The organism is Mesorhizobium sp. M4A.F.Ca.ET.090.04.2.1, assembly GCF_003999085.1.
Taxonomy (GTDB): Bacteria; Pseudomonadota; Alphaproteobacteria; order Rhizobiales; family Rhizobiaceae; genus Mesorhizobium.
This window is the reverse complement of the sequence record NZ_RZOT01000002.1, coordinates 1-42,416: the sequence shown is the minus strand read 5'-3', so window position 1 is coordinate 42,416 and position 42,416 is coordinate 1. Positions and strand designations below refer to the sequence as shown.

Here is a 42,416-nt window from a genome sequence, read left to right as displayed (position 1 = left end):
ATCTACAACCGGTTCATTCGCTGGAGCCGGCTGGGTGTGTTCAACCGCATTCTGGCCGAACTCTCGGCCCGGGGCGGCGGCACAGACAAGCTGATGATCGATGCCACCCATCTCAAGGCGCATCGCACGGCAGCCAGCCTGCTCAAAAAGGGGCTCTACCCCGATGTATCGGACGGACCAGAGGCGGTCTGACCACCAAGCTGCAGGTGGTTTGCGACGACCAGGGACGTCCGTTGCTGCTGCACCTGAGCGAAGGCCAGGCCAACGATCACAGAACCGCCGCTGCCGTGCTCGACGAACTGCCACCTGCCCGCCATCTGCTGGCCGATCGGGCCTACAGTTCCACTGGCTTCCGCGAGGCGCTCATCGGCAAGGGCATCACACCCTGCATCCCGCCTCATGCCAAGCACCGTGTCCAGCACAGCTATGATCCGCTGCTCTACAGGCAGCGCCACAGGATCGAGAACATGTTCGCCCGCCTCAAGGACTGGCGACGCATCCACACTCGATACGACCGATGCGCGCACACATTCTTGTCAGCAATCGCCTTCGCTGCAGCGTTCATCTTCTGGATCAATGAGATGCTGTAACGGGGCCTGCGTCGTGCGCTGCCCGTTACCGATTGCATGCTGACCGGTTGCCGCCGACGCTCCCGTATCTGATTCTGACAGGAGGATTACGGGATGAAACTGTTCATTGGGTTGGATGTCTCACTCGCCAAGACTGCGGTCTGCATTGTCAGCGAGCACGGCAAGATCGTGAAGGAGGCTGAGGTCGGCAGCGATCCCGCGGCGCTGACGCAATTCGCGCTGGAGCAACAGGGCGAAATTGCGATGATCGGGATGGAAGCCGGGCCGTTGTCGCAATGGCTGCACCGGGGGCTGACCGAAGCCGGCCTGGAAGTGGTTCTGATGGATACCCGGCAAGTGAAGGGTGCTCTGAAAGCCATGCCGATCAAGACAGACCGGCGCGATGCTGAAGGTATTGCCCGGCTGCTACATTTGGGCTGGTTCCGGCCAGTCCATTGCAAGTCGGTGTCTGCCCAGGAGATCCGCGCACTCCTCGGGGCGCGCAAATCCATCCAGCAGGGCGTGATCGCTCTGGAAATGTCCTTGCGCGGGTTATTGCGGAACTTCGGCTTGAAAGTCGGCGCAATCTCCAAAGGACGGTTTGATGCTCGCATTCAGGAACTGGTTGCCAGCAACACTACGCTGGTGGCGGCAACCGAGCCGATGCTTCGCGCCCGTGCCACCCTCCGCCATGAACTGGCGCGACTGGAGCGGCATGTGCGCAGCCTAGCACAGGACGACCCGACCTGCCGCTTGCTGATGACCATGCCGGCCGTTGGCGCGGTGGTCGCATTGACCTTCAAGTCGGCCGTGGATGATCCGGCTCGGTTCTCGTCGTCGAAGAAAGTCGGCCCGTGGGTCGGCCTCCCCCCTTCACGGCAGCAGTCCGGCGAGCGCGACGTGACAGGCGGTATCACCAAAGCCGGTGACGCCCATTTACGCCGCGCCTTATGCCAGGCCGCAACCGTCATGATGAACCGGGGCCGTGGGTCGTGGTTGCGGACATGGGCCTCGCGGGTCGCGAAACGGCGCGGCACCAAGCGGGCCATGGTGGCCTTGGCGCGTCGGATCGGTGTGATCCTGCATCGGATGTGGCTGGACGGAAGAAACTTCCGCTGGGAAGGAGCGCCAGAGCCGATCCATGCATGAGCTAATCTCCGTGTTGATGTCTGCCTGAGCGCAGACCTGCGAGGTCCCCGACCCGGGACGTGGTCCCGATGACGCCGCGGTCTGGACTGATGCCGCCCCGCCGGGCGAGCACGCCAATGAGATGGGCGCATCGGAACCATATTGGACAAGCATCATGTTGGCGGCCGCCGCGCCGACCACGGACCGAAGCATGAACCCGGGCAGAACCTCATACGGCAGGAAAGCAGGCGATATAGCACAACCAAAATGCAATCACGCTCTCCGCACACCCGGATGGGCGATCCCTTCTTGCATCAAATTTGCCTTGACGAGGACGGCCCCGTTACCGAAGTCCTGACCCTAGCCGACACGGCCTTTGGTCGGCGTCTCGGATGAAGTCTAGAAATGCTTGCGTCGGCTCCAACCAACGTCTCTTCTGGAGCGGAAACACGCTCAGAGATTTTTCCACTCGGCGGTGTCGCGTCGAAGAAGCGTTCTGCAAAGAATAGTCCCCGAAACCACCGTCATGAACCACAGGGACATAGCTGTGACGATTGATATTTCGCGTAGTTAGATCGGAAACCGACTCGCAAGTCATAAGATGAGCTCTAGGTGTCATTATCATTCCAACCGTAAGGCCTGCCTGTACGTGCCAATTTCCGCACTTACGTCGGCGAGTTCTTGATAATCGTTTTTCCGCACGAAACTTAAGCTCCCATGGGAGAAGGCGAGGAAATCAATGCACGGGTAGCAACAACGAGCCTGTCTCTCGAGTAATTGTAGAAGCGAGAATCAATTCTGAGTTTCACGTTTGAAGGACGATTCCCAGTGCAGCGTCTGGACCCGGAGGCGTCTAGGAATCCAACAGCAGCATTCAACCAGAACCGAAATTCACCCACGTCGAAATGCGCAATGTTCGAGCGTATGGTCTCAGCGGCATGCTTTTCATGGACCCGCGCCAGCTTGCAGATTGTCATTGCCAGCATGATTGGCTGGTCGTTAGCCCGCTCCCACAGGAAGTCGTCGTCTAGAAATGATGCTTCGTCAGCATCCGAAAACTCGAATCCACGAATGTCCCGTACCTCGGCAAGATTTTCATAGGTATGACTGTGGAAATCACCGATGAGCGTCAAGTGTGGTGCCCATCGATCCATCAGTTCGCTCTTCAGGCGGACAGCCTGATCGTTGGGCTTCACGCTGTTCCGTGATCGCTTGGCTGAAATGCTGAGACTCATAAGATCGACATGGAAATGGGTCGTTCCTTTCGAGTCCTCGCGACTGAAGCCCCAAAGATACCCCAGCGTTTCCAGCTTTGTTCGGCGCGGACGACCATCTCCGAGAACATAGGCTTCCAGTGTGGCAAGCGTAATAGTGTGACGAGCTGCATCAGAAAGGGAAATGGTGAACTTCATCGTGCGTTACCTGAAGGTGCCTCCGATTCGTTTCCGATCAACGGCCAGCCACGATCCTCACTGGGGCTTCGCTGGTCCAAATCGCGATATATCCGACCTAGTCGGCCCGAATCCTGACCTTGATCAGGATCTCGCACGCGAAGTCCTGACCAAGAAGCCACGCTGGTACGTCGGGGGCTTTATCGTTCCCGCCTACGACGGTGTTGCGCCTGTGATACCTGACGGCGAGGAAACCATCGAAGAAACCGCCGACGACCTTCTCGCCAGTGAGACGCTGGACTCCGCTGTCGAGGAGGAGGTCGATGAGAAGGATTCGACTGACCAACCACCGCGGGACAGGTTTCTTCCGTCGTCGATAGGGTTGACGGTGGTTCTTCCGGAAACGGTGAGTCAAGTCACGCTGCGCGCAACATGGGGGAACTATAAGACGGAGCCCCCATTGCCCGATGCGCTCCTCATTCCCGAAGTGTCGGGAAAGGGCAAGCCAAAGCCAGAAAAGCCCGAGAACCTCCGTTGGGTTCGGGTTTCCGGCGAAGCCGCGATTGTCCTCGACGTCACTCGGAACCAGTCCGGGATCCCGCTGCCGGAAAGCGCTGCGCCTCACAGGCCGGGCGGCGGCATCGAAGTAGCCGTTCACACCGTGTGCTCCGTCAAAAGACTCCGGAAGGGGCTGAAGAGCGTCTGCGCGTCATCACCGTCTTCTTGGTAAACCGTCGACGGAGCACAAAGGCTCCGTACAAGGACGTGGCCTACGCGTTCCAGACCCGGATCGAGCTCGAATGTGCGGATGGATTTTATCCGCGCAGCGACCTGTCCACCTACCAGTCCGATGATTTCGAACTTAGGCTGGGCGATCTCCATTATCGCGATGTCCGCGAATATGCCGTTGGTCGCAACACATCTGCAGGCTGGCAAGAACGGCGTGACGCGACGAACGATCCGCTCCCCGTGACGCGTGTTTGGACCGATTTCCTTCCGCAGCAGGAGGTGGAGCGTGTCGTCCCGGCAAGGAGCGATGGCGTCGAGTTCGGCATGGAGGCTCTCGCTCGGGCTGCCGTTTCCGGAGCCGAAGCGGTCAGTGCAGCCTTGGATTCACTGCCTGAACTTTACGCCGAGTGGCGGCGGGGTCAGGAAGGAATGATGACAGGGCTTGCGCCGAGACGGCTAAAGACGGGCCAGGCGCTTCTGGAAAAAGTTGACACCGCCGGCAGCAGGATTCGCGATGGGATAGATCTCCTTAAGCGTGATACGGTGGCGCGTGAAGCATTCGGCCTGATGAATACGGCGATGGCGATGGCCAACCGCCGGCGCGAGGCAGTGATCCAGAAGAAGCTGCCGGGCGATGTAGACCCGCCAACATGGCGGCCGTTCCAGCTAGCCTTCGTCCTCCTCAATCTCGTTGGCGTGACCGACCGAAACAGTGGTGAGCGTGAGATCGTCGACCTGCTTTTTTTCCGACCGGCGGCGGCAAGAGCGTATCTTGGACTTGCCGCCTATGCGATTGTGCTGAGGCGGCTCCGCGGATCTGGCGTGCTGGGTGCGGGCATCAGCGTCATCATGCGCTACACGTTACGCCTGCTCACGCCGCTGGTCTCGTCTGCGCGCTCGAATTCCTGCGGACCCATGATGACAATGGCCGGAAGACGCTTGGCGAATGGCCGATCGAGATTGGACTCTGGGTAGCGGCGCAGCCTCACCGAACAATCCAGCCGCGAAATTCTTCCGACAAGGACGCCGCGACGACCTGGCTGAAGCGGTACCAGAGCAGACCTAAGACGAAATCCCCGGTGCCACTGAAGGGATGTCCGTGGTGTGGTGAGCCCTTCAAGCCAGAGAGCTTCCACTTCACGCCCAACAGGACGGCTCCGCAGAATCTAGTGCTCAAATGCGAGAACGCCGAATGCGACTTCACGCGGGATCGACACCTGCCGGTGCTCGTGGTGGACGAGCCAATTTACCGCCGTCTTCCCGCATTTCTCATCGCCACGGTGGACAAATTTGCCTCCCTTCCATGGATTGGCAAGAGCGGCGCATTCTTTGGACACGTAGACCGGTATGATCCGGTCAAGGGGTTCTTCGGCGCGTATGAGCCAGGCGAAGGTCGCCCCTTCGGAAACGGGCATCGGCTCGATCCGCCGGATCTTGTCATCCAGGACGAACTGCACCTGATCTCTGGCCCGCTTGGAACGGTGGCCGCACTCTACGAAACAGCGATCGACCTGCTGTCGTCGCGGCCGGGTCTTCATGGACTCATTCGTCCAAAATCGTCGCTTCGACCGCGACCGTCCGAAGGGCGGAGAAACAGATCGCAGCCTTGTTCGATCGTTCGGAGACGGCCGTATTTCCGCCACCCGGCATCCACCGTACCGACAGCTTCTTCGCCAGGACTGTGCCATCGACACGAGAGCCAGCCCGCCTCTACGTCGGTGTGGCGAGTCAGGATCGCGGGCCTAAACTCCTCTTTCTTCGGAGCATGCAGACCCTGCTGGCAGGCGCGCAGGCACCGACTTCCAGCCCGACGCAAGAAGGGGAAGATCCCGCCGATCCGTATCTGACAGTGCTCACGTATTTCAATGCGCTTCGCGAGCTTTGGGGGCGCTCGTCGCATCTCCTCAGAACTCCGCTGCTTCCAGCTGGCGGCTGAAACGCACAGGCGCAGCCCAGCTTGGTCGCTAACCGCATCGATCGCCTCATGGTGTCTGCCATGAATCCGTGTGCGTGAAGCGCTCCAGAGCGAAGATGTTGGGCGTCAACCAAGTTCACCAATGAGCTTCACTGCTCGAGTTCTGCACGGTGTCACCGACTGGCGCCGGAGGTTGATCCGGTGATTAGGAGGAGCACTCGTTGTCGGATTCTCGACGATGTCGGACATGTGACACAACGCTTCCAGAGCGATCGCATTGTTCCGAAACGATTTTCCCAGTTGGCACGACGGTTGCGATCCTATGCGCAAAAGCCCTGCGATGCCGCACCGACTGGAAGAACTCATCAATGATCACGCTTTTCGAACATGTGGGCGCCGCTACCAACACTGAGCGTTCCCGAGCCGACGGAAGCCTCTATCCCTTCTTTCTGAAGGCTGTCCGGACATGAACGCATTTGATGTCCGTCCAACGCTGGATGCTCCCGACGACGATCCCTATCTCTGGCTTGAAGATGTAGAGGGCGAGCGGGCACTTGCCTGGGCCGCCGGCCAGTCGGCAAAGACCCTGAAGCACTTCGGTGGAACGCAGTTCGAGCGCGACCGGGCGGCTCTGACAGCCATTTTCGACAATTGCGACAACCTTCCCCTGATCGCGCGCCGTGGTCAGTACCTCTACAATTATTGGCGAGATGCCGGAAATCCACGCGGACTGTGGCGCCGGACCACCCTTGCCGCCTACATGAAGGCGGATCCCCAATGGGAGCTACTGCTCGATCTAGATGCTCTCGCGGCTAGCGACGGAGAGGATTGGATCTGGGACGGCGCGTCCGTCGAGCCGGAGAGACGGGAAAGAGCCGTTCTGCGCCTGTCGCGCGGCGGCAGCGACGCGGTCGTGCATCGCGAATTCGACCTGATCTCTCTGAGCTTTGTCGCCGACGGTTTCAATCTCCCCGAGGCCAAAGGCTACGTTAGTTGGCTGGACCCTGACGCGCTTCTGCTTTCCAGTGCGCTTGGTAATGGCATGGCCACCCGCTCCGGCTATGCGCGCACCGTGCGACTGTGGAAGCGTGACGCGGATCCCCTCACCACGCCGGTAATCTTCGAGGCCGGGTTCGAGAGCCTCAAGGTGTCTGGTCATTCGGACCGCACCGGCCGCAGCGAGCGCCTTTGGTTCATTGAGAAACGGGCCTTCTACGAGAAGATCAGCTGGATCGGCGACAGGAGCGGGCCGAGGAGGCAGATCGATCTTCCTCGTGACGCGTCGTGGCGGGTCTTCGGCGACTGGCTGGCGGTAAGGCCGCGCAAGCCGTGGACGGTGGGAGGCACCACCCATCCCGCCGACGCGCTGATCGTCATCTCGCTTTGCTCTTTCCTCGCCGGCGGACGCCGTTTTGAGACCCTGTTTCAACCAGGGGAAAGGCGCTCTCTGCAGTCATTCTTCTGGAATGACGGGAAGCTCATTATCTCTTACCTCGTCAATCTCGTACCGCGTTTCGAGATGTTCACTCCCGGCCACCAGGAATGGACGCGCCGAGTCCTGGACACCCTGCCGGCCGAAGGGACTGTCCACGTCTGGTCATTCGATGCGGCAGTTCACGAGACCAATGGAGAGGTCCTGGTCTGTGCTCAGGATCCGATCACGCCGCCGCAGCTCTTGCTATTCGATCTCAATGCCGCGCCGTCTCTCAGCGCTTCAGCAATCCTGAAGCGCAGCCCGGAGAATTTCGATGCATCCGGACTGGTGGTCACGCGCCACGAGGCAGTCTCTATCGATCATGAGCTGATCCCCTATACGCAGGTTGGTCCGGCGAACGGGAACGGAGATGCTCCGATTCACCTTTCCGCTTATGGCGGGTTCGGCACATCACTCCTGCCCTACTACAACTCCCCGCTGGGCAAGCTGTGGCTCGAGCGCGGCGGCACGTGTGTGGAGGCGAACATCCGCGGCGGCGGCGAGTTCGGCACCCGCTGGCACGATGCCGGGCGCAGGGAGGGCAAGCGTCTCGCCCATGACGATTTCGCCGCCGTTGCCGCCGACCTCGTGCGAAGGGGCATCACCGTGCCGAGGCGGATTGCCGCCGAGGGCGGCTCAAATGGCGGCCTGCTGATCGCCAACATGCTGACCCGCTATCCTGAGCATTTCGGGGCTCTGTTCTGCACAATTCCGCTTATCGACATGCGTCGCTACACCAAGCTCTTGGCGGGCGCGAGCTGGATCGACGAATATGGCGATCCGGACAAGGCTCACGATTGGGCTTTCCTGAAGGAAATCTCCGCCTATCACGCCGCGGCGCCGGGACAGCCCTATCCGCCTATCCTGATCGCCACCACGAAACGCGACGACCGCGTCCATCCGGGCCATGCGCGCAAGATGGCCGCAAAACTGCAGGCTCTTGGCTATCCCGCTTACTTCTACGAGGCCAGCGCAGGCGGGCACGGCTACGGCAAGGACAATCGGGAGCAAGCCGCATTCATCAGTCTAGGCACCAATTTTCTCCGCAGCGCAATCGGCTTCAACGATCACCTTCCGGAGATGGCGGTACGCGTTGCAACGCAAGAGGAGCATTTGAGCTCATCAACAATTCATTCGAGCAGGAGACCAAACAGTGCAGTGCATCCTTTCTGAACATCAAGGAGTGAATATCATGGGGAGAACGCGAATGGGCGTAGCGCGGGCAATAGCAGCGGCGGTGGCCCTGATCATGGTGGGACAGCAGGCCGTCGCCGCGGAGCCTGCGCAAGCAGAGACCGTCCTGGCGGAGACGGGAGCTTCGGTCACCGAAGCGCCAAGCCCTTGGCAGGTCCGCCTGCGGGCGTTGGGCGTCGTTACGAAAGATCTGGGCTACGTTGACAAGCTTCCCGGCTCCGGTCTTTCCTATTCGGACACGGTGACGCCGGAACTCGATATCTCGTATTTCTTCACCGACAATATCGCCGCCGAACTCATACTCGGCACCACCCATGCTAACATCGACGGTCAGGGAACGATCCGCTCGGCGGGTAATATCGGCAAGGTTTGGCTGCTCCCGCCCACGCTGACATTGCAGTACCATTTTACCGATTTCGGCGCGTTCAAGCCCTATATCGGCGCCGGCGTGAACTACACGGTCTTCTATAACCAGGACACTGGCAGCGCCGACGCTCTCAAGGTGAAGAATACGTTCGGCACGGCGCTGCAGGTCGGTTTCGACTACATGGTGGACGAGCACTGGGGCGTCAACTTCGACGTGAAGAAGCTTTTCCTGAAGCCGGACTTCGACGTCACGGTGGCCGGCGCGAAGCTGACGGGGAAGGCGGAGCTCGATCCCTGGCTGATAGGCGCAGGTGTCACCTACCGCTTTTGAATATCAGAGTGAAGTCTGCTTCCCGACTGCCGGTTTAAAATGAAGGGCGCCTCGCGCGCCCTTTTTTACGGTCGACACTGCAGGGCAAGACCTCATGAAGCTATTCTCGGGCGGGGTTCTCTTCTGGCGGACCAAGAAGGTGCACTGGCCAACCGGCCTTGCGCCTGAGATGGAGTGCTTAGAAGCGCTTTGGATCGGGACGGGCTTTGGTATTATGGGTGGAATGCTTCAGCCAGACCATTTGCCAGCATCGTCTCCCGGACGTCATGTCTGAGCTTCGTGTCAGCGCAAGGCGAACACGCGGCTCCTAGATGCCGGCACGATGGCTGGTTCAGCCATGCTGCGACAGTTGCCTGTTTTTTCAGTTCCTTTGCTGTTCGCGCGCTAACCGCAACGCTCCATACCAGTCTCGCGTGCCTGTCCCCGTGGGTGGGCGGCAGAAAGCGATTAGGCCCGCTGAAAGCGGCGGACCGCATCCGAAGGACCGTAACGAAGAGAAGGACCTGAAGCGAGAGCGAAGGTTGCGGGAGGCCGCGGCGGGCCTAAAAGGGGATGCCAACCAACCCCCACGCCCCAGGAAAGGCTGACAAAAACCGCAGCGGCCGACTGTCCAATAGGGTGCGCCCGTGCCAGGCGAGCCAAATGGCAGGGGCTGCCGGGGCCCTAAGAAAAGCGGATTGGGTTCACGAGCACCCGGCGCGCGCCGTCAGGCCGCCAGGTACTTGGAGGGCAGGTGCATCAGGCCTGTTTGTCGGGCCGAACCAGATCCATGTGGCTGACGCCGAGGGCCAATGCCAGTTCATAGATCGTGATAATTGTCGGATTTCTTCGGCCTTTCTCCAAGCCGCTGATGTACTGCTGACTGAACCCGGAAATCTCCGCAAGCTGCTCCTGCGTCAGACGCTTCCTTTGCCTGATCCTCTGCACATTCCGTCCGACCAACTTGCGCATATCCATGCACGCAAGCCAGCGGATCAGGCGGCTTGAGTTTATCAACTATAATATGTAATCCACATTTAGCAGGCAGAGGGCTTCGCGGGTCCATTGGCCGGAGATAGAATTAGCGATGTTACAGCCCAAATCGAACACGCCGTTTGCCGACGAGGTCCCCTGGTCGGACCGCATTACAGCCTACGACAAGGACCACTTTACAACCTATATGAGGCTCCTGGACGCCTCAGCCGACAACGCCACTGAAGAGGAAATGGCCCATGTGATCCTCGGCATTGATCCGGCACGCGAACCGGAGCGCGCACGGAACGTTCTTCGCAGTCATCTCGACCGTGCAAACTGGGTGGTGACGAGCGGCTACAAGGATTTGTTCGCCAGTTGACGAAATGGGCGGTGCGGTCGCTTCGCTTCAAGCAACGAAGTCGCGTAACCACCCTGCATCGACGCATCACCACAGCGCGAATGCGCTCGAAGATGATCGCGAGGACTTCCAGTCGGCGCGGATAGCCCAGTGCTTCGGCACCCGCAAGCCAAGCGTCGAAGCGCCTGCAGGACCAAGCGGAGGCGACGGCAGCGCGCTTTGAGCGAAACAGGGTTTTTTGCAGTCGCCCTTGCGTCGCAACTGTTGACACTTCAAGAGAGTCCGGAGGCGGCTTTCAACCGCCGATCGGGCCAGGGCATATGCTCGCGGCGCCCCCCAGAAATGCCGTTGCGCAGCATGCCAGCCTCGCCACGTCGAACAGCGATCTCGCCGGACGGGTGTGACGATAACCGCCGCAATCCTTGTGGTCCCGGGCAACTTGCCTTCTCCGCGCGTGGATTCGCAGGCAGACAAGCGTGATGACGCAGGCGGTCGGCATAATTATGGATGCGCAGCATGCCGAAGCGTGGCTCAACGGGCAGCTTGCGGCAGCAAGGGAGACCTTGCGGGACACTGGTTAAGTGTAGCCCGGCCGTGGGGTCCCCGGACTGGTCGTGACCACGACCGATAGCATTGCGCCACCTATGGGCGCACCCGCTTGGGCAGCGGTTTGGGACCGTTCCCGCGCAACTGGCCTCAACAAGACGGAGACAGGAACGATTCCGACGTTTCGAAGCAGAGCGGGAATTGAGGACATGGTGCCCGCCTCGCCTGCTCTTCGCTGGCGGTACGCTTCTGTCTCATCGTTTTGTCCTCCGCTCGCCAATCGCTGCTCCCAGGAAGCGGTGCGGCTAGTCACGACAGGAACGGGCCCGCGGTCTGAGGCGCACTGCATCCGAAGGACCGGAACGAGTAGAAGGACCCGAAGCGAGAGCTAAGGGTTGCGGGACGCCGCGGCGGGCCTAGAAGGATGCGGCGCCACCTGCTGGGAAAGGCACAACAGAGAGAATTGCGAGAGTCTAACGACGCGCTAGGAGGCGCAGCGGAATGGTCGAGACGCCCTGAGCCAAGAAAAGCGGGGATCTACCCACCGGCACCCGGGCACGCGCGGTGATGGGCGCGGGCGCCCACTACGTCCGCAGGCTCAACAGAATCTCACACGGATCAGCGTCGAGGGCCGCAGTTATGTCGAGAAACTCAATGATATCGAGACGCCGCTCTCCACCCTCATATTTCGCCACGAAGGATTGCGGACGACCAAGCTTCTCAGCCACCTGCGCCTGCGTCAGTCCTTTGTCCTTGCGCAGTGAGATCAACTGGCTCAGAAACCGCTGGTGGCGGGAAGATCGAAGAGATTTGGGCATTAAGGTGAACCGGTCAGGTGAAGACCGGCTCAGCGACTAATCCCCGTTTCGGATTATCCCATTTTGGGATATTCTGCCTTGGATCCAGCGATCAAGAAGCGAGGTTCGCGGCAGACATGAATCGAACAACGGGAACAGATAGGACTCAAAGCTCAACACTGCTCGACGAGGTCCCTTGGTCAGACAGCCTCACGAGCTATGACAGGCAGCATTTCAAAATCTATCTGAGGATCCTCGACGCCTGCGCCGACAATGCTACCGTAGAGGAGATGGCCGATCTCATTCTCGGTATTGACCCGGCACTTGAACCGGGGCGCGCCCGCAAAGCTATTCACAGCCATATCGACCGGGCGAACTGGATGATTACGACCGGCTACAAGGAACTGTTCCGGGCTGACGAAAAGGGCAAGGCGTTCGCTTCTTGAGCAACGAACTGGCTACCGCCAATCACCCGCAGGCGAACCGTTGAGCGCCCGCAGGACGAAGCCGAGGCGGCGAGAGCGCTCTTCCAGCGAAACAGGGTTTGGCAGTTGCCTGTGCGTCCTTGGCGATCTCGCTGGATGATGCGACGACAACCGCCGCAGTTCCTCGTAGCCTCGCTCCCCGCAGTAGCATGGTCGGGTATGGACAGAGTGCCGAACAGATTCGGGCCGCTGAATATCCGAATTGCAATCGACGGCGAGGCGCTATTCGACTTGGGCTGGGCACGCAACGTGCAGACCCCGAGTTTCGCCGCTCGATCGCCGCAGCAGTCTGATTTGACCAAATGAACTCATAGATTGGCAAGGCAACTGGCAGCTAACGCGGCAGCAAGGGCACCATGCGCGCCTTTTAATCATCGTGAACCCCCGGTTACAACGAATTTAAAGACTCTTCACGACCGAAATCACTGACAAGTGGTACGTTCCCCAGCAAGTCTTCGGCGGCCCCGCAAAGTGTTAGGTCATACAAAGAAGTTGAAAGCTGATCATCCTGCAAGGCCGCACAGCCGGCTGTTTGGATACCAAGAGATTGAAAAAATGTCTTCCCTGCCATGGCAGCAACACCCAATCCAAAAAACTACAAGCGCGGGCCAATTGCTTTCGGCTCGCCGGATCATCGTGAAGATTGGCTCTGCACTGCTTGTCGATCCACAAACGAGAAAGCTGCGCGGCGCTTGGCTTGAGTCGCTAATAGCCGATGTCGCCCGATTTTTCTCACGCGGGCAGCAGGTGATTCTCGTCACATCAGGTGCTGTCGCGCTTGGATCTTGTCAATTCGATGGGTTAGACAGACCTCTCCGAATTGAGGAGAAGCAAACGGCGGCGGCAATTGGTCAGGTTCGACTTATGCTTGCTTACGAACAGAGATTAAAGCGCCATGGTTTTGCGTCGGGGCAAATGTTATTGACCAGCCAAGACATAGAGAACCAGAATCGCCGGCACAATGCATGGTCGACCCTTCAACAACTTCTCAAAATCGGGGCCGTACCCATCATCAACGAGAACGACACGACCGCAACGGCCGAGATCTGCTTTGGCGACAATGACCGGCTGGCGGCACGGGTCGCGCAGATGGTAAATGCCGACCTTTTAATTTTGCTTTCTAACGTAGATGGCCTATTCACGGAAGACCCGCACGACAATCCGTTGGCTCGTCTCGTGACAGAAGTGCGGTGCATTACCCCCGAGATAGAGGCCATGGCGGGTCATTCTCTCACCCGCTATAGTTCGGGTGGCATGGTAACAAAGTTAATGGCAGCAAAGATAGCCATGGGCGCGGGATGCGGCATGGTCATTGCGAGAGGAACCGAACCTTACCCGCTCGCCGCCATCGAGAACGGTTCGCCATCGACGTCGTTTGTTCCGATCGCCAAAGATAAAGCTATTCGCGGGGACCGTTGATGAACTCTGGCCGCCTGAATAACTCCAGCGGCCGTCAATTCGCGGGCGGGCTTGCAATGCCATCTGGCGCAATGTTGCGCAAGGAAACAGCAGGAATGAGCCTGCCATCGGAGGCTAGTGCACCTACTGAAGCGGCCTGTGCAAAGCATAGAGGAACCAAGGCCGAAGCAGTTTACTAATCTAGAGAATTGAAGATCGTGAGGAGGCTAACAGCGCTACGGCCTGGTTTTTGGTGCGCACGCCGAGCTTATTCCTGGCATTATCCAGATGAAAAGCGACCGTGCGCGCCGTGATGCCCAAGATGCAGGCCGTATCCAAGGCGGACGTGCCGCGCGCCGCCCACCGCAGGCAATCATATTCACGTGGTGTCAGCAAAATGCCGTCCACCGTTCGATTGACAGAGAGTTTGCGGCGAATATGAATGTGAAAGCACATTGCCATGAGTTGGAGCGCCTGCTCATACCGCTCGGCGACGCGCAGTAAAGCGGACGGCTCACGCGCTGCAAAGGTCATCGCAGCAACACGGCCTCTGCGATCGACAATCGGGATCGTCAATCCAGAGCAGATGCCGAACTCTGCCGCTTCAGCGAACAGCCTTTGCTGAACCTTCGATGTCTCAACGCCACGAAGGTCGCATTCCCATTGGAATGGACGTTCGGCAAGTCGCGCACGCATGATGACGGGATCGACTCTCTGATACTGGTTTCGCAGATAGTGCGCTGTCCAGGGATGCGGATAATTTGAGATCAACTTGGGCTCGCCGGAAGGTTGTGAGGGCAGGGATAGATAGGCAAACGTGAGTAGATCAAATCTTGAGGCCGCGCTGGCCAAGGCATCCCGAAGATCTGTTTCGTCGACGCTCTCCGAGAGCCTTTCCAGAAATGTCTCGAATACAAGCGGCATATCCTTTGTCATTGTCCTGACTCAATTTCTCCATCTGTCTGCTGCGCGCCACGCCGACTGGAGGCCCGGTAAAGCGGCCCGCTTAACCGCTGCCCGCATCTCTGCATGGGCCGCCTGACAGTCCTTGCAGAATGGCGCAACGTCTGGATCTTCGCTCCGATGATCCCAATGGCAACTACGCTGGGCCTTGGGACGGCTATCTCCGCGACGCTTGAGCATCTCTCCAAACGCAATTGTGCAATGAGAGAGCCCTCTCGGAGTGAAACGACACAGCGCCCCTGCATCACTCAGTGGTGAGAAGTCATCCTGCGCCATCATGGTCAGCGGCATCTAAAGGAATCATCAGTCCAGAGGTTGCTGCGTCAACGTCGCTCCGCACGAAAAAGAGAATGACAGGCGCTCATCTTCGCCGCTCTGGGCACTGTGATCTGGAACGTAGTTGCGCCGCTTCTGTGTGTTGCTGGGCAGATCGACTTCAAAGATCATACGGATGCCGCCGTTCCGTAAAGTTCAAATTGCCAGTCTATCATCTTAAGCCGGGACCAACCCAGGCCGGTACTCTCGCTCGACACTGCTGCGGCGACATTCCATTGAAGATTCTGAAGCACTTTGCGAAGTGCGAAGCAGACATGAACCCGCAGGCCATGGCAACGTCAATGATGGGCATCCGTGTGCCTTCAATCAGGCGCTTTGCATGCTCTGTTCGAATCCGGAGATAGTGACGCACCGGCGGAAGTCCAATATGGGAAGCGAACAAGCGTTCCAGCTGGCGCCGTGACACTCCGGCTTTTTGCGCGACCTCGTCCATTGCGAGCGGGAACTCCACGTTTTCTTCCATGATCCGCATTGCCATCAGGAGCTTGTCGCTCACGCCGACAAAGGCCAGGCCCGCTGGGCCGGTCTGGCGGTTTGAACCTGAGCGCTGACCTTCAACTGTCGCGTGGCGGCAGACCTCCTGGGCAATATACCCGCCGGCATGGCTGCCAATCAGATCCACGGCCAGGTCGAAGGCTGCCAGTTCTCCTGCGCAGGTTGAATACTGGCCGTCCTTGACAAACAGTCGCTTACACGAGCCTGGTTGAACACTTCGGCGAACGCAGCGAGGCGCGACCAGTGTATCGTACAGCGTGTGCCTGCCAGAAGGCCCGTTCGAGCAAGCAGCCATGTCGCTGTCCCAACGGCAGATATCGGCACCCCGCGACGCGCCATCGTTCGCAGGAATCCGTTGAGCTCAGGTGTCAGTTGCCGTTCGACCGGCACGCCCGTCATAATAGCGAGCTGGTTCGGTCTGCGATCTTCCGCGCCTAATACCAGCTCGTCTATTGCGAAATCGACAGCAACCGAAAGGCCGTTGGCGCCCTCAATAGGCCGGGCGTCAAGGCCGGCGATTCCCCACCGGAACAGGGGCAGCGGCGACACCGTATTGGCGATTCGGAACGGTTCGAGGTAAGCGTGAAGCGCCAAGTGCGAGAACCCGGGCAGCACCAGAACCACTAGATCAAACGGTCGGCCGGCCGCCGAAATCGCCGGCGCGGCCCACGACTTTATTACGCTGATATTGGCAGGCGCGTTCATCAGGATCCGTATGTGACCAATGCTTTGCCGAACATGCCGGCTTCCGGTTTGACGCCGAGGCCTGGCAGTTGCGGCACGGCGATGTGACCCTTTTCGATAACAACCGGGTTCTTCGCGTCGAAATGTCCGTCGATATATTCCTGCGCGATCCAGGCACCCTCCATGCGGCACGGCTCTACGGTCGCGGCGAGATGGACGCAGGCCGCCGCAATGATGTCGCCACCCCAGGCGTCGTCGCAGCTATGCGGCAAGGAGCGGATGGCACAAAGGTCGCGAACGGCCGTCATCTTTGTGAGGCCTCCAAGGCGAGTGACCTTGAAGCCAAAGCCGTCAGCGATGCCCTGGGAGATCGCCTTGAGTACGGCATTCTGATCCTCTGTGTTCTCGTCCAGATATATAGGGTGCGTTACCCTGCCCTTCAGAGTGGCGACCTCATCCATAGTGTTGCAAGGTTGTTCGAAAACAAACGGGATTGCCTCACATAGCCGATCAAGATGGATTGCAGAAGCGACAGTGAGGCCTCTGTTGCCATCCACAGCGATGCGCGCTTTGTAACCGACTGCCTCCCAAACTTTGCGAATTGTGGCCACGTCCTCTTCGAGAGAGCGCCCCGAGATCTTGACCTGAAGGCGCAAGTAGCCCGCCTTCAGCTTATCGGCGGCAATTCGAGCGGTTTCATCCGGTGCGCCGACGATCAGCGAATAGTAGGCTGGAACGCGGTCAGTCAGCGCTCCGCCCAAGAGAGTCGAGACCGGGACGCCTAGCTGCTGGCCGAGGAGGTCCAGGAACGCCATGTCGAACGCTGCCTTGGCATAGCCATGCCCGTTGAGGCGTTCGTCCATGCGTTTTGTTAGAAGCCTGATCGAGGCTATCTCAGAACCGACGAGCCCCGGGGCGATTTCGGCTATCGCTGCGCGGGCGCCCAATGCATGATGCGGTTGATATAGCGGCCCAACTGGACAGGTTTCGCCCCAGCCCGTGAGTCCGTGATCGGTCACTATCTCGAGAAGCGTGCTGTCCAGCGACTCCACCTCGTCGCTCGCCATACGGTAGACGCCGCCCTTAACCGGTAGCCGAGTGGTATAAACGTTGATTTGATCGATGCGCATGACGTGGGTCAGAAGTCTTCATTCAGGGCATCGACGGCGGGGATTTCCCGTGAGCGACGATCGATATACGCGCGCAATTCCTCGTCCTTAGCGACATCGAGCTTAGGTTCTTCATATTCGTCCAGAAGACGGCGTGCATGATCGAGCGCGCGTTGCTTGATGTCCTTGGAGCCATCGGCGTACCACTGCTCGATCGAGTTATTGTCAAACAGTTTCGGGATAAAGAAGGCCTTCTCGAAGTTCGCCTGTGTATGGGGATGTCCAAAGTAATGGCCGCCGGGCCCGACATCGCGGACCGCAGCCAAGGCTTCGTCAAAGTCGTCCCACTGGATGCCTTGGGTCATGCGATAGCCCATAGAGCAGACTTCGGCGTCGACGACGAACTTCGCGATCGAGCAGTGCATACCGGCTTCATTCCAGCCAGCCGAATGCCAAATGTAGTTTGCGCCTGACATCAGCACGGCCATCATCGTCATCGCACTCTCATAGCCGGCTTGCGCATCGAAGACCTTGGCGCCGCCGAGCAGGTTTGAGGTACGCCAAGGGACATTATAGCGGCGAGCCATCTGACCGATCATGAAGTTCATGAGCGATATCTCCGGCGTCCCCGCCATCGGCGCTCCCGATTGCATCGACACGGTCGACAGATAGTGCCCATAAATCGCGGGGCAGCCCTTCCGGACCACCTGCGTATACGCGAGTGCAGAAAGCGCCTCCGCATTGAGCTGAGCCACCGCCGCCGCGGTGGAGGCCGGCGTATTAGCGCCGCCGAGAACGAATGGCGAGCACAGAACGGGCTGATTGCGCCGGCAGAAAGCACGCATGCCGCCCAGCATAACCTGGTCCCACACGAGCGGCGAATTGCCATTGCAGTTTCCGGTGGTCACTGCATGCTTGTCGAGGAAGCCTTCGCCGAACAGGATCTCGCACATATCAAGCACATCCTCCGCATTTTTGGGCGAAGTAGTCATGCCCATAAATATCTTGTCGGAATGCCTCATTGACGAATAGGTGATGTGCAGGTGCCGATGCGCGACAACAATGTCCATTGGCTCCACGATGTGGTGCGCCGATGAATGCAACGCCGGCATCATGTGCGCTAGCTTGTGAAAGGTCCCAAGGTCCGCGATCGTCGGGCCACGCCGGACGTCATCTAGATCGCGCATGTAAGGCGCGCCGGTCATAGGTACAAAGATAGATTTGTTGCCGCCGAGCGCGACATTCTTCGCCGGATCCCTAGCGAAATATTCGACTTTGGGGGGGATGGTCTTGACAAGTTCCATGACCAGGCCGCGGTCGAGGTGAACGCGGTCATCCGCCCGCACGTCCGCTCCGGCTCTCTTCCAGTCCTCGATTGCGATCGGATCGCGAAACACTACGCCTACTTCTTCAAGGATCGCGAGAGAAGCCTCGTGAACGCGCTCAACCTGCTCGGCATTCATCGGCTCTACGACCGGCAGGCCGCGCTTCAGCGTCGGCAACATGTCGACCTTCGGCGCCATGCGGATCGTCCGCCGCGCTTCCCGCCCTCCTCTACGAGAAAGTTGTAGCTGAGCAGTCATGCCGGCCTCCAGAATAACGGTACGGCCCGTGTGAGCCGGCCTCAACTATTGCTGTAGCCCGAAGCTTTGACCTACTGCAAAAGTCTCACGCGTCTGTTGACTAACGCGCGGCCGTGGTCGGGCCGTCCGATCAGATAGCTCGCATCGACAAGAAAGACCGGTTCCCGCCGAAGGCAGGTCACGGGTGCACACTCGACGAGTGCATCGAGGAAAAAAATTCAATCGTGAGACTACTTTTTTGCGCCAACGACCTTGTGCGGTTCCGTGCTAGCAAGTGTTGGTTGGTGTTGGTGGGACTCAAAATTGTGACTCTAGACGACAACGTTGCGTACGTTTGGGGCTGGATTCGCAGCATGGTGAAATATGCGGGATCTGGGACAGCCCTGTTGCTCCTCAGCCGGCCCAAGTATCCGTTTGACGCAATTCTTGCAGTAAAACTGGCCTCGATGAGACGAGTGTACGCCTCGACATGTTTCCCCCGTCCAAGAGGTGACTGAGGCTTTTGTAAAGAACCGCTTTTCCCAGATGCAAAGGCGTTTGGAAAATCTCTGTCAGAACAAACAGCGAATTGAACGCAAGGAGGGCATCTCTTCCGGCGCACAATCTCGACGCTTCTATGCGAACTAGACGGACAGGAATTTGATCGAAGCTTGTGAGGCGCCCCGGGCGCCTAAAGATGAATGGAGTCGAAAATTGTCGAATAGTTGGAAATATGACCGCGCTAAGAATGCCATTGATGCCCGCATCAAGGACGTTGAAACGGTGACGGTCGCCGACTACAAGCGAGATACGTCATTGACGTCCATACCGACGAACAAAGCCTACCGAATAGATGCTGTTCACCTCTACGCCGACATTTTGAACCTTCGAGACATGCTTAAAAGCACCGCGACGGAAGGAGAGACCTGCCATAAGAGGACACTCCGCTTTCTCAATCTTCACTACCGGGCCGTACACAGAATCTTATCAGCGTCGGATGCCCTGCGTGTCGATTTTCATAACCAGCGCCTCCACGCGGTCGTCGCCAAGCCCTACGGCGAGGATTCGGAAGGCGACCGCGTGAACCGAGCGGTGGCGATTGCACGGTTGATCAGCGACGTCCTGCAGGAAACGGGCGACGATGATGAGAACATCCCCGCAGCGCAGGTTCGTATTGGCATAGACAGCGGCCGTGCGTTGGTCGTCAACAACGGCCGCAACGGCAACCGAGAACCGCTATTCCTTGGCCGCCCTGCCAACATGGCCGCAAAGATCGCGTCGAACGGAAATGACGTTGGAATCTATCTCAGCAACGAGGCACGATCTGCAATAGGCCTCGAAGAGCTCGATGCTGAGGACATACCGCTTACGCCATTGACCGACGCAGAGATCTCCGAGTGCCAGGATGCAGCGCAGCTCGGCTTGAGCAAGGACACCCTGGTGTCGGAATGGCACGCCGACAACAAGAACAATCCAATCGGCTCCTTTGTCTTCACGCGAGTCACGCCACCCCTGCGAGATCTCGACATCCCTTTGCTGACCCCGGGCAACTCAAGACGGATGGAGACGATTTCGGTCTACGCTGACGTCGACAATTTCACAGCCTATGTGGACACCCATATCGACGATGATCCGGAAGACGTTGTTCGCTGTCTCCATGTCATCCGCTCAGAACTTGATCGGGTTCTTTCTTCCGACTTCTCGGGACGTCGTATCAGGTTCATCGGTGACTGCATCCATGGCCATTTGATGGAGGGTACCGCCTTTCAGACCTACACTGAGGACACGGTATCGACTGGAACACTTTGCGCCGGTGCCTTCAGGAGCAGCTTCGACCTAGCGCTTGAGCGGCTGCGCGCGAATAACGTAGATACGGACGGTCTGGGATTGGCGATTGGTTTTGAGTATGGACCAACTACCATCACTCGACTTGGCATGCAGGGCAATCGTGTTCGCTGCTCCACAGGACGAGCAGTCTTAGGATCAGAGGACGAACAGAAGCGCTGCACTGGCGAGCAGACGGCAATCGGCCAAACCGCATATGACGGAGGCACGGCATCGGTGCGCACGCTCTTCGGAACGTCGAGGCGAAAGTCAGGTCTCACGTATGATGTGGTGCTAGAAGCACTCGTTGCCGATGAAAACAAGGTGGCCAAAGCCATACACGCTGCCGCTTACGTGGTGGTGAGTCCTTCAATAGCCAGAGCTGCCGAAGAGCCGTTCCGACCTTACTGGGAGAAGTGCTAACACCGATGTCGGCCGTTTGGCTATTGGCTGAGACTGCAAACTTGAACCATGCCGTCTTCATTCGCGAGAATGGCGACAGCGCAATCTTTGCTGTCCAGCCCCCGCTTGCTTCCGGTGCCCCAGGGACTAAATTTCTTATCGATGTCAAGAGGGTCGGCGAGACGGTTAAAGCTCGCGAATTGAAACCGGACCATCTTCCATCGTTCTGCCCGGAACGCCACATAAACTTCGACGGAAGCTTCTGTCTTTTTTGGGCGGAGCTCGAGCCTCATACCATCGACAGTCATGAGGCGGCGGCTGGATGGTGGCGGAAGTTGCTACTCTTTCTCCTTAGGCAAGGCGCCGCCGCGGTAATACGCTCATGGCCTGGAAAGGCCGATGCTAGGGCCCACGGGTCAGAGGCTGCGAAACTTCAAGCGGTCGCGGAATTCAATGCGTCCAACCTCGGCCAAGCGTACATAGCTTTTCTTCGGGAAGACCGTTTTTCGACCGTGGAGAAGCGGGTAAACAATGAGCGCCGAGTGCGACTGCACTTGGACGGTAAGAGGCTGCTTTCAGTCGTGCGAAAGGAGCGTCGCGTCATGACGCTTCGGCAAAGATGCAAATGCGGCCATGAGAACCGCCCAATTTCCGCCTGCTCAGATCACGGTAAAGTCCTCGCCGATTTCGTCCTAGCGTTAGATGGCTGGCGTGAGGCTGAGCGGGCGTTCTTCAACAGTTTCAAAAACTCGACGCTGAAATGCTGCGGGACAATGGATAACTGTCCTCTCGCCAACATTCTAGGCGTGCAACTCAATGAAGCTGCGTAGGATTGCGATGGCCAGAAATGATCAGCAAGACAGTTATGAGAAACTGCTCTCCGCCAGCCATGCGCGGATGCTGGACCTCGTGAAATTTGCAGAAACGAAGAATGCAGCCCTGCTCACCTTTTGCTCGGTTTGGATGGGATCGATTATCACTATACTCCGATCCTCGGACGAACCGCCCATGGGCTACCGAGCAGCATTCCTTGTTGTTCTTCCTCTATTGGCCGTAGCGGCTGTCATATCATTGACTTCATTCCTACCAAAATTCCTACATCACTTTCATCGGACCGTGGATGGATCGGCGAACCTCCTATATTTCGGCGACATCGCAAAACTGCGATCAGAGGAATTCGGTGAAGCCGCCAGGAGGCGGTATTTTCCGGAGGATGGTCAATCCGCGACCGACGACTATTTGAACGACCTAGCGCTCCAGGTCGCCGTGCAGGCTCTCATCGCAAATCGTAAATTCAAGACTTTCAACGCCGCCGGCCGACTCGTCCTAGCTTCATTCATTTGCATGGCCGCCCCCCCGGTGGTCTGGGCTCTTCAAACTATTTGGACGACCGCTAAAAGATTGCTTCAGGTAGCCAGTTAACTCTTCAGGCGGTCAAAAGATGCCGAGTTATTTTAGATTGTGAAGGAAAGGTTTTCACGTGATCGCGGGGCAGCGCCTCTATCAAGAAGAGCCTGAGGGCCAACGTCTGCTCGGTGGGATTCCTGAGTCGCCTATGGCCAGTAGGGTCTCGGACAAATTGTGGAATTTTCCAAGGAGGCAAAGTTGATTGAGCAGGATTGGCGGTACAATGAAGTCTATTTCATTATCTCGGAATCTTCGGCGTCTTTGTGAACTCCAAAAAAGTGGCAACGCGCCAACCGGGAGAGGCCATCGAGCTGCTACTTCCACTGGACTTGCGTGAAGTCTATCAAAGCGAGTTGGCTGCGGCTGATCGATACCGATGGTCATGTCATCCAGAGGTCACGACCTCCAGTAAAGGGGACAGGCATTAGAACCATGCCCCCACGCGGTTGTATTCTCGAACTGCTGCAGGCGAGATGAGGGAGGCCGCTACAGACACGTGGAGCGCGGTCCGGTCCGCCGAGCGAACGAAGGCGCTCTCTGCCGAGGCAAGCCAAACGGCTAGATTTCCGATATCGGTTGGCTCGCCAAGACGGCCAACCGGATGCATGGCGAGCAGTTCTCTGTAGAAGCGGGAGCTGTCGGCCATGCTATGTATGTAGATTTCACTGAGATCAGAATTGATCCAGCCCGGTGCAATGGCATTGCACCGGATGCCCTCATGCCCATGATCGACCGCGAATGCTGCGGTAAAGCCGTGAATGCCGGCCTTCGAGGCGGAATATGCAGGATGGCCAGGATTGGAGGCCAGGCCTTCAATCGACCCGATATTCACCACGCTTGCACCGGTCCGCTTGCGGAGGTGCGGCAACGCCGCCTTCGTCAGCAGGAATGGAGCCTTGGGATTGATATCCATCATGTCATCCCAGTCGGCCTCTGTCATCTCGTCGACCGTCTTCTCGAACATGACACCAGCGTTATTGACCAGGATATCCAGACCGCCAAGGCATTGACAACAGTTTCGACAGCCGATCGAATGTCGTCGGAATTCGCGAGATCTGCCTTCACATAGATGGTTCGATCGTCAAGCAACCCGTCAGGCGGCGAATTTCTCTGCACAATGGCAACGCACAATGGCAACTCTCGCCCCCTCCTCTACGAACCGCTGTGTAATACCGGCGCCGATACCACGTACGCCGCCTGTCACGATTGCGATCTTGCCTGCTAGCCTGTCAGCCATGGGTGCCTCAATAGTGAGCTTTTGCGTCGTTCAATTCGACCGCCGTGCCCGCGACGGAGCGGGCGGCGTCGGAACATAGGAAGAATACCACGTGCGTCGGCTCAGCGATCCGGCCTAAAGGCACTGTGCTGTTGATCTCCGCGGCGGCTGTGTACGGGTCGTAGCTTGGCCGGACAGAGCCGGTACGCAGCGTCGGCGTGTTGACTTCACTGGGGCACAGCGCGTTGACCCGCGTCCCGTTACTTGCCTGGTCGCGGCCGAGACATTTTGAAAACGCCGCCACGGCTTCTTCGCTGATCCAGTACGCGGCGTGCCCAGGCCCGGGATGGGGTCCCCGTAACATGCGACGTTCACAAAGGCGCCGCCGCCATGTCTCTTCATGTGGCCCATGGCTTTCCGGGAGGTATCGACAATGGAACACACGCTAATCTCGAACGTCCGCTCCCAATCTTCGCCGGTCGTCGTGAGAATATTTCCTCGCGTGATGATTCCGGCGTTGTTGACGAGCATGTCGAGCCGCCCTGTCGCCTGAACGGAGTACTCGATCAAATCCTCGCAATAGTCCTTGCTCCTGAGGTCACCGGCTTTGGTCCAGACATTCTGTCCGGTTAGATTGAGTTCTGCCTCAAGCGTGCCGAGACCAGCCTGATCGAGGTTGCCCGCAACCACACGAAAGCCCTTTCAACGAACTGCCTGGAGATAGCTTGCTCTATGCATCCCGCGGCGCTTGTTATCACCGCAGTTTCTTATCATTGCCAGTCACAGCTAAAGTCAACCTTTGAGAAAAGTTCCGCTCATAATCTCTGAAAGGACACCGAAGACTAGTGGGGCAGTCCTGCAAAAGTTCCACCTCATTGTTGAGTTGTCAGTCAGCGGCATCGCCACGGATTGTGCTACGCTACAGCGGTGTCGGACTTTGATCGGGCAGCGTCGCAGATCGCGAAGCATGGTTCGAGCAGTTTTACTAAGCTGCGGCGCAGCTGGGTTGGAATCGCGGCCATAATCGGCCGTAACGCAGACTATCAGCCGCAACCTGATTTCCAAAAGTACCGAGTGGCTTGATATATTTGTCGCGCGGCGCGATTGTCGAAGTATTTGGAGCTTAAGATGGTTCGCCGCTATTACGACCTGCCGTCCCTGACTGCTTTGGCTGTTTTTGAAGCGTCTGCCCGGCACCTGTCATTCAAATTGGCTGCTGCCGAACTGAACGTCACTCCTGGGGCTGTCAGCCGGCAGATCAAAGCGATCGAGGATGAGCTCGGTGTTCCGCTCTTCGCTCGGCTGGCAACCGGCGTGGCGCTGACAGGCGCCGGCGAAGACCTTTATGGCGCGTTGGCCAGCGGTTTTTCGCGGGCCGCAGATATCGTCCGAAATGTAAAGCGCGGCGACCGGGCGAAGAACGTCACTCTCGCCTGCTCTGATGCGTTCGCGTCGATGTGGTTGATCCCACGGATGCCGGACTTCTGGACGCGAAATCAGGTCATTGCCGTTGACCACCTGATTTCGGACAATCCTCGAGAATACCGGCGCGCCGAAGTCGAACTGCGTATCCGCTACGGGTTTGGATCGTGGTCGAATGAAGATGCTGAACTCCTTTTCGATGAAACAATCTACCCGGTATGCGGGCCTGGATTTGCAAGCAAGCATCGCGACGCAACAGCGGAGTCATTGGCCGACATTCCTTTGCTGCACGTTGACTGGGTGGATCCCGACTGGGCTGGCTGGGACGAGGTCTTGCGGCGCGCGGGAGTCTCGCATGGGCCGACCCGCGGTCGGCGCTTCGGCAAGTTCTTCGTGGCTCTCCAGGCCGCTCAAGCCGATCAAGGGGTGGCTGTTGGCTGGCACCGCCTTGTCAAGGCGCAGATCGAAGAAGGGAAACTCGTCAGACTGACGGATCTCGAGTTGCCCGCCCCTGGTAGCTATTATCTCACCTGGTATGAAAATCGCACACTGTCCCCTGCCGCGCAGAGCCTCCGTAGCTGGATCCGGGAAACGGCGGCGCAAGAACGAGAAAGCTAGAGCTCTCTGCCGGCCCGCTTCTGCATCGCCCACAGCTTCAACGGCACTCCGATCGACATCAGCGGTTCTGGATACAGCCGAACCGGGGTTGGCTCGCTCAGGGCGTCTGCAACCATCGGCTCGTCGCTGCCGGCGGCAAGATCGGCAGCCAGCATCCCATAGAGGGTAGCTTGCACCGTTCCAAGGCCATTGCAGCATCCGGCTACGAAGACCCTATCCTCAATTTCGCCGAATGCGGGCGCTGAATTGAGGGAGAGACACAAGTGGCCTCCCCAGCGAAATTCCATCGGTATTTCACCCAGCATAGGGAAGCGCGCCTGGAACGATCGGTCGTGCGCAGCGCCGATCCGACGGATCTGCTTCTCACTGGTGGACATATCCGGATTATAGGTGAAGGTGTTGCGGACGAGGATCCGGTTGCCGATCCTCCGGATAGTCGATCCCATCGGATCAGCCGGGATCAGGCCCCAGTTCGGTTCACCGCCCAGAAGCGCCTGTTCGGTCCTGGAGAGCGGCCTTGTCATGCTGGCGTACGTGAACACATGCAGCAGGCGTTTCCTGAAGAAGCCAAAGCTTTCAAGATGACCGTTGACCGTCAGTATCAGCCGCGGCGCGGTGATCTCGCCCCCGGCCGTCCTCACGGTATGCATTTTGCCGGTCTGCAGAGATGTGACCGGCGAATTTTCGAATATATGAATACCGCGGGCTAACCCTTGGGCGAGGCCGCGGATGAAGCCGGCCGGCTGTGCCATTACTGTTCCCGGCGTAAAGGTACCTCCGGCGAAGAAGTCGGTTCCGGTGATTTCCTTCAGCTGCAGCGCGTCGAGCCGCTCGAATGGCTCGCCTAATCCCGTCAGGTGCTCCTCGAACCCGCTCAGGGCAGAGAGACCGTGGCCGGTTGCCGCCCCATGAAATTTGCCGGCCCGAACAAAGAACTTCTGCAGACCGTACTCGTCTGCGGATGAAGCAGAGAATTCGATCGCGGCCCGGTTCAGGCGGATGCGCCGGCGGTCGCGGTCCTGGCTTCCGCCGTAGTGCTCACTGCCGAGTTCGTGCGGAAGATCGATCATGAAGCCGGAGTTGCGCCCGGCAGCACCCCAACCGATGCGCTGGGCGTCGACGACCGCAATGCGCTCGTCCGGCACCAGTTGGGACAGACGCCGCGCGGCCGCCAGACCAGCAAAGCCGGCTCCGACAATGAGCCAGTCTGCCTTGTGACGGCCGCGCAGCACCTCCGGTGCCTTGGGAGGCGGCAGAATACCGTACCAGCCGGACAGGGACGTGTCCGCAGGCGTGCGGACAGCCGCGTGGTCGGTCATCTTAGCGATCGGCTAGTCTACCGAACGCGAGACCTCAGGATCGGAGATGTCGGCCCAGATCGTCTTGAGTTCGGTATATTGGTCGTGGGCATGCAATGACTTGTCTCGTCCACCGAAGCCCGAAAGTTTGAAGCCACCGAAGGGTGTCGAGACGTCCCCTTCGCCGTAGCAATTGATTGTCACAGTTCCAGCGCGGATGTCCCGCGCGATACGATGTGCCTTGCCAAGATTGGCGGTAAAGATTGAGGCTGCTAGCCCATATTGCGTGTCGTTTGCGACCCGTACCGCTTCATCAGCGTTGGTGACCTTGATGACCGAAAGCACCGGCCCGAAAATCTCCTCTCGAGCGATAGCCATTTCGGGCGTGACATCATCGAATACAGTTGGCTCGATGAAATAGCCTTTGCCGTGCTTGTGGGCGTTCCCGCCCGTCACGATCCTGGCGCCTTCCGCCCGCCCCTTCTTGATGTAGCCCATAATGCGGTCGAACTGCTCCTTCGACACAATGGCGCCGAGCCGATTGCCTGGGTCCAATGGCTCGCCCAGAGGCCATTCCTTGAGCTTGTGGAGGACTGTTTCCACCAAACGGTCCTTGATCTTCTCGTGCACGATAAGGCGCGAATTGGACGAGCAGTTCTCGCCCATATTCCAGAAGACCGCCTGAGTGACATGCTGCGCTACGACATCGAGGTTCTCGGCGTCATCCAGAACGATGCAAGGGTTCTTCCCGCCGCATTCGAGCACGATGCGCTTGAGATTGGACCTGCCGGAATATTCCAGAAACTTCCGGCCGACGTCGGTTGATCCCGTGAATGCGACCATATCGATATCGGGATGCATGCCGAGTGCCTTGCCGGTGATCTCGCCCGGACCGGTGACGATCTGAAGGACGCCGGCGGGGATCCCCGCCTCATGCGCCAATTCGGCAATTCGCAATGTTGACATGTTGGTTTGCTCGGCCGGCTTGACGATGACAGAGTTGCCGGTCGCAAGAGCCGGTCCGATCTTCCAGGCCAGCATCAGGATCGGGAAGTTCCAAGGCAGAACGCAAGCGACCACGCCCAAAGGCTGGCGTACGATCATCGACACGACATCATCGCCAGAAGGCGACGTCTGGCCGTAGAGCTTGTCTGTGGCTTCCGCGTGCCACTCGAGGCAATGCAGGGCCTCAGGAATGTCTATGATTTCGACGTCATAGATCGGCTTGCCGCTTTCGAGCGTCTCAAGCACAGCAAGCTCATGAGCGTTTCGCTTCATCAATTTCACGAGCCGCCGCAGAACGCGCTTGCGCTCGCTCGGATGCGCACGCGACCAGACGCCTGATTCAAACGCCAGTCGCGCTTTTTCGACAGCGAAATCGACGTCGGCCTGGCCGCAGGAAGCGATCCTCGCGATGACCTGGCCTGTGGCGGGATTGATGGTCTCGAAAGTATCCCCAGATTGTGCTGCCCGCGCCTTACCATCAATCACTGCACTGGTCGGCAGTGGCAAGCTGTCCGCCAGGTTCTGGTACTCATTACGCGTTAATAGCGATGACATTCTCGGAAGCCCTCTTTTGGGATTTTGCAGTGATCGACGCGATGGCTGCTTTAAGGGTGCGGATCGTCGACTCAAGTTCCCGCTTCTGTTGGTCGTCGAGTGCCCGCATAGGCCGGCGCACGGGTCCAGCCGGTAATCCAGCCAACTCGCACGCGAACTTGATGCTCTGGACGAACTTGCCGCCCTGTTCGAGCAGCCTCATCAGAGGCAGAAGGGCCGACATGATCTGCCGTCCCTTAGTGAAGTCCCTCTCAATAACACACGCTTCGTATAGCGCGAGGTGCTCAGCCGGCAGGCAATTGCCAGCTCCGCAGACCCAACCCTTGGCGCCCCAGGCGAAGAATTCAAGCGCCTGATCGTCCATGCCGCAAAACAGGTCGATATGCGGATAGTCACGAGCCAAGGCGTGCAGCTGGTTCATACTGCCGCTGGATTCCTTGATGGCACAGAAGTTAGAACTGCGACCGACGCGGTCCAGGAACTCGAAATCCATCATCGTGCCGGTGCGCCCCGGATAGTTGTAAAGCATCACCGGCAGATTGGCGGCTTTGTCGATCGCAAGCGCATGGTTGGCCAGTTCGAGCTGCGTGGGCACAGCGTAGTACGGCGACCCGATCAGGATCCCGTCGCACTTCAGGTCCTTTGCAACCAGCGCATATTCGATGCAGTCTTCAGTGCGAATAGCGCCGACGCCTGCGATCAGGGGCATCTTCCCCTTCACCATGCTCCTGGCAAGCTTTAGCAGGCCGACACGCTCATCTCGTGACTGGGCGTAGTACTCGCCCGTGGTGCCACCGACAATGATACCATGGACGCCAGTCGCGACGAGGTGCTCGAGCGTTACGCAGAAGCCGTCACGGTCAATCGATCCATCGGCATGAAAGGGCGTTGTGACGGGCGGAATAACGCCTTTAAACGACATCTGCCTCGCTCCAATGTGGGCTACATGTCTACGGTTATATGCAAAGTGGTGACCAGCAACAGCAGAAATAAAGTCACCTGTCACAATACTTTTTTGCGACTCAGTTCTATGCGTGTAAGATTCGCTGCCATGAATTTGTAGCTCTCCGGGGGTCCGACAGGCAGTGTTAGGTGAGCAAGTAGCTGTCCGCCCTCATCACGCTTTGGCCAAGTGAGCGTAACTTGCTGCGAAACGCCGGAATTTATGTTCGCCGCAAATCACCGGCCCATAGCGAAGTGGGTTGCCGTCTGTGACACATGAGGCCAATGGTTCGATGATCGCATCGAAATCAGCGTCGATGAAGAAGGGGATCGAGTAACGCTCGCGCCCAGAGATATTCACTACGCGGTGGATGTTCGCCAAGTATACGCCGTTGGTGAGGCGCTGAATGAGGTCGCCAATGTTGATTATGAATGTGCCTCGGATCGGCGTGCCCTCTACCCATTCGCCGTCTCGGTTCATGACCTGAAGACCACCCACGTCGTCCTGCGACAGGATGGTCAGATTGCCGTAGTCGGTGTGGGCACCAATTCCGATGATGTCTTCGCTGACGTAGCCACTCTGCGGTGGGTAGTGGAGCAGGCGCTGAATGCTAATCGGGCTACGCATGAGGTCCTCGAAATAGCTTTCCGACAGGTCCAGACTGAGTGCGATGCCCTTTAATAGTTTTTTCCCGAGATCGACCATTGTCTGATGGTATCCGTAGGTCAATTCAGAGAATTCAGGCAGACTTGAGGGCCACTGGTTGGGCCCAAAAAACGGACCTTCCAGGGTCGGCCGTTCAGGGCCGAGATCAAAGCACTCTTTTAGGTCCTTCGTCTTGCACGGATCGGTGTTTTCCCCGAAGGGCTCGATGTATCCGCGAAGGGCCACATCGGAGTTGCTAATATGCAATATCATCTTACGCGATAAGGGCAGATCAAAGAAGCGACGGGTCACATCGAAAACCGACTCCACAGAATACTGCGGAATACCGTGGTTCTTCACATACATAAACCCAGCGTTTGACAGAGCCCAACGTATCTCTTTGGCTACCCTCTGCTTATTGCTACCATCGAGAAGCGGCGCAATGTCAACCACCGGGAGTTTGTCAAAATTTTCGCGCTTCGCGTGCAGCTTGTTGTCAAGTCTGACCATGAGATCTTTAGACATGAGTACGACACCTCTGTTTGCAGTCGCCCAAGAAATCCTGGCAGCGTGACGAAGCGTCATAGGCTACCGAGAGTTCTTCTGAGGAGACTCGCTAAACCCCAACCTCCTGCTAGGGAAATCCTAGCCTTCACTCTTTGTTGTCGCCTAGGGCTGCCAGTCTCGCCAGCGACGTTGCGGCAGCGCGGTCATGGCGCCTCCCTTGGGGCGCTGGCTTTTTCGAGCACCTGGAAAACCCAGTAGTGCGCGCCTTCTTCCGCGACGTACCGGGCGTTGTCTAGGCGCTGTGTCGGAACAAGGATGCCCACATCCTGTAGGCGTCGCACCTCATCTTCAAAGGATGCGGCCTCCACATAACTCTTTCGGGTACTTGCGACGACAAATCCGTTCGGGCGCGTGACACGAGCCAGTTCGCGCAATCCCTCCGGTCGAACATGCCCATGCGTGAAAGCGCCGCAGCACACCGAGACATCATAGCTCGCGCTGGGGTAGTCCGAGAGCGGCCTGTTAAGATCGACACCGCCTCGGACTTGGCGGTAGACTCGGGTTTGCCGGGCCCGCTCGGCCATCTCCTCGGAGAGGTCGATCCCGTCGATCAATCTGAACCCGAGGCGTTCCAATTCCGCGCCGAGGAGGCCCGTTCCGCAGCCGGCGTCGAGGATTGCGATGTCAGCGCGCTCAGTGGCCAAATAGGCCGTCTGCACGGCACCAGCCAGCTCAGCTACGATCTTTGGCCCGCAGTACCCGTCACGGCCGACATCAAGATCGTACGAAATGGCCCATTCGCGATAGAAGTGGCCCAAGCGAATGACGTCGCCGTCTAGGGTGTGGGAATCCTTAATGCGCCTTCGTGCGGCTTGATCCAGTGCCGTCTGCTGCTCGAGCGTGTTCATGAAAGTTCTCCGTGTAGAGGCAGGTTGTCATCGGCGCGCCGGTCGGTACCTGCTGCCGTCTTATAATGAGGCTTCAAAACTCGTGCCGATTGGCCGAACGACGCGAAGAAAAAATTCCCGACAGTTTTTCAACTGGTTGGCCGGTGCAACACAAGCACTTGCCTACACAAGCCTGTGTCGCGAGCACGACAAAACCGAAGAATTGTCCGCAGTCCTCCGCTGACCGCCATCATCGATGAGGTTGTGTGCCACACGGCTGGTGCCAAGTGGTTGAAACATACCGTTCAACTAAGTTTACAGGATCTTTGCGATCGCCGAGTCCTGACGATGGTACTTTCACCGCAACGTTCTAGGTCAGGCACGATACAAAGCTGATGCCTAATTACGGTGATCCTGCACAGCACACAACGTCGGAGTCACAAGCCCATGGCAAGAAAAGCGCTTATTCTGGTTGGGGGACATAGGGGTAATGGTCCGCTGCACGTCCAAGCGGCTCAGCGTCTTGGTCTTGACCCAATTTCCCTGGTCGCTAATCCGGCTCAGTACAACTATCTTGCGGGGCTTAAGGCAATCTGTGCGGATACAGACAATCTCGATGTATTGATCCGGGAATGTTCCCAGCTGCGTGCTACGCACGACATTGCCGGCATTACCGGCTTTGCGGGCGACGACGAGGCAATCCCAGCGACCATTGGCAAGCTCTGCAGGCACTTCGATCTGCCGGGCCCGAACCCCGAGTCGATCGAACGATGTTCCGATAAATTTGCTCAACGTGAGGTTCTCGCGGAGGCTGGAGTTTCAGTGCCAGCTTATCGGGTAGCAGCGAATGGAAATGAGGTCGAGAGCTTTGCCGCTGAGATCGGCCTGCCTCTAGTTCTTAAGCCAGCCTTGGGCAGCGGCAGCGTCGGTGTGCGATTGTGCCGCAATCTCGATGAGTTAGCCGAACATACGACCCATCTTTTGGGCGGGAAGCACAAATGGCGATCTTCCCCACGCGTACTCGTTGAAGAATTCGCACAAGGCCCACACTATACCATTGACATAATGGGCAACGAGATCATCGGGATCGCCCTTCTTGATTTCGGCGGTCCACCGCATTTCGTCTATCGTGAGTGCACCTATCCCGCCGTGCTGACTGATGACGAGCATGAAAGTATCGCTGATGTTTCCCAGAGTTGTTTGCGAGCTCTCGGACTTGGCTGGGGACCAACTAACATTGAACTTCGGTGGACGAAGCGTGGCCCAGTCATTATTGAAGTCAACCCGCGTCTTCCTGGATCGCCTAGTCCTGAACTGGTTCAGCTCGCTTATGGTGTCGATCTCGTGGCAGAGCACATTAAACTTGTAATCGGCGGCGAATGGAATTTGCGCCGAAGGCATTTGCAGACTGCGACTGCGCGGTTTCTTGTTCCTGATTGCGATGGCACCTTTGAGGGAACCGACGGCAACAGTCGCGCCGCTGCTCTACCTGGAGTCGCTGAGGTCAAGTTCTATATTGGACCCAAGACGCCGATCGTCAGGAAAGGTGATTACCGAGACTGTATCGGACATGTCATCGCCGCTTCATCCTGCCCTGCTGAGACGGAGGAGATACTTCAGCGTGCCGTCGAGCAAATCGATTTGTCGATCACACCATTTCCGAACCTCAGCAACTAGCCAGTCTGCAGCCAATCGCCGGCCATGGATATTTTGAACTGCAGATCTGACGGCGAGCGGGTCCGTCCATCAACCGTGGTAAGCTGCTCAAGAAGCTTTGCCAACGTCCACTTGATGGACCAGAGCCCGCGTCGCGGCCCAACAAGCAAAGGTTGCCGTCTGTCGGCGAGAGCAGTGCCTGTGCGGAAAGTTTCTGGTCCCCTCATCCTACAGGACATCCGGTAGGAGGTGGATCCTTCGGACCAGGCGGAGTGCCGGCGGACGACCCGGAACGCCATCCGGGTCGTGTGCTGATTTCTGCAAATTCGCTGAGAGGGCGGTCATGGCATTCAACGTCACCGATTCCTTTGAAGGAACGCCACCATGACCAAGACTGAAGATAAATCCGCCATAGCCGCCGTCAAAGACATCCTGCTTTCGAACCCGGATCGATTGCACGAGGTGATCCGCGCGGTGATGCAGGAGGTGCTCGAGGCCGAGATGGACGAGGTGCTGGGTGCTTCGAAGAGCGAGCGCACGCCGGAGCGTCTCGGCTATCACTTGGGCTACTATGGCCGTACCCTTGTCACGCGGGTCGGCAAGCTTGAGCTGCGGGTTCCGCAGGACCGGGCGGGCCGCTTCTCGACCGAACTTACGAGCGTTACCAGCGTTCCGAGCGGGCCTTGGTGGCCACGCTTGCGGAGATGTATGTGCAGGGCGTGTCGACCCGGAAGGTCAAGGCGATTACCGAAGAGCTGTGCGGCCATGCGTTCTCGGCCTCGTCGATCTCGGCCATCAACAAGCGGCTGGACGAGAGCCTGAAGGCCTTTGCCGAGCGCCCGCTTCAGGAGCCCTTTGCCTATCTCATCCTCGATGCCCGCTACGAGAAGGTGCGCGAGGCCGGCATCGTCACGAGCCAGGCGGTGCTGATCGCGGTCGGCATCGACTGGGACGGGCGGCGCCAGATCCTGGCAGTGGAAATGGCCAATCGCGAAAGCCGCTCGGCCTGGAGGGATTTCCTCGTCGCGCTGAAGGCGCGCGGCCTCAAGGGCGTCGAGCTGGTTGTCTCTGACGACCATGCCGGCCTGGTCGCGGCGATCGGCGAGGTGATCCCCGAAGCCGCCTGGCAGCGCTGCTACGTGCACTTCCTCAGGAACGCGCTCGATCACCTGCCGAGAAAGCACGGCGACGATTGCCTGCAGGAGTTGCGCTGGCTCTACGACCGGCGCGATCTCGCCGAGGCCAAGGCCGATCTCGCCGCATGGCTTGCCAAATGGTCGGGCCGCTGTCCGCGACTGACGAGCTGGGTAGAGGAGACCATCGAATGCACGCTGACCTTCTTTTGCCTGCCGCGCCAGCACCACAAGCACCTGAAGTCCACCAACATGCTGGAACGCCTCAACGAGGAAATCCGCCGGCGCGCCTATGTCGTGCGCATCTTCCCGAACGCCGAAAGCTGCCTGCGCCGGGTCAGGGCGCTGGTCGTCGAGACCAACGAAAACTAGATGGAGGCCAACCGCTACATCAACATGGACGATCTACGCGAACACAAGAAAGTTGCACTGCGTCAAGCCGCATGACCACCACTATGGCCGCCCCTTTTTGCAGAACTTGCCATCTAGCGGCCCTGGATCCAGTCGGGCGGCCCAGGCGAGGCGTGGCCCGGATTGCCGAGCTTGGGGCGTGCCATGTTCATCGCCATTTTGCTATGGGGGAAGAGACAGTTTTCACAGGCGGCGCTTTTAACTGAGCTAAAAACGATTGCTTCGTCCGTTGCTCAATCATGAGTCCAGCTGGCGGCCCTGCGGACCCCCCCGCACCAAGCCAAGCAGGTCACGATGCTCTTCAAGCCATTGCGACATCGCCTTCAACTCGTGGCTGATCTCGTCTCTGGGGAAATATCGTATGCTGGCTGGACGTGCGTTCTTGGCGCATTGTCGGCCCCGGCGATGGCGTGCTTTGGAACCCGCCGCGCCTCGTTCGCGCAAAGCCGAGACCCGTAAACAACAGCAACGGTTTCCTTATGGACGCAAACCAGCCTAGGTAGACTAACATGAAGACGGTCTCAGCGTCCATGGTTTGGTAGCGCCGTGCGCCAATGTTACGCAGCCAGCGCGGTCTCCACCACCTTAACCCAAAATCCGACGCCGTAGGGTATGGCTTCGTCGTTGAAATCAAATGCCGGATGATGCCAGGTAGCGCTTGATCCATTGCCCAAGAATACGTAAGAGCCCGGCCGTGCTTCCAGCATATAAGAAAAATCCTCGGATCCCATGTTGGCTGGCAACTTGTCGTCCACGGCTTCAGGGCCAACCAGAATGCCTGCTGCCTTGAGCGCTAGATTGGTCTCGTCAGTGGAGTTGATGGTGACGGGCTCGAATCGCCGGTATTTGAAATCAACATCCCCGCCAAATCCTCGTGCGATGCCTTGGGCGGCTGCGCGTATATGTTGTTCCGCGAAGTCCCGCAGGTGAGGCGCAAAAGCCCGGACGGTGCCGGCCAATTCAACGCGATCAGGAATAATGTTGTAAGCCGTTCCCGCATTTAGTTTGGTGATGGAGATGACGAGTGACTCTAGCGCGTCTGTGCTGCGAGAGACCAAAGTCTGCAGGCCAAGGACGATCTGCGCTGCAATGACAATAGGATCGACGCATTTATGAGGCTCGCTTGGATGACCACCTCTACCTTTAACGACTACGTCAAACTCATCGAGCGCAGCCAACAGTGGGCCATAGCGAGTGCTGAACTTGCCCACGGCCAAATCTGGCGCACAGTGCAGACCGAAAACCTGGGAGATGCCGAAACGGTCCATGATCCCTTCCTGGACCATCCTTTGGCCACCCATTCCATCTTCTTCCGCGGGCTGAAAGATAAGAGCGACGGTACCCTTGAAGTTGCGTGTACTTGCAAGGTGCTTGGCTGCTCCTAGCAGCATGGCCGTGTGGCCATCATGGCCGCATGCATGCATCTTCCCCGGTATTGTCGACGACCAGGGTTTGTTTGATGCTTCGAGAATCGGAAGGGCATCCATATCGGCTCTGAGTGCAATCGTCGGCCCATCCCCGCCTTCGCCTTGGATCAACGCAACGATCCCGGTTTCAGCTATTCCTGTTTCTATGTGATTTATGCCGAACGAAGCTAGTTTCTCGGTTACGAATCTCGCTGTGTTGTGTAGCTGGTAACCGAGTTCGGGATGTTGGTGGAGGTAGCGCCGCCACTCAGTTACCTCGACCTGCAATTCTCGGAAAGTTTCTACGCTGCTCATCTGGAATCCCAAATTATCACGTCTTCATCGAACTCAAGGATGAACCAGCGAGCGGCTTTGGGTCAAATCCAGTTCATGTATTGAAGCCATCTGAGAATGAGATGGATCCACACTCGTGTGTGACAGATCATCCGGATTGCACCGCCGAGAGCGAGCGCCTTGGGTCCTTGAGAAGCCGGCTTTCTTCGAGAAGATCGGGTGGATCGGCGACAGGAGCGGGCCGAGAACGCAGATCGATCTTCCTTGGGACGCACGTGGCGGATTTTTGGCGACTGGCTGGTGGTCAGGCCTGCAAAACATGGACGGCGGGAGGCAGGACCTGTGTGTTGTTCCGGAAGGAGGCCGAGAGGATCCTGGTCGTCCCTTTCGGGACAGGCCGCGGCATGGCTCGGCCCCTTCCCACCGGTGAACCATCAACCTGAACAGTTGCACCGACTGTCATAAGCAGACCCGCACCACAGGAAGAGGCGTGGACATGAACGGCAGAGCTATGTCGGCTGCGACATCTGCAAGCAGTGGCTCGATTTTTTTTGATGAGGCAAGCGGTCGTTGCCAGCGCATCGAAAATCAGGTCGATGCGATCGCTGCCTATCCGGCAGGCCTTCACCCTGGCTGACTTCGTTGTCATGGAAGCGACAGGGGTCCATGACCGACTGCTGCATCATCGCCAAGGCAGCCGTTGCGTCGGCGCGGTCGCCAAGCCTGACCCTCTCGACGCCAAGGTGTTGAGCGGCTATGGCTATCACCCTAAAGCCGAGCCGGCGCCGCGCGAAGAAGGCGAAACAGCTTCAATCACTTGCCCGTCACAGTGGCCAACTGATCGATATCCAGGGCAAGATTGAAGAATTATCGCGGCGAAGCCTTCGACGAGATTGTCATCGCCGAACTCGAAGAGCTGATCGCCGCCTTCAACGCACGCATTAGGCGCTCGAGAGCCGGATCGCCGAAGCCATTCGTCGAGCCGAGGCAATTCCCGGGACCACGCGCTGATGGTCTCCGTGCCCGGTGTCTCCATGGTCACCGCGTTCTCTCTGCTGGCGCACATGCCCGAGCTCGGCTAGCGTTCACCCAACTCGATCGCAGCACTCGCCGGCCTTGCTCCCTCCGACAACAAGAGCGGCAACCTCAATCATAGATGCCAGATTGCGGCCGATCGCGCGGTCCGCCGTGCTCTCTACATGGCAGCACTTGGCGCCAGCCGCGCCTGTGATCGCTCAGAGCTTTCTACAGCGCCATTACGAGTTGCTGATCCGCCAAAGACCGCTGCGGTGAAAGTTTGGCGGGTATCCGTCTGAGTTTGGCTTCATTCGCCCCAGGGAATTGCCAAGGATCCGGAAACGGATAGACTTGGCGCCCTGGATGATAGCGTCCCGGCGGTTACCCGCGGCGACGCTCCTCGTCAGATTCTGGCTATGGCGAAAGAAACCAGAGCCCTTGCTAGGAGGTGCCACAACCTGGTCGAGTCCCCGCGGGGACATGCACCTTCGCTCATGAACAGAAGCGGCACCACGGCAGGCGAATGCCCGTCAGACGCGTTCAAGCGAACGCTTGGGATTTGACTGGTTGCCCGCAGCAAATCCAAGGGCCGTCATGATCATACCGCGCCCTCGGCCTTAAGCGCGCGATATGTTGTGTCGACTGACTTCGCGGTCGCATCGACAATGATGTCGATCTCTTTTCGAGTAATGATCAGTGGTGGGGCAAATCCGAGAATATCGCCATGCGGCATAGCCCGGCCGATGACACCATTCTCAAACAGAGCAGCGGCGGCGCGCACGCCGACCTGAAGCCTGGATTCGAACGGTACCCGTCCTTTAGGATCCCGCATCAGCTCCACAGCGGACAGAACGCCGACGCCGCGAACCTCGCCAACGATGGGATGTTCCTCCAGTTCGGCTTTCATGCGGGCATGCCAGTAGGGTCCGACATCCCGAACATGTTCCAAGATATTCCTTTCTTTTATCAATTTAACATTGGCGAGCGCGGCTGCCGCGCAAAGCGTGTGACCGGAATATGTCCAGCCGTGGCCGAGTGGGCCGTGCTTCTCCGTTCCTTGTTCCAAGACCGTCCAGACGCGGTCGCCGATAATTGACCCGGAGATGGGTAGGTAGGCAGAGCTCAAGCCTTTGGCAATGGTAACAAAATCCGGACGCATGCCATACAGGTGAGAGCCGAATTTTTCACCGGTTCGCGCGAAGCCGCAGACCACTTCATCAGCGATCAGAAGAATGTCGTACTTGTCGAGGATCGCCTGAATGGCCGTCCAGTATCCGTTTGAGGGCGGAACGATGCCGCCGGTCCCAAGTACCGGCTCTCCGATGAAAGCTGCAACCGTCTCTGCGCCTTCGGCGAGGATCAACGCCTCAAGTTCATCGGCACAGCGCTTAGAGAATGCTTCCTGGCTTTCGCCATCACGCGCTTGGCGGTAATGGTGCGGCGTCGTCGTATGGCGCACCAAATCCAGAGGCAGGTCGAAGAAATCGTGAAAAAAGGGTAGGCCTGTCAGGCTACCGGTGACCAGCCCGGACCCGTGATATCCGCGATGCCGCGAGATGATCTTCTTTTTCTCAGGGCGCCCGAGAATGTTGTTGTAGTACCAGACCAGCTTGATGTTGGTTTCGTTGGCGTCGGAGCCGGAAAGGCCGAAAAAGACCCTCCGCATGTTCTGACCGAAATAATCGACCACGGCCTCTGCCAGGAGGGCGACTGGCTCGGTGCCCTGGCTCGCGTAGACATGGGCGAACGGCAGCTCGTGCGCTTGCTTTGCGATGGCATCGGCTATCTCCGTGCAACCGTATCCCATATTGACGCAGTAGAGCCCTCCGAAGCCATCTAGGCTCTTTCGCCCTTCCGTATCCCAAATGTACACGCCTTCCGCTCCGGCCATGATCCGGTTTGGCGTCTCGCCGCGGCTGTGCTTGGCCAAATGCGTAGACGGATGAAAGACGAAGCTTCGATCCTTCTCCCGGAGTTGCTCGGTTCCCAAATTGCTTAAGGTCATCGTCCTCTCCCAGTCTGCGATCAGTCAGCAGGGCGGACCCTGTCGCCCTTGTAGAAACCAAACAATAATAGCAAACACCTGTTGAGTTTCGCGGAAATGAACAGGTTTAGCCGAGATATTAACGGAATCGAGGCCAATCGCCGTGAAAACCACGCCTTGACGTTTTATCGTTGCCTTATTGCCGACAAGGGGATCGGTGAATTGGTTTTCACTGGTTTCGTCACGACAAGGCTGTAGTATTGATCGATCCCGAAGCCTGACTGCAACAGTCTCTCCATGAAATCCTGATATGCGACCATAGAAGGAGACGAAACGCGCATCAGATAATCGATCCTCCCACCGATAGCCCAGCAGTCCAGGATTTCCGGAATGTCTTGGACCGCAGCTTCGAAATGTCGTTGGTCCTCAAGACGGTGGCGATCTAGTACCACCTCTACCATCACAAAAATAACCCCCCCGACGAGGGCGGGACTCAATCGCGCGTAGAACCCCTCAATGATCCCTGCGGCCTGAAGTAAACGGAGCCGGTCCGAACAAGCCGAAGGCGAAAGGTGAACACGCTTTGCGAGCTTGCTTTTCGAGATGCGACCATCTGACTGGAGCTCCAAGAGAATCCGAACATCCCAAGCGTCCAGTCGCACAGGATCGTGCTTAGACTTCATGACCTTTCTCTCAAGCCGCGTTGGACAGCGTAAGCAGTGCCAACACAATGTATTAATTGAAGAGGGCGAATGTAGTGAAAGTCATCCATCCTTGGCTCGCGCCGCGTCAGTGTGTGAGGTCATCAGTTGCGAACGACGCATTTCTAGAGGATATTTCCTTTCGGCGACGTCCTCTTCATAAATCGCAAAGACATAGCGCATCTTTGGCCTCTCCGGTGCTTGACTTGGCTGGCACCCTCAACAGCATCAGCATCGAACGCGTGACGGCGAATTCGGTTTGGAACTTAACTGGCTCGCCCCAGTAGAGCTGAACCATAAAATGCAGCTTGTCGTCATGCGACACAAAATCCGTGCGGGAGGCTGGCGTAAATCGCCCAACGGAAAGACTCAAACGCCGATGTTGCGTGCGATGCTGTCTGCCGCCATACGCTTACGCCATTCAAGAGGCCCGGAATTGTGAATGGAGTTTCCCTCAACATCGACGGCCATGATAACGGGCATGTCCTGCACATCGAATTCATAGATGGCTTCCATGCCCAGGTCTTCAAAGGCAACGATCCGCGCCGCCTTAATCGATTTTGAAATCAGGTACGCAGCGCCACCCACTGCAGCAAGATAGGGCGTTTTGTGTCTTACAATCGACTCGATGGCCGCCGGTCCCCTTTCCGCTTTGCCCACCATCGCGAAAAGGCCGGTTTCGGCGAGCACCTTGTCCGTAAAATCGTCCAAGCGGCTGGAGGTTGTTGGACCAGCAGGTCCAACGACCTCATTCCTCACAGCCCGGACGGGCCCGACGTAGTAGATCACGCGTCCCCGCAGATCGACCGGAAGCGGCTTGCCGGCATCGAGCAGCTCGATCATTCGTTTGTGGGCAGCGTCACGGCCCGTCAGTATCTTTCCAGACAGCAGGAGCGTTTCACCGCAGCGCCACGATGCCGTCTCTTCGTTCGTGAGGGAATCTAAATTGACCCGCCGGACGCCGGCTGGGTTCAATTCGTCGGCTCCGATGTCGGGCCATTCGCGCAAATCGGGCGGCTGGAGGCTGATGGGTCCAGAGCCGTCCAAAGTAAACTTCAGGTGCCGGTTGGCGGCGCATTGCGGGATGAGCGCCACGGGCTTGGAAGCCGCATGAGTAGGATAGGTCGCAACCTTGACGTCAACGACTGTTGTCAGACCACCAAGCCCTTGGGCGCCGATGCCAAGCGCGTTGATGCGCTCATAAAGCTCAATCCGCAGTCCCTCTTCTGGGCTTATCGCCCCCCTTGCGATCAGTTCCGCCATATCGATGGGCTCGTTCATGGCTTCCTTGGCCAGCAGCATCGCCTTTTCAGCGCTACCACCGATGCCGACAGAGATCAGTCCAGGTGGACACCACCCGCTGCCAAGCGTCGAAACGGTATTGACCACCCAGTCGGAAACGGAGGCGCTGGGATTGAGAGTGGTAAAACGTGCCTTGTTCTCCGACCCGCCGCCTTTCGCGGCGATGGTGATCTCAATCTGGTTACCTTGCACCAAGTCGACATGGACAACTGCCGGCGTGTTGTCGCGGGTGTTGACCCGTCTAGCGAGGGGATCCGCAACGATCGATACCCGAAGGGGATTGTCCGGATCGAGATAGGCTTGACGTACGCCCTCATTCACAAGATCAGCGAAACTGGCCGTTGACTTGATGCGGGCGTCCATGCCGACCTTTGCGAAGACCACCACAAGCCCGGTGTCCTGACAGATCGGGCGCCGACCAAAGGCCGCCATGCGGGAGTTCAGCAGAATCTGACCTATGGCATTCTTCGCCGACGGGCTCTGTTCTCGCGTGTATGCTTCAGAAAGAGACCGGATATAATCTGGCGGATGATAGTACGAGATGTACTGAAGGGCGTCGGCGACACTCCTTGTGATGTCGCTACCGGAGATGGTCCGTGTTCTATTTCCCACCGGATTTCATCCAAATGAACCGAGGCCGTTGACCATTTTCAGAATCTGGAAGCTTCGCACCCCCTGCTCGCCGCCTTCATATCCATAGCCGCTTTGCTTGACTCCTCCATAAGGGGCATCAGCGGAAACCCCTTTCAGGTAATTCACACTAACAGCGCCCGCAGAAAGACCGCTCACAAGCCTCTGTTGCGTATCGGCCGCGCCAGTAAACAAGTAGGCGGCCAGACCGTACTCCGTGGCGTTGGCTTCATCGATCGCCTCTTCGATCGTATCGAAAGGAGCCACAGTGAGTATCGGTCCGAACGGCTCTTCATGAAGCACTCTAGCTTCCTTCGGTACGCCCGTTAAAATGGTTGGAGGCCAGTAAAACCCCGGTCGGTCAAGGGG

36 protein-coding genes and 3 pseudogenes are annotated in these 42,416 nt (G+C 58.1%); 18 read left to right on the top strand and 21 right to left on the bottom strand.

Features of this window, described 5'->3' with window-relative positions; translation table 11 throughout:
* The 3 genes and pseudogenes from EN781_RS34995 to EN781_RS00665 form a co-directional block, all read left to right on the top strand.
* Window positions 1–192 (top strand): annotated as a pseudogene (locus EN781_RS34995) (hypothetical protein); the annotation flags it as partial.
* Entirely contained in the window at window positions 168–590 is a 423-nt protein-coding gene (locus EN781_RS00670; protein WP_348631356.1) for an IS5 family transposase, read from the top strand. The pseudogene EN781_RS34995 and the gene EN781_RS00670, both read left to right, overlap by 25 nt.
* A 93-nt stretch (window positions 591–683) precedes the next feature.
* Entirely contained in the window at window positions 684–1,718 is a 1,035-nt protein-coding gene (locus EN781_RS00665) for an IS110 family transposase (RefSeq protein ID WP_029354722.1), read from the top strand.
* Window positions 1,719–2,404: 686 nt separating this feature from the next.
* Here EN781_RS00665 and EN781_RS00660 read toward each other — a convergent pair.
* Complete coding sequence (locus tag EN781_RS00660) at window positions 2,405–3,109, bottom strand: hypothetical protein (protein ID WP_091597890.1); 705 nt, start codon at window positions 3,107–3,109, stop codon at window positions 2,405–2,407.
* Between EN781_RS00660 and EN781_RS00655 the strand changes: the two genes are divergently transcribed.
* Both EN781_RS00655 and EN781_RS00650 read left to right on the top strand, forming a co-directional pair.
* On the top strand, window positions 3,099–3,818 hold the full coding sequence (locus tag EN781_RS00655) for a hypothetical protein (protein WP_210213452.1): 720 nt from the start codon (window positions 3,099–3,101) through the stop codon (window positions 3,816–3,818). The genes EN781_RS00660 and EN781_RS00655 overlap by 11 nt on opposite strands.
* A gap of 35 nt (window positions 3,819–3,853) precedes the next feature.
* A complete protein-coding gene (locus tag EN781_RS00650) occupies window positions 3,854–4,792 on the top strand; it encodes a hypothetical protein (protein WP_127399673.1) in 939 nt (312 codons plus the stop codon).
* 191 nt (window positions 4,793–4,983) lie between these two features.
* On the opposite strand, the gene EN781_RS00645 is transcribed toward EN781_RS00650, so the two are convergent.
* Entirely contained in the window at window positions 4,984–5,355 is a 372-nt protein-coding gene (locus EN781_RS00645; protein ID WP_127283229.1) for a hypothetical protein, read from the bottom strand.
* An 843-nt stretch (window positions 5,356–6,198) separates the two neighbouring features.
* Here EN781_RS00645 and EN781_RS00640 point away from each other — a divergent pair.
* The gene (locus tag EN781_RS00640; RefSeq protein ID WP_127399672.1) at window positions 6,199–8,379 is read left to right on the top strand and encodes a prolyl oligopeptidase family serine peptidase; all 2,181 of its coding nucleotides are present in this window, start codon (window positions 6,199–6,201) and stop codon (window positions 8,377–8,379) included.
* 19 nt (window positions 8,380–8,398) lie between these two features.
* A complete protein-coding gene (locus tag EN781_RS00635) occupies window positions 8,399–9,097 on the top strand; it encodes an OmpW family protein (RefSeq protein ID WP_127399678.1) in 699 nt (232 codons plus the stop codon).
* A gap of 738 nt (window positions 9,098–9,835) precedes the next feature.
* Here the strand turns inward: EN781_RS00635 and EN781_RS00630 are convergent.
* On the bottom strand, window positions 9,836–10,054 hold the full coding sequence (locus EN781_RS00630) for a helix-turn-helix transcriptional regulator (RefSeq protein WP_029354714.1): 219 nt from the start codon (window positions 10,052–10,054) through the stop codon (window positions 9,836–9,838).
* A 109-nt stretch (window positions 10,055–10,163) separates the two neighbouring features.
* On the opposite strand from EN781_RS00630, the gene EN781_RS00625 reads away from it, so the two are divergent.
* Window positions 10,164–10,430: a DUF2285 domain-containing protein gene (locus tag EN781_RS00625; protein WP_029354712.1), complete on the top strand. Its 267-nt coding sequence runs from the start codon at window positions 10,164–10,166 to the stop codon at window positions 10,428–10,430.
* Between the two features lie 1,109 nt (window positions 10,431–11,539).
* Here EN781_RS00625 and EN781_RS00620 read toward each other — a convergent pair.
* Complete coding sequence (locus tag EN781_RS00620) at window positions 11,540–11,725, bottom strand: helix-turn-helix transcriptional regulator (RefSeq protein ID WP_245492519.1); 186 nt, start codon at window positions 11,723–11,725, stop codon at window positions 11,540–11,542.
* Window positions 11,726–11,889: 164 nt separating this feature from the next.
* Between EN781_RS00620 and EN781_RS00615 the strand changes: the two genes are divergently transcribed.
* Both EN781_RS00615 and proB read left to right on the top strand, forming a co-directional pair.
* Window positions 11,890–12,198 (top strand): DUF2285 domain-containing protein, encoded by a 309-nt coding sequence (locus EN781_RS00615; RefSeq protein ID WP_127399677.1) that lies wholly within the window; start codon window positions 11,890–11,892, stop codon window positions 12,196–12,198.
* Between the two features lie 510 nt (window positions 12,199–12,708).
* A complete protein-coding gene (proB, locus tag EN781_RS00610) occupies window positions 12,709–13,656 on the top strand; it encodes a glutamate 5-kinase (protein ID WP_245492518.1) in 948 nt (315 codons plus the stop codon).
* 180 nt (window positions 13,657–13,836) lie between these two features.
* Here the strand turns inward: proB and EN781_RS00605 are convergent, their stop codons facing one another.
* The 5 genes from EN781_RS00605 to EN781_RS00585 form a co-directional block, all read right to left on the bottom strand.
* Window positions 13,837–14,571, bottom strand: coding sequence for a LuxR family transcriptional regulator (locus tag EN781_RS00605; RefSeq protein WP_127399670.1), 735 nt, complete (start codon window positions 14,569–14,571; stop codon window positions 13,837–13,839).
* A 514-nt stretch (window positions 14,572–15,085) separates the two neighbouring features.
* Entirely contained in the window at window positions 15,086–15,556 is a 471-nt protein-coding gene (locus EN781_RS00600; RefSeq protein ID WP_189347229.1) for a helix-turn-helix domain-containing protein, read from the bottom strand.
* Window positions 15,547–16,134 carry an AraC family transcriptional regulator gene (locus EN781_RS00595; protein ID WP_127399668.1) on the bottom strand — a complete coding sequence of 196 codons (588 nt, stop codon included), beginning with the start codon at window positions 16,132–16,134 and terminating at the stop codon, window positions 15,547–15,549. The genes EN781_RS00600 and EN781_RS00595 overlap by 10 nt, the downstream gene beginning before the upstream one ends.
* Window positions 16,134–17,243: a mandelate racemase/muconate lactonizing enzyme family protein gene (locus tag EN781_RS00590; RefSeq protein ID WP_127399667.1), complete on the bottom strand. Its 1,110-nt coding sequence runs from the start codon at window positions 17,241–17,243 to the stop codon at window positions 16,134–16,136. Before EN781_RS00590 ends, EN781_RS00595 begins: the two co-directional genes overlap by 1 nt.
* An 8-nt stretch (window positions 17,244–17,251) precedes the next feature.
* Complete coding sequence (locus EN781_RS00585) at window positions 17,252–18,805, bottom strand: trimethylamine methyltransferase family protein (RefSeq protein WP_127399666.1); 1,554 nt, start codon at window positions 18,803–18,805, stop codon at window positions 17,252–17,254.
* Between the two features lie 693 nt (window positions 18,806–19,498).
* Between EN781_RS00585 and EN781_RS00580 the strand changes: the two genes are divergently transcribed.
* The 3 genes from EN781_RS00580 to EN781_RS00570 are packed head-to-tail and all read left to right on the top strand — an operon-like array spanning window position 19,499 to window position 22,432.
* Window positions 19,499–21,031 (top strand): adenylate/guanylate cyclase domain-containing protein, encoded by a 1,533-nt coding sequence (locus tag EN781_RS00580; protein ID WP_127399665.1) that lies wholly within the window; start codon window positions 19,499–19,501, stop codon window positions 21,029–21,031.
* Window positions 21,032–21,072: 41 nt separating this feature from the next.
* Window positions 21,073–21,840: an E2 domain-associated cysteine-rich protein gene (locus EN781_RS00575; protein ID WP_127399664.1), complete on the top strand. Its 768-nt coding sequence runs from the start codon at window positions 21,073–21,075 to the stop codon at window positions 21,838–21,840.
* A 7-nt stretch (window positions 21,841–21,847) separates the two neighbouring features.
* Entirely contained in the window at window positions 21,848–22,432 is a 585-nt protein-coding gene (locus EN781_RS00570; protein ID WP_210213451.1) for a Pycsar system effector family protein, read from the top strand.
* Between the two features lie 409 nt (window positions 22,433–22,841).
* On the opposite strand, the pseudogene EN781_RS00565 reads toward EN781_RS00570, so the two are convergent.
* Both EN781_RS00565 and EN781_RS35750 read right to left on the bottom strand, forming a co-directional pair.
* Window positions 22,842–23,654 (bottom strand): annotated as a pseudogene (locus EN781_RS00565) (SDR family NAD(P)-dependent oxidoreductase).
* A 7-nt stretch (window positions 23,655–23,661) separates the two neighbouring features.
* A complete protein-coding gene (locus EN781_RS35750) occupies window positions 23,662–23,937 on the bottom strand; it encodes an SDR family oxidoreductase (protein ID WP_281034351.1) in 276 nt (91 codons plus the stop codon).
* An 86-nt stretch (window positions 23,938–24,023) separates the two neighbouring features.
* Here EN781_RS35750 and EN781_RS35745 point away from each other — a divergent pair, with 86 nt between their 5' ends.
* Window positions 24,024–24,266, top strand: a complete 243-nt coding sequence (locus tag EN781_RS35745; protein ID WP_281034350.1) for a hypothetical protein — start codon at window positions 24,024–24,026, stop codon at window positions 24,264–24,266.
* Window positions 24,267–24,761: 495 nt separating this feature from the next.
* Window positions 24,762–25,673, top strand: a complete 912-nt coding sequence (locus tag EN781_RS00555; RefSeq protein WP_127399661.1) for a LysR substrate-binding domain-containing protein — start codon at window positions 24,762–24,764, stop codon at window positions 25,671–25,673.
* Here EN781_RS00555 and EN781_RS00550 read toward each other — a convergent pair.
* From EN781_RS00550 to EN781_RS00530, 5 genes are all read right to left on the bottom strand, one after another.
* Complete coding sequence (locus tag EN781_RS00550) at window positions 25,670–26,992, bottom strand: FAD-binding oxidoreductase (protein WP_127399660.1); 1,323 nt, start codon at window positions 26,990–26,992, stop codon at window positions 25,670–25,672. The genes EN781_RS00555 and EN781_RS00550 overlap by 4 nt on opposite strands.
* A gap of 12 nt (window positions 26,993–27,004) precedes the next feature.
* Window positions 27,005–28,531 (bottom strand): aldehyde dehydrogenase, encoded by a 1,527-nt coding sequence (locus EN781_RS00545; protein WP_127399659.1) that lies wholly within the window; start codon window positions 28,529–28,531, stop codon window positions 27,005–27,007.
* On the bottom strand, window positions 28,509–29,453 hold the full coding sequence (locus EN781_RS00540; RefSeq protein ID WP_127399658.1) for a dihydrodipicolinate synthase family protein: 945 nt from the start codon (window positions 29,451–29,453) through the stop codon (window positions 28,509–28,511). The genes EN781_RS00545 and EN781_RS00540 overlap by 23 nt, the downstream gene beginning before the upstream one ends.
* A gap of 195 nt (window positions 29,454–29,648) precedes the next feature.
* Window positions 29,649–30,644 carry a 2-oxoglutarate and iron-dependent oxygenase domain-containing protein gene (locus tag EN781_RS00535; RefSeq protein ID WP_127399657.1) on the bottom strand — a complete coding sequence of 332 codons (996 nt, stop codon included), beginning with the start codon at window positions 30,642–30,644 and terminating at the stop codon, window positions 29,649–29,651.
* Window positions 30,645–30,829: 185 nt separating this feature from the next.
* Complete coding sequence (locus EN781_RS00530; protein ID WP_127399656.1) at window positions 30,830–31,534, bottom strand: class I SAM-dependent methyltransferase; 705 nt, start codon at window positions 31,532–31,534, stop codon at window positions 30,830–30,832.
* A gap of 426 nt (window positions 31,535–31,960) precedes the next feature.
* On the opposite strand from EN781_RS00530, the gene EN781_RS00525 reads away from it, so the two are divergent.
* Both EN781_RS00525 and EN781_RS00520 read left to right on the top strand, forming a co-directional pair.
* Window positions 31,961–33,190, top strand: a complete 1,230-nt coding sequence (locus tag EN781_RS00525) for an acetyl-CoA carboxylase biotin carboxylase subunit family protein (RefSeq protein ID WP_127399655.1) — start codon at window positions 31,961–31,963, stop codon at window positions 33,188–33,190.
* 363 nt (window positions 33,191–33,553) lie between these two features.
* A pseudogene (locus EN781_RS00520) lies at window positions 33,554–34,749 on the top strand (IS256 family transposase).
* 521 nt (window positions 34,750–35,270) lie between these two features.
* Here EN781_RS00520 and EN781_RS00515 read toward each other — a convergent pair.
* Window positions 35,271–36,434 (bottom strand): M20 aminoacylase family protein, encoded by a 1,164-nt coding sequence (locus EN781_RS00515; protein ID WP_127399654.1) that lies wholly within the window; start codon window positions 36,432–36,434, stop codon window positions 35,271–35,273.
* Window positions 36,435–36,909: 475 nt separating this feature from the next.
* Between EN781_RS00515 and EN781_RS34065 the strand changes: the two genes are divergently transcribed.
* A complete protein-coding gene (locus EN781_RS34065) occupies window positions 36,910–37,050 on the top strand; it encodes a hypothetical protein (RefSeq protein WP_210213450.1) in 141 nt (46 codons plus the stop codon).
* A gap of 978 nt (window positions 37,051–38,028) precedes the next feature.
* On the opposite strand, the gene EN781_RS00505 is transcribed toward EN781_RS34065, so the two are convergent.
* From EN781_RS00505 to EN781_RS00490, 4 genes are all read right to left on the bottom strand, one after another.
* Complete coding sequence (locus EN781_RS00505; protein ID WP_127399653.1) at window positions 38,029–39,435, bottom strand: aminotransferase; 1,407 nt, start codon at window positions 39,433–39,435, stop codon at window positions 38,029–38,031.
* 164 nt (window positions 39,436–39,599) lie between these two features.
* Entirely contained in the window at window positions 39,600–40,097 is a 498-nt protein-coding gene (locus tag EN781_RS00500; protein WP_127399652.1) for an Lrp/AsnC family transcriptional regulator, read from the bottom strand.
* A 387-nt stretch (window positions 40,098–40,484) separates the two neighbouring features.
* Window positions 40,485–42,029 (bottom strand): fumarate hydratase, encoded by a 1,545-nt coding sequence (locus EN781_RS00495; RefSeq protein ID WP_127399651.1) that lies wholly within the window; start codon window positions 42,027–42,029, stop codon window positions 40,485–40,487.
* A gap of 6 nt (window positions 42,030–42,035) precedes the next feature.
* Window positions 42,036–42,416 (bottom strand): aldehyde dehydrogenase family protein (locus EN781_RS00490; protein ID WP_127399650.1); only part of this gene is annotated, 381 nt, incomplete at its 5' end.

Excerpts from the sequence above, each read along its gene's own strand:
- EN781_RS00665 (WP_029354722.1), top strand. The coding sequence starts at position 684 with ATGAAACTGTTCATTGGGTTGGATGTCTCACTCGCCAAGACTGCGGTC.
- EN781_RS00660 (WP_091597890.1), bottom strand. The coding sequence starts at position 3,109 with ATGAAGTTCACCATTTCCCTTTCTGATGCAGCTCGTCACACTATTACG.
- EN781_RS00645 (WP_127283229.1), bottom strand. The coding sequence starts at position 5,355 with ATGAAGACCCGGCCGCGACGACAGCAGGTCGATCGCTGTTTCGTAGAG.
- EN781_RS00640 (WP_127399672.1), top strand. The coding sequence starts at position 6,199 with ATGAACGCATTTGATGTCCGTCCAACGCTGGATGCTCCCGACGACGAT.
- EN781_RS00635 (WP_127399678.1), top strand. The coding sequence starts at position 8,399 with ATGGGGAGAACGCGAATGGGCGTAGCGCGGGCAATAGCAGCGGCGGTG.
- EN781_RS00630 (WP_029354714.1), bottom strand. The coding sequence starts at position 10,054 with ATGGATATGCGCAAGTTGGTCGGACGGAATGTGCAGAGGATCAGGCAA.
- EN781_RS00625 (WP_029354712.1), top strand. The coding sequence starts at position 10,164 with ATGTTACAGCCCAAATCGAACACGCCGTTTGCCGACGAGGTCCCCTGG.
- EN781_RS00615 (WP_127399677.1), top strand. The coding sequence starts at position 11,890 with ATGAATCGAACAACGGGAACAGATAGGACTCAAAGCTCAACACTGCTC.
- EN781_RS00605 (WP_127399670.1), bottom strand. The coding sequence starts at position 14,571 with ATGACAAAGGATATGCCGCTTGTATTCGAGACATTTCTGGAAAGGCTC.
- EN781_RS00595 (WP_127399668.1), bottom strand. The coding sequence starts at position 16,134 with ATGAACGCGCCTGCCAATATCAGCGTAATAAAGTCGTGGGCCGCGCCG.
- EN781_RS00590 (WP_127399667.1), bottom strand. The coding sequence starts at position 17,243 with ATGCGCATCGATCAAATCAACGTTTATACCACTCGGCTACCGGTTAAG.
- EN781_RS00585 (WP_127399666.1), bottom strand. The coding sequence starts at position 18,805 with ATGACTGCTCAGCTACAACTTTCTCGTAGAGGAGGGCGGGAAGCGCGG.
- EN781_RS00570 (WP_210213451.1), top strand. The coding sequence starts at position 21,848 with ATGGCCAGAAATGATCAGCAAGACAGTTATGAGAAACTGCTCTCCGCC.
- EN781_RS35745 (WP_281034350.1), top strand. The coding sequence starts at position 24,024 with ATGTCTCTTCATGTGGCCCATGGCTTTCCGGGAGGTATCGACAATGGA.
- EN781_RS00555 (WP_127399661.1), top strand. The coding sequence starts at position 24,762 with ATGGTTCGCCGCTATTACGACCTGCCGTCCCTGACTGCTTTGGCTGTT.
- EN781_RS00550 (WP_127399660.1), bottom strand. The coding sequence starts at position 26,992 with ATGACCGACCACGCGGCTGTCCGCACGCCTGCGGACACGTCCCTGTCC.
- EN781_RS00545 (WP_127399659.1), bottom strand. The coding sequence starts at position 28,531 with ATGTCATCGCTATTAACGCGTAATGAGTACCAGAACCTGGCGGACAGC.
- EN781_RS00540 (WP_127399658.1), bottom strand. The coding sequence starts at position 29,453 with ATGTCGTTTAAAGGCGTTATTCCGCCCGTCACAACGCCCTTTCATGCC.
- EN781_RS00535 (WP_127399657.1), bottom strand. The coding sequence starts at position 30,644 with ATGTCTAAAGATCTCATGGTCAGACTTGACAACAAGCTGCACGCGAAG.
- EN781_RS00530 (WP_127399656.1), bottom strand. The coding sequence starts at position 31,534 with ATGAACACGCTCGAGCAGCAGACGGCACTGGATCAAGCCGCACGAAGG.
- EN781_RS00525 (WP_127399655.1), top strand. The coding sequence starts at position 31,961 with ATGGCAAGAAAAGCGCTTATTCTGGTTGGGGGACATAGGGGTAATGGT.
- EN781_RS00515 (WP_127399654.1), bottom strand. The coding sequence starts at position 36,434 with ATGAGCAGCGTAGAAACTTTCCGAGAATTGCAGGTCGAGGTAACTGAG.
- EN781_RS34065 (WP_210213450.1), top strand. The coding sequence starts at position 36,910 with ATGAACGGCAGAGCTATGTCGGCTGCGACATCTGCAAGCAGTGGCTCG.
- EN781_RS00505 (WP_127399653.1), bottom strand. The coding sequence starts at position 39,435 with ATGACCTTAAGCAATTTGGGAACCGAGCAACTCCGGGAGAAGGATCGA.
- EN781_RS00500 (WP_127399652.1), bottom strand. The coding sequence starts at position 40,097 with ATGAAGTCTAAGCACGATCCTGTGCGACTGGACGCTTGGGATGTTCGG.